Source organism: Mitsuokella apri (assembly GCF_051886055.1).
Taxonomy (GTDB): domain Bacteria; phylum Bacillota; class Negativicutes; order Selenomonadales; family Selenomonadaceae; genus Mitsuokella.
Genome location: NZ_JBJEXT010000036.1, coordinates 1 through 56,900 on the forward strand (window position 1 = coordinate 1; position 56,900 = coordinate 56,900).

Genomic DNA, 56,900 nt, shown 5'->3' on the forward strand with positions numbered 1-56,900 from the left:
GTCTTGGCGTTGTCGAGGACGAAGGTGATCTGTAAGGTACGTTTCATGGCGTGTAGCTCCTTTCATTATATAGAGGCGGCAAAAGCTTTTGGGAGTGAGGCGCGTTGCTGGCGCCTCAGCAGAGGTGGAAGGGATTGGAAGGGTCAGTCAGCGGAAAGCGTCGCCGTTTCGGTGCGCTGGATGTCGCCGACTTCGTGCGTCTGCATGGCTGCAAGGCCCTGGCCAATCGTGTAGAGGTCGTCGTCCGTGATCTCCGGGTTGATGGAGTTGTACGAGCGCGTTGCGTACTTGACGAGACCCGTGTCCGTCGTGCCGTTTTCGACCTTGATTTTGAGGGCCGTGGTGACGTTGATGCGATGTGCTGCCATAAAGCATGCTCCTTTCGTTTGCGGGATGTTGGTCCCGGACAGATGGTATAGGGATGTTTGGCCTCTGGCCCAAGCTTTGAGGCCGGCGGCTTGGGCCGTGGCTTAGGCGTTTGCCCTTGCCTTGATTTCATTATGCAGTAGGTGAGTGTCAATTGCAAGAGGTAATTTTCGAAAAATTTTGACAGTCAACTTTGCTTTTGTATTGTTTTTGGGGATTTTGAGATTTTAGACTTTGGCTGGGACGTACTTCATCGGTTCGCTGAGGTCATAGGCGAGGTCTTCCTCATGGAAGCGGTCGGGATTCATGAAGTCGTTGATGAATTGGTACGTGCCATAGGCGATGCCGTGGCCAAAGATGGCGGGAAAACTCTGCAGCAGGCGGACGTCGTCGTCCTGGTCGAGGAAGGCGGTCTCGACGAGGATGGCGGGCATGGCCGTACAGCGCAGGACGGCGAGCTCGGGGCCCAGTTTGACGCCGCGGTTCGGGAAGGTTTTGTCGACGCGGCTGACATCACGGTGCAGGGCATCCTGCACATAATGGGCGAAGACATTGCCCCACGACGCGCCGCTGTAGCAGTAGGTCTCGCAGCCGCGGCCGCCGCCGGCATTGGCATGGATGGAAATGAAGAGGTCGGCCGGCCAGTTGTTGGCCATGCCCGTGACATTCGGGAATTCCGGCGCTTCGCCGCGCAGGTTGTGGCTCTGCAGCACGGTGACATTGAAGCCGTAATGCTCGAGCGCGATGGCGCAGTTTTCGGCAATCAGGGCGTTGATGTCGGCTTCCGTGATGCCGTAGTCATTGTTGACGGCACCGGGGTCCGGACTGCCGCCGAGGGAGTGGCCTGGATTCAGCAAAATGTTCATAAAAAGTCTCCTTTCATTTGACAGAGGGTAAAATCAGGCATGGTCTTTGTTGTCCATTGCCGCAGTTTCGGCGATGGCTTTGGCTGCAAGCTCGGGGTTCAGCAAAGAATAATGTGGCTTGCGGTGGATTTGCTCGATATCGAGCAGCTTCATCTGGCGGAGCTCTTTTCTGGCTGCAATAAATGAGCCGTGGGAGAGCCTTGCAGCATCGCGCAGGCTGCGCTCTGCGAGCTGACCTGCGCCAAGATGCTCAATGGCCAAATAAAGCTTGAGAGCTTTACTGGTCATCATCATGTTTGTCTTCCTCCTTTCCTTTTTTACGACTTTTTTTCTTAGGGAGCATGGGCATAGGGGCTGGCTGGCCATTCTTGTGGCCGCCAAGAGCCTTGTAGTTCTTGGTGCCAGCCAGCATGCTTTCGGCCGTCATCATACTGTGAGGACGGACGTTGCTGATGAGGTAGTATTTGACCGTGCGATGACCCGGGTCGGTTTCGTAGAGCAGATAGCCCTGACGCGTGAGCTCATCGCGGGCGCGCTGCACGGAAGAACGCGACAGGCGCAGGGCTCCGGCAATCTCGTTGAGCTGGATCTGCAGCGGGAACTGCCAGTAAGCCGCATTCGCACGGTACAAAAGAAACATCCAGAAGGCCTGCGCACGTGCTGACAGCGGGCGGACGGGCATCATCTGGTAGAAATGGCGGAACTCGGCGATAATGCCGGTGACGGGTTCGATGTACATAGTATGTTACTCCTTTTCATCATCTGCGTTGAAGGGGAACGAATGGTGTTCGCAGCATTTCTCGACAAGCCATTTCAGGGCCTCTTCGACAGGAATCAGGGTGCAGTCGTTTACCTGCATCCAGGGGAAATCGGTGAATTGGATGAACTTGCGGATGTTGCGCTCACCGATACCAGAGATGGCAGCAAATTTACGGCAGGAGACAAAAGCCGGATAGTCGTCTCCTGCCGTTGCGCAGTGACAAACACGGTTTTTGGACCACTTTGCAGAGAACTTCGTGACGACCGTCTGGGACGCCGTGATCTTCTTGACATTTCTTGCTTTTTTCATAAAATTACTCCCTTCTCTGATAAACCAAAATACATATAAAACATACAATAGCGCGACAATTCAGCAAAAAAGTAAAACTGAAGCGATCAGAGGAGAGACAAGAAAAGAGCCTGCCTGTCTCCGAGAGATCCAGTCCGAACTTGTTCAGAGCCGTGATCTGTCATGAGAGACAAGCAAGCTCTGAATTGAGTTCTTGTTTGTGAGTCGTGCCAAATTGTGGTGTCCAGCATCTTGCTGACGTGTCTTAGTATACAGTATGCATCTGGATAATGCAAGACCCCTGCAAAATGGCGCTAAATAGTGTAAAATGATGCAAAGTGCTGCATATCGTTGCAAATCGTGACAACAGCGGGGAAAAAATAAGAAAAAACTCGAAAAATTTTTAGAGAGAGAAGAGAGAGGGTCGGGCCCATCATCCGGCAGGGAGAAGAGAGCGGCCCCACTACTATATGATTTTTTTATCTTCGCTTAGTATATATCTTAGCAGCCCCCGCAACCCGCACGCCGCAAGGCCCAGCGACTATCCACAAGGTCAATATGACGCACGGCCTGACAGTCAGAATGACACCAAAACGGGCCTAAAATGGGCGGGTACCCAGATTTATCCACATAAATTCACAGAAAAAAGTGACGATATCCACAGGGGTGTGGATAAGTCGGGGCTGGTGAGAATGACTGTTGTGAGGCAATGCGATATGCGTTATAATGGTGATATCATCTTGCCATCAGGCAAATGTCATACTTTCGGGGAAACTATTGACAAAGCAGAGAGGGGAATATATGCTTGCTCAGACAGACAGACAGACAGACAGACAGACAGACAGAAGGCCTATTTGCCGTTCCGCAGGGGCGCATTGAATGGGTCGATATTGCGAAAGCCGTGGCAATTATCCTGGTCATTATCGGCCATACGGTGAAGTTTGGCAGCGGCACGCGCAATGTCATTTTTTCGTTTCATATGCCGCTCTTTTTCCTGTTGTCGGGATATACATATCGTCTGGCCAATGACCGCGATATGTTTATCCGGCGTTTAAAGAAAGGCTGCAAACATTTGATTCTGCCGTGCCTGATTGTTTCGGTGATTTCTATTATCGCTTCGTGGTGGCAGGGGAATGTGCATGATGCGGCGTCCTACGCTTTTTGTCGGCATCCATACGCTGCTGATCTTCCTCGTGCATCATCTTGACTGGATTGCGGCGCCGCCTGCCGCTGTTCATGCAGCTTCGTGGCAATGCATCATATTTTTGCGGGGCTTAGACCTGCTTGTCCTATGCATGTTGTTACGGTATAATAAAATGGAGCAATAAGGGAGGGATAATATGCTAACAGAATTTGAAATTAATAATTTTAGAAAATTTTCTAATATAAAAATAAATAGCCTTTCCCAAATAAACCTTTTTTTTGGTGTGAATAATGTCGGCAAGACCTCGATGCTGGAAGCACTTTTTGCGTATGCATGTGGGGCGAATATACATCCATTTTTTAATTATATTCTTCCTCATCGCATCCAGGAAAATAACACTTTTACAATGAATGGGCCATATAAAGCAGCAGAATTAATCCTGAATGTTTTTCATGATATTGCGGAAGAAGATATCATGAAGTGTTCCTTCTCGGGAAAAATTGATGATAAAGATGTGAAGGTTCGGCATCAGTTTATGCCGGGACAGATTTTTTCTGGCTTTATTCCTAATGAAATGGGAAATTTCGAAGCGACAGAACCGATTTCAAAACCGTCCAATATAAAGGTGGAAATACAAGGGATGTCCATACCTATCCCCAAAGTTTCATTGGGAAAGTGGAAGGTGTCGACCACGAATGATCCAGAGTTCACGGTGGAGATGGATTATCCAGATTTTCGAAATGTGAATCCTTCGGCCAAACCACTGATTATGGCAAAAATGGATGATATCCTTACTCATCAAAATGAGATTGAGAATAAAAAAATCTACTCGATACTCCTGCGGTCCCGCTTGCTTGAGCAGGTGATTGAAGAAATGAACCGTTCATTTTCCGGACTTGATTTGGAAAATATCGAGAATATCCCGTATCCTGACGGTACAGAGGCATCCCTCAGCTGCCGTTTTAAAAATAAGAGAATGGTACCAATGTATATGCTGGGAGATGGCGTACGGCGTTGGTTTAATATTATTGGCAATATGGCCGCTTACAAAAAATCTATTCATTGTATTGAAGAGATTGACGTAAATTTCCATCATAAGGCACAAGGGTCTTTGGGCATCCAATTGTATCGATATGCGAAAAAATTTCAAAATCAGGTTTTTGCGACATCGCATAGCGGTGAGTTTTTGTATTCATTTTTACAGGGAATACATGACGAAGCCGGTGACGCACTTTTGATGGATGACATACGAGTCATAACCCTGCGCAATGTGAAAGGTGTTGTGAAGGCACGTACCCTGACTGGTAAAGATGCTTTGGCAGCAATGGATGATGGCTTGGAGTTGAGAGTATGAACGGTATTATCTTATGTGAAGGTGAGACAGACCAGATTGTACTCAGTGAATATTTTTGCAATCTGTATGGCTTTCGATTTTCACGCAAGTCAAAGAATAATCTTTTTGGGAATGCAGGATGCCATTATACTCATAGAGAGGACCAGCTGGATATCGTGTATGTTTCCGGCAATAATTTTTCCGAGTATGTACGAAAGGTTTTAATGGTAAATCAGCTGAATACAGACACTTCATATACGCATATGGCTGTCATCAGTGATCATGATAGTGATGAAGAGATTCAGCAGCGATGGCAAGGTATAGAGGAAGTCATTTCGAAAACCTGTAATTGTGCATTTCAGATTGAGGAAAATCAATGGCTGAAGCTTGAACAGCCGCTGGCGTTCGATGAGTCTTCATCTCTGGAATGCTTATTTTTATCTGTCCCGTTAACAGGCGAGGGAGCGTTAGAGACGTTTCTTTTAAATGCGCTGGAACGTGAGCCGGGAAATTCATTCTTATCGCAGGAATCGAAAAGATTCGTTGCGGATCTTATAAAAAAGAAGGAACATTTGTCTAGTGATGAATGGAACCCAGACTTTTTGAGAGGTAGAAGAATGCAGATAAAAGCACCATTAGGAGTATTCTTCGGCGCAGCATGGCCGGATCGTGCATTTAACGATGCTCGAGAAATGTTTAAACGAATTCCGTGGCAAAAGTATCGTCAAATTCAGGTTTCTTTTCGGGCATTTGATATCTTTAATCAGGAAAATGAATCGTGAAAGGAGTCACGATTCGATGGTGTATTTCGCGCTGCTGCGGTATAATGGATGTATGAATTTACTATAACGGGGGAGAAATTTTCATGTTTGACTATCTAATCATTGGCGGCGGTCTTTTCGGTGCGGTTTTTGCGCATGAGGCGAAGCAGGCGGGGAAGTCGGTGCTGGTGCTTGAAAGGCGCGGGCATGTCGGGGGCAATGTGTACTGCGAGCAGAAGGACGGCATCAACATTCACAAGTACGGCGCGCATATTTTTCATACGAGCTATAAAGATGTCTGGGAGTATGTCAACCGCTTTGTCGAGTTCAATAATTTCGTCAATTCGCCGGTGGCAAACTACAAGGGGCATCTCTACAATCTGCCGTTCAATATGAACACGTTCCGCGAGCTCTGGGACATTGTGACGCCGGCGCAGGCGAAGGCGATCATCGCCGAGCAGCGTCAGGCCATCAAGGGGGAGCCCGCGAATCTTGAGGAGCAGGCGATTTCGCTTGTTGGCACGGATATTTATACGAAGCTCATCAAGGGGTACACGGAGAAGCAGTGGGGTCGGAGCTGCACGGAGCTGCCGGCGTTCATCATCAAGAGGCTGCCGGTCCGCTATACGTTTGACAACAATTACTTTAATGACCGGTATCAGGGGATCCCGGTGGGCGGCTACAATAAGCTCATCGAGGCGCTGCTTGCGGGCGTTGAGGTGCGCACGGGCGTGGATTACCTGAAGGAGCGCGCGGCGTATGCGGGCGTGGCGAAGAAAGTCGTCTACACGGGCTCGATTGATGAGTATTTTGATTATCAGCTCGGCGAGCTCGAGTACCGCGGCCTGCATTTTGAGACGGAACGCCTCGAAGAGGAGAATCATCAGGGCGTGGCCGTCGTCAATTACACGGAGCGCGAGGTCCCGTACACGCGCATCATCGAGCACAAGCATTTCGAGTTCGGCACGCAGCCCGTCACTTACATCACGCGCGAGTACCCGGCCGACTGGCACAGGGGCGAGGAAGCCTACTATCCGGTCAACAACGAGCGCAATCAGGGGCTCTACAGGAAGTACGCAGCCCTCGCCGCCCGGGAAGAAAACACCATCTTCGGCGGCCGCCTCGCCGAGTACAAGTACTACGACATGGACGACGTCATCAAAAGCGCACTTGAGCGCACGGCGGCGGAATTCGCGAAGGAAGCATGAGAGCGCTGGGACTGAGATAACAGCATAGACGAGAGACGCCCTGCAGACTGGTTTGCTGCAGGGCGTCTTTGTATATCGCGTCTTGTCGTGTCCATGCCGCTACGGTATAATAATGGAAGAAAACTACATGAAGAAGGGCGGGATTGTATGTCGGCCGTTAAAAAAATTCATATAAAGAATTTTACAGTCTTTCAGGATATATGGATGCAGACGTCTGCGGGAGTCAATGTAGTCATAGGTAAGAATGGTACGGGCAAGACGCAGCTTTTGAAATTGTTGTATGTGGGTTCTGATATTGTACGGGACGGGAAGGCAGGTTTCTTTCCGTGCTTTGGTCTATCGGACCATTATGACAGTCTGCTGCGCGATCCGCAGAAGCCAGACAGCAGGATACAGCTCGATACAGATGAAGAGAGCCACAAGTCTGTCATGATTGGCGGTTCTGGTTTTGATGCGCGCTATCAATTCTTGTATTCCCTCGATTTGCCGCCGGCGGTGTACATCCCGGTCAAGGATATGCTGACGAATGCCAAGGGCCTGCTGGCAATGGCGGAAAAATATCGGGATTTTCCCTTTGACCAGACACTTATGGATATCATTCGCAGGGCGAATCAGTGGAAATTGCGCGAAGTGCCGCCTTTGGCCGTGAATATCCTGCCTCATCTTGAGAAGCTCATGGATGGGCAGGTTGTCATAGAGAATGAAGAATTCTATATTCGCAAGCACGATGGGCGCATGGTCAATTTTGCCGTAGAGGCGGAGGGGTTTAAAAAGATCGGGTTGCTTTGGCAGCTGCTGATGAACGAGAGCATTGCAGAGAATACCCTGCTGCTGTGGGATGAGCCGGAGGCAAACCTGAACCCCGAATTTCTGCCCGTGCTCGTGGAGTGCCTGCTCGAACTCTCACGTCATGGCGTGCAGATCTTCATCAGCACGCACAATTACTTGCTAGCTAAGTACTTTGACGTGCGGAAAAAGAAAGACGATGCCGTGCGGTACCATTCCCTGTATTTAACGGAAAGCGGCAGCGTCCAATGTGAGAGCAGGGAATGCTTTGCAGATTTACAGCATAATGCCATTATGGATGCTTTTGATAAACTGATGGATGAAGTGTACGGCTTGCAGGTAGGTGAGTAGGATGCCGCGAATTTTCTGTGATGAGAATAATTCTTGTGAAATCGACTTTTCTGCAGCCTTATGGGCGACAGACAACCTGCATGACATATTTCATCAGGCAAAGCTCAGTATCCTGTGCGATGTGGATTTTATAGCGGAGACAGAGCAGGAAATACTATTCGTCGAATATAAAAATGCGAATCTGCCGCAAGCTGTCCATCCTGAGGCCTTTAAGCCACTTGATGATAAAAAGCTGAATACGGTTGCACGTAAATATTTTGACAGCCTGCAGTTTTTACAATCCATGCAGCATCACATGCATAAGATAAAACGCTACATTTATATTCTGGAGTGTGTGAATGGTGATATCGTACTGAGAAAACGTGTCCGAACTTTGCTGACAGCAAGATTGCCATTCCTTTTACAGCAGCAGATCGATATGCCGGAGAAAATGATCGACTCTGTGCAGGTGCTTAGTATAGAAGAGTGGAATCAAGCATACCCTGATTTCCGTTTGCAGATGAAATAAAGAGATGTTCGACAAGGACAACGGCCTGGCATTTTGATCATTGCTAATTCCAAACATTTGCGGTAGACTAGAGATGGAAAACGGATGACCAGTAAAAGAGGACGCAGCTTTGCTTGCGAGGCTCCTACTGGCTCCGTTTCTTTTCATATGAAAGGAGCTGCCTTATGAAATACATATATCCGGCTATTTTTTCGAAAGATAAAGAGAGCGATAACATTCTTGTTGATTTTCCTGATCTGGAGGGATGTTTTACGGATGGTGCTGATATGAATGAGGCGTTTGATTATGCCGAGGACGCTCTGAATCTCACGCTTTGGAGTATGGAGAAGAATGGCGAAACGATTCCTGCGCCATCGGCACTTGAGGATATCAAGGTGCCGGAAGGCGGGACGGTCGCATTGATTCGCGCCGATACGACGGCTTATGCACGTCAGAATGACAAGCGTGCTGTGCGCAAAAATGTTTCCATCCCGAGCTGGATGAATACGCTGGCAAAGGAACATAACCTGAACTTGTCGAATCTTTTGCAGAATGCCATTCGCGAGGCGCTCCATATTGCCTGATTGAACGGGAGAATGGCTTGGCATTTTGATTTTGGCTATGAGAAGGCTCCCTGACTGGGGAGCCTTTTTGCAAAAGTCAAGTCTTGCGTATTACTCCCCGGCAGTGTAAAATGGGAGTAACAATGCGATGCTAGTTCGCAAAATTTGTGCAAGGGAGATATTTTTATGAAGAAAATTTTCCAGATGCTGCTGATTGTCTGCATGGTGGTTTTCAGCACGCAGGTTGCTTTTGCTAATGCCGATAAGGTTACGGTGCAGCCGGGCGCGGATTTGACTTCGATTCATCGTCTGGCCATTGGTTCGCCGCTTTACATGCAGGTGGACCCGAAGTCCCCGAACAAGGATATGCTGACGCAGATTGTCTATGATTCGAGCCGCGTGGCACGCTGCTATGTCATTTCGTATGACACGATTGCGCAGAACATCAAGACGGACCAGAACATCGACATCAAGGCACTCGACCGCCGCACGGCTGCGAAGGATTTCAAGCAGTATGTCGGCAATTACGCCGATGCTTATGTCATCCTGACGGTCGCCAATGACAGCCGCACGTCGTTCTTCTTCGATGTTTACAAGGCCGGCACAAATGAGCTGCTGTACACGTACCAGATTCAGGCCAACCGCAGCGAAGGCGACACGGTAGCTACTTACACGAATATGTCGGAGCAGTTCTATAAGCACTTCGAGCGTTCCGCTACGGAGCAGCAGAAGGAAGACAGCAAAAAGAAATAAACTTGCTTTGCATCGCGCGACGAGGCAGGACCTTTCGGTCCTGTCTTTTTTTATTTGTAAAATCCTCGTGAAAGTTGTGTTCAAAAAGAGGATTCCGAACGTATGGGTGCGAATACTACCAATATAAAGCAAGTGGAAAACGGTGCATAAAAAAGAAAACAAGAAAAAGATACTTCGTTCTGTTATATGCTATATATAATAGGAAGGAAATGTATCGGATTTCAACGATTCAGGGATTCAATGATAAGGGAGGCCTTTTTATGAGACTCGAATTCTTGGGTGCTGCCCATACGGTCACGGGCTCGTGCTATCTTTTGGAGACCGGCGAGGACCGTTATCTCGTCGACTGCGGCATGTTTCAGGGCTCGAAACGCATTCGCGAGTACAATTATGAGGAATTCTCGTTCAATCCGGCCGATATCGACGGCGTGCTGCTGACGCACGCGCATGTCGACCATTGCGGCATGATTCCAAAGCTCGTGCGCGAGGGGTTCAAGGGCACGGTTTATGCGACGAAGGCGACGTGCGACCTCGTAAAAATCATGCTGCCGGACTCCGCACACATTCAGGAATCGGACGCCGAGCTTTTGAACCGTAAGGGGCAGCGCCGCGGCGATGCTCCGGTCCAGCCGCTCTACGGCATTGACGATGCGATGGACGCGTTGAAGCATTTTTCACCGGTGCCGTACAATCAGGAGCTCAGGCTGTCGGAGAATCTGCGCGTCGTGTTCCGCGATGCGGGGCATATCCTCGGCTCGGCGATTCTCGAGGTCTATGTCAAGGAAAACGGCAAGGAGACGAAACTCGTGTTCTCGGGCGACCTCGGACAGCCGCATCAGCCGATTATCAAGGACCCGACGATTATCAAGGGCGCGGATTTTGTGCTGCTGGAGTCGACGTACGGCGATCGGCTGCATCAGCTCTACGACAAGGAGACGGCACTTGCGGAGATTGTCAATGAGACGATGGACCGCGGCGGCAATTTGATTATTCCGTCGTTCGCCGTCGGCCGCACGCAGACGCTTCTTTATTATTTCTACCGGCTGCATCAGGAAGGCAGGCTCGACCCCGATATTCCGATCATCATCGACAGTCCGCTGGCCATCGCGGCGACGCGCGTGTTCCTCAAGAATTTCCAGGATTTTGACGACGACGCCATTAAGGCGTTTGGCAAGGACGGCAAGGTGCCGAATTTCTCGCAGGTCCGCATCTGTGAGACGGCGGCGGAGTCAAGGGCTCTGAACAGCTCCGAGGGCTCGGCCATTATCATTTCGGCTTCGGGCATGGCGGATGCCGGCCGTATCCTGCATCACCTCAAACACAACCTCTGGCGCCCGGAGTCGACGATTCTCTTTGTCGGCTATCAGGCAGAGGGGTGCCTTGGCCGCCGTCTCATCGACGGCATCACGCGCGTGCGCGTGCTCGGCGAGGAAATCGCCGTCAAGGCGCAAATCAAGAGCCTCGACGGCTTCTCGGCCCATGCCGACGCCAATCAGCTCATGGACTGGCTCGGGAATATCACGGACCCGAAGCCCGCAAAAGTCTTTATCGTTCACGGCGAAGCGCCGGCGCAGGAAGCCCTGAAAAACCGCATTCAGAAGGAACTCGGCCTTGAGTGCTACATCCCGTTCCGCGGCGACCTCGCGAAAATCTCCGGCCGCGCGTCGGAAATCATCCCGTCGAATATCCCGGCCGTCTCGGTCGAGAAGGAGATGGAGGACGTCCTGCGCGACTTCGACTCCGATTACCGCCAGCTGCGCCGCCGCGTCATGCAGTACGTCGTCCGCCAGCCAAAGATGATGGAACCCGTCATCAAGGTCATGAGCAAGGCCCGCAACTACATCCGCAAGCTCTTTACGCCGTTCAATATCTGAGGCTAAGGAAAATGTGTATATCTTGACACGTAATAAAATACGTATTAAAATATATATGAAAGGAGAACATGCATGAAAGGCTATTCTTCTAGAGAGATACTCAAGATATTGAAACAGGACGGCTGGTATGAAGTTGCTTGTGTCGGAGATCATCATCAATTCAAGCATCCGACTAAGAAGGGACGTGTCACAGTCCGTCATCCAGTCAAGGACCTGAGCCTGAACGACTTGAAGAGTATCGAGAAACAGGCAGGGCTCCATTTTGAATGAGCTCGCTCTGCCTGTTACTTATTATTGCGGAGAAAAGAGGCGTTGCATATGGAAAAAAAGGAAAAGCCAGATTTTTATCGTTATATCGCGCTGCTCGATTATGAAAAGGATGGCGTGCATGTGACGTTTCCAGATTTGCCGGGCTGTGTAACGTATGGTGCGACGGAAGCAGAAGCTGTCGAGGAAGCACGCGATGTTTTGGCCCTGCATTTATGGGGTATAGAGGATGATGAGGAAATTCCGCCTGCTCCTTCGACAATCCGTGAGCTCGCAGCTGCCCATAAACTAAAGGAAAATGAGACTTTTTTCCTCGTCGATGCATTCATGCCGTCTATCCGTGAGAAAATGGCCAAGCGTTTTGTCAAGAAGACGCTGAGCATTCCGGCATGGTTGAATGCTCAGGCCGAGAACTGCGGCATCAACTTCTCACAGACTCTGCAGAAGGCTTTGAAGCAGGAACTGAATATTGCACAGCAATGAAATATGGCCGCCCCTCGGGCGGCTTTTTCTTACAATGGCAGATGTGTTATAACGATAAGGGAGTGGTCCTTTATGACTGAATTTAGCGCAGGCGGAAATGGAAGCGCAGCAGAGATGATAAATATGTTGAACGCTTTTTCCTATAACAATATAATGGCGAGGCTGAATGAGATTACGTTTGAAGCGGAAGGATTGGAGAATCCTGCCAATGCCGCAGAAATGAATAGTCTAAGGACTCAGCAGCAGCAGCTTCTCGCACAGAAAAATAGCATGAAGGCTCAGATCAAAGCGATTGATGAAACGCTGCATGCAATTGAACAGAAAATCAATACGCTGGGTTCGGGCACCCGTAAAATCCTGGCAGCTATTAAATCGCAGCGCTGGTATTATTTCAAGAATAAGCCAAGGATCCTGATGGATAAAAATACCGGCTTACTATGGCAGAACCCAGCGTATTTTCCGTATTTCAAGTCAGAAATAAACAGTCAGCGTGTGCCGTATTCATTAGAAGAAGCAAAAGACATTGTCAAGAACCTTAACCTGGACGGATATGCCGATTGGCATATCGTTACGATGTCGGAATTTGAGTATGTAGCGCGTGAAGGCGGATTACCTTTTTGGACGGGAGACCGCCGTCAAATTGCAGGATGGGATACAACCATCATCAACAACTATGGAAAAATTACCAGCGTATGGACGGATTGTAACTATCCAAAGGAAAATGGAGGCGGTACTCTAATCGTTTGCAATTCTCAGCTTACCAATGACGAGTATGCTGCCAATGTCTCTCAGAATAATCAGATTTATACCGAAGATGAACGTGCCCAGATGACACTTAATTTATTCGTCCAAAATGGACTTGTGCCGATTTTCCGAAATAAAGATGGCCGTATGAATGAAGAAGCCAATCGCATTTATCAGCAAATCTATATTGAGAGACCTCGGCTTTTGCAGCAGCTGCAGCAATTGGAACTTAACCAGCAGCGTGCTCAAGCTATGGGGCTGACAGCGAATTTTGACTATCGCTCTTTACTTTCGGGATATGACATTTCAGCCATCAATAGCTCGGTTATTCAGTATTATCAGGCTGTGTTTTCTATCACAGAAAAAATGCTTGGTATCCTGCAGAAATATGAGAATGAACAGCATGCGACCATGGAAGCATTTGCCCAGATTGGCCTGCAGCTCAGCAGCCGCTATACAGATCATCCACATCTGACGGAACAGGAAAATCAATTGCTGGCTGACCAGCAGCAAGTATTGGCTTCCCGACTGGAGCTGGGAATGGACACGGCCAAATCGCAGATCTTGGCCGTTCGTCAGCAGGCGCAGACTTTGGAGCAGCGTTTGAATGAAATTTCTTTCGGCTCAGATGCTATGCATGAATTGGCAGAACTAGAACAGGAGCAGCGTGCGAGTTTCGTATTCTTAGTAGAGAATATGGCGCGCATCATGAAAGAGGTTCAGCAGAAGATTGCTTTCTTTACGCAGCATCGCAGCTTTGTGACGAATATTATCGACATATATAACGCGAGAATGAATGACTATAAGCTATTTAAGACTAGTATGCATGACGATTTTGCTTCTCTTTGCCAGCAGGATGGGATAGAAGCCGATGTCTATGGGCAGTGGTATGCGAAGTGGCAGGAAAATTATTTTGCCAGCAGCCAGCGTTTCCTGCCGTTGGTAGAGTTTGCCCTGCAAGGTCATTTGCTGGAAAATACCTCAGAGACCCATACTGCAGCAGAGCAGATTTTATTCCTTTTGGGGGATTACGAAAGTGACATCAATGATTTTTATTTAAATGAACGCAAGGGAATCTACCAGCAGTATATTTTCCAAGCTGGCGGCGACTTACAGGATAAAATTGCAGCAGAGCTGGCTTTGTATCAAATCAGTGAAAAATTCCAAAAGCAGATGATGCAGATGATTTTCTCCCGTCAAAATGCAGAAGAGCGCATGTTTTTGCTGAAATGGGCCGAACCGTTTTTTACGATACAGATAGACAATATTCAGGATTTCCTGCAGGAAGGAGAACTGGCAGATGTTTCCCGGGAAACTTTGGAACGGCTGACTGCATTGAAACGGCAGAATCTTACAGCGTATCTGGCTGACAGTCAGGCATATAGTCAGGCCCTGCAGCAGCGCGATAAAGATTTCAATGCTTTACTGTTTCGCATGCGGACAGATTTGCAAAACAAAGTGAAGGACGGAAGTAAGAGAAGGGATTCATAATGAGCATTCCTATTGTGGCTGACCCTCAGCCACTGCCGGAACAGTTTCTGACAATTGAAGCACCGGAAGTATGGGTCAGTCAAAAGCCGCAGCGCGGCGACCACATCCGCGTCTCGCGTCTTAACGGACTTTACTATCATCACGGCATTTATGTAACGGATGATGAAGTCATCCACTTTACCGGCGACGATGATGACAGCGTTTTGGACTGGTCGAAAGCTCATGTTATTCGTACGGATTTGGCCAGATTCCTGGATGGCGGTACAGTGGAAATCAAAGTATACAATGAAGACGAACTTTCTGACCTTTATCCGGTGGAGGGAATCGTCAACTATGCACGTGCCTGTTTGGGGGATGCTGGTTACCATTTGGTATTCAACAACTGCGAACATTTTGCAAATGTCTGCACATTGGGCAGATATCGCAGTCGGCAGGTGGAAGACGTCTTGGGAGGAAATCTTATGAGTGTATTGGGCAGTATTTGGGATAGTATCAAAGGTGTTTTTAGCGGCAATTCTTCTTCGGGCGGTAACCGTTCGACCAGCAATTACAATTATGAACCAGATAAGGTTCGTGTGGCGGAGATTGAGCGGAATCTGAAACTGGAGATGGCCGATAAAGAACGGGAGCGCGTAGAACTGATGCGCGATGCCCAGCTGGAACTCCTGAGAGCACAGGCCATGACGCAGATCGCAATCGACGAGGCGCGTACAAAGAATATGAAAGCCTTTGCGGAGCAGCTTGCCGTATTGCAGGAGAAAATGCTGGAAGTCGCTAAGAACCGCATCGTTATCATCGAAGAGGGCTCTCTGCCGATGATTCACGAAATTGAAGCCTTTTATGAAGAAGTAGGTAATCGGATTCAGGCGAAGGGGGATGAATATACGACGAAAAAACTGCCGCAGCTTCTAAACTTGCTGCAGCAATACGAAAAAGATTCACCAGAATATGAGATTTTCGTCTCACAAATCAAGGATGACCGAGAACGTCAGAACCAGTTCATCATGACGCAGCTGCAGAAGATACAGGAACGTCAGGAGCTGGTGACCAAGAGTTTTCTAGAGACAAAAGATAAAATCATTGAACAGACTGGCAGGATTACGCAGACTATTGCAGAAGAGTATCTAAAAAAGAAGGCGGCATCCCTGCTGCCAGATTATCCAGGCGCAGACATGCCGCCGGAACTTGTCCACAAGAAAACAGGGGCTGAGGCACTGTTGAGAGGGCAGAAGAAAGAGCTGCTGCCAGAGGGGCAAAAAGGGAAAAATCCATAATATAATGATAGCGTGCTGGTGATTTCCTTCCTATATATAAGCTCATCAATAGGACCGGGAGACTCCATGAAAAAAATTTATGACAAAATAAAAAACGCGTGTGTGCCTTGCGTTTATGGCGAAGATACGATATAATGACTACAGTCAACAAAAAGAATCATTGCCTTTTTAAGATGCGTACTGCGATACGCATAAAGGGAGCCAGATAAAGTAACGTCATAAGCTTACGTAAAGCCAGGAGCTTTCTTATGCATACGCATAGGGGAGCTCCTTTTTCTAAATTTAGGGCCAAAAGACAATGACCATGAAGTGTTTTGATCGGTTTTTTTAAGGAGTGATTGACTTGGGGAAAACAAATGTATCCTTACGGGGCAAGAATGTCCTCGGACTCGCTGATTTTTCGGCTGAGGAAATCCGTCTCGTGCTTGAGACGGCCAAGGAAATGAAGAACATCATTCATCGCGACATCAAGAAAGTCCCGACGCTGCGCGGCAAGTCCATTGTCACGCTGTTCTACGAGCCAAGCACGCGTACCCGCACGTCTTTTGAGCTCGCCGGCAAGTACCTCGGTGCCGATGTCGTCAACATCACGGCCGGTTCTTCGAGTATCGTCAAGGGCGAGAGCCTGCGCGATACGCTCTACACGATTGAGGCCATGGGCGTCGATGCCATCGTCATGCGCCATAAGGCAGAGGGCGCTGCCGAGTACGCTTCGCGCGTCGTGAGCCCGGTCATCATCAACGCCGGCGATGGCGCCCATGCACATCCGTCGCAGGGCCTTCTGAACCTCTTCACGATTGAGCAGCACAAAGGCCATCTCGAAGGCCTCAAAGTTGCGATTCTCGGTGATGTGCTCCACAGCCGCGTGGCTCGTTCGGATATCTACGGCATGCGCAAGATGGGCATGGAAGTGCATATCGCAGGGCCAAAGACTTTGCTGCCGCGTTTCCTCTACGAGGAGCCGGGCGTCGTCGTGCATGAGCGCATTGAAGATGCCATCAAAGACGCCGATGTCATCGAAGTCCTGCGCATCCAGCTCGAGCGCATGAAGGGCGGCCTGTTCCCGACAACGCGCGAATACGCCCGCATCTTCGGCCTCAACAACGAACGCCTCGCGCTCGCGAAAGACGACGTGCTCGTCCTGCATCCGGGCCCGATGAATAAAGGCTGGGAAATTTCGCCGTTCGTCGCCTACGGTGACAATTCCGCCATTCAGGAAGAAGTACAGAACGGCGTAGCCGTCCGCATGGCACTCTTTACCTTGGTTCTGACGGGAGGAAAACAAGAATGAAAATGATCCTGAAAAATGGCCGGGTCATCAATCCGGCAGAGCATTTTGATGATATTGCGGATGTCCTCATCGAAGACGGCAAGATTAAAGCCGTCGGCAAAGACCTCGCAGCCGAAGGCGCCGAAGTCTACGATGCCACGGGCAAGATTGTCACGCCGGGCCTCATCGACATGCACGTGCATTTCCGTGAGCCGGGTCAGGAAGCCAAGGAAGACTTCGAGTCGGGCTCCAAGGCAGCAGCTGCCGGCGGCTACACGACGGTCGCCACGATGCCGAACACGAAGCCGGTCGTCGATACGGCAGCCATGGTGCGCAGCCTCGAAAAGCGCGCTGAGGATGTCGCCAAAGTCCATATCCGCATTATCGGTGCGGTGACGAAGGGCCAGAAAGGGCAGGAGCTTGCCGAGCTCGGCGACATGGTCGAAGCCGGTGCCGTGGCCTTCTCCGATGACGGCCACTTTGACCCGACGGCCAAGGTCCTCCTCAATGCTTACGATTATCTCCATACGTTCGATAAAGTCATCATCAACCACGAAGAAGAGCCTTCGCTCGTTGAAGAAGGTGTCATGAACGAAGGTCATAGAAGCGCAATGCTCGGCATGAAGGGCCGTCCGACGGTCGCCGAGGATATCGCCGTGGCCCGTGACATTCTGCTTGCCGAATACGCCGGCGCGCGCGTCCACGTCGCCCACATCAGTTCGGGCCGCTCCGTGCAGCTCGTGCGCGAGGCGAAGGCACACGGCATCCGTGTGACGACGGAGGTCACGCCGCATCATCTGACACTGACGGATGAATGCGTCAACCTCTACGACAGTTCGACAAAGACGAATCCGCCTCTGCGCACGCAGAGCGATGTCGACGCCATGGTCGAAGGCCTCAAAGACGGCACGATTGATGCCATCGTCACGGACCATTCCCCGCACGCACAGGAAGAGAAGGACCGCGAGTACGCCTTTGCGCCGAGCGGCTTCCCAGGTCTTGAGACGGCCATTGGCGTGCTCTTCACGGACCTCTGCCAGACGGGCAAGGTCGACATCCCGACGATTATCGAAAAGATGACTTGGGGTCCTGCGCAGGCCTTCCAGCTCGATGCCGGCACGCTGAACGTCGGCGCCAATGCCGATGTCACGGTCATCGACCCGAATCTCACGTGGACGGTCGATGCCAAGAAATTCTACACGCGCGGCAGCCATTCGCCGTTCGTCGGCCGCGAGCTCACGGGCAAACCGGTCCTGACAATCGTCGATGGCAAGGTCGTCATGAAGGACGGCAAGGTACTCTGATTAGCGAGGTGTTTTGAGTGAAAGGAAAATTGATCCTGGAGGACGGCAGCGTTTTCCCTGGGGAACTTTTGAATAATATCAAGGCTACGGGCGAAGTAGTCTTCAATACCGGCATGGTCGGCTATCAGGAAAGCTTGACAGACCCGTCGTACTGCCGCCAGATCCTGACGCTGACGTATCCGATGGTCGGCAACTACGGCATCGCGGATATCTTCATGCAGTCGCGCAAATCCTTCGTCAATGGCTTTGTCATCGGCGAGCTCTGCGAACACGGCAGCAACTGGCACTACGAGACGAGCCTTGCAGACTTCCTGACGAAGCAGGGCGTACCGTGCCTCTACAACGTCGACACGCGTGCCGTCACGCGCAAAATCCGCAACGCCGGCACGATGAAGGGTATCATTGTCCCCGAGGACGCTGCCCAGACGGAAATCGACGAACTCTTCGCCGTACCGATTAAAAAAGACGTCGTCATGGAAGTCACGACGCCGGAAGCGTACACGCTCGAAAGCACGCTTGAGGATCCTTCGAAGGCTCCTTTTGTTGTCGCCATGGATTTCGGCGTCAAGCAGAACATCATCAAGTCGATGCATGACCTCGGCTTCAAGGTCACGGTCGTGCCGGCTCATACGACGGCCGAAGAAGTCCTCGCGATGAATCCGGACGGCGTGTTCCTGTCGAACGGCCCTGGCGACCCGGCCGATGTACCGGAAATCGTCGCCGAGGTCAAAAAGCTCATCGGCAAGAAGCCGATTTTCGGCATCTGCCTCGGCCATCAGCTCTTAGCTCTCGCGATGGGGGCAAAGACCTACAAGCTGAAGTTCGGCCATCGCGGCACGAACCAGCCGGTAAAGGACCTGCGCACGGGCAATGTCTACATTTCCTCGCAGAACCACGGCTTTGCCGTCGATGAAGAATCCCTCAAGGGCCTGCCCCTTGAAGTCACGCACATCAACGTCAACGATGGTACGGTTGAAGGCATGCGCCACAAGGAGCTGCCGATTTTCTCCGTGCAGTATCATCCGGAAGCTGCTCCGGGCCCGGACGACAATATGTATCTGTTCGACGAGTTCTGGAACATGCTGAAGAAAGGGGAATGACTCGTGCCAAAGAAAGCAAATCTCAAGAAAGTAATGGTCATCGGCTCCGGCCCAATCATCATCGGTCAGGCCGCTGAATTCGACTACGCCGGCTCGCAGGCCTGCCGCGCGCTCAAAGAAGAAGGCCTCGAGGTCGTCCTCGTCAACTCGAACCCTGCGACGATCATGACGGATACGCATATCGCGGACCGCGTCTACATTGAGCCTCTGACGCCGGAATTCCTCGAAGAAATCATCTCGAAGGAACGTCCGGACGGCCTCCTTGCCACCCTTGGCGGTCAGGCCGGTTTGAACCTCGCCGTACAGCTTTCGGAGCGCGGTGTGCTCGAAAAATACAAGGTCGAACTGCTCGGCACGCCTTTAAAGGCCATTGAGCGCGCCGAGGACCGCGAGCTCTTCAAGGAAACGATGCAGAAGCTCGGCGAGCCAATCCCCGAAAGCACGATTGTCGAGGATGTGCCGTCGGCCGTGGAATTTGCCAATGAAATCGGCTATCCGGTCATCGTCCGTCCGGCCTACACGATGGGCGGCACAGGCGGCGGCATTGCCGAGAACGAGGAAGAACTCGTCGAAATCGTCATCAAGGGCCTCACGTACTCGATGATTGGCCAGGTCCTCATCGAGCGCAGCGTCGCAGGCTGGAAGGAAATCGAGTATGAAGTCATGCGCGATGGTCATGACAACTGCATCACCGTCTGCAACATGGAAAACTTTGATCCGGTCGGCGTCCATACGGGCGATTCCATCGTCGTGGCACCTTCGCAGACGCTGACGGACCATGAATACCAGATGCTGCGCTCGGCTTCACTTCGCATTATCCGTGAGCTCGGCATCGAGGGCGGCTGCAATGCGCAGTATGCACTCGACCCGAACAGCAACCGCTATTACGTCATCGAGGTCAACCCGCGTGTCAGCCGTTCCTCGGCCCTCGCTTCGAAGGCCACGGGCTATCCGATTGCGAAAGTTTCCGCAAAAATCGCCATCGGCTACACGCTCGATGAAATTACGAACGCCGTCACGCAGAAGACGAAAGCCTGCTTCGAGCCGGCCCTCGACTACTGCGTCGTCAAATTCCCGCGCTGGCCGTTCGATAAATTCGTCTACGCCGACCACACGCTCGGCACGCAGATGAAGGCCACGGGCGAGGTCATGAGCATCGACCGCCACTTCGAAGGTGCCCTCCTGAAGGCCGTCCGCTCCCTCGAAATCGGTGTACACCGCCTGCACATGGACAAGATGGACGCCTGGGACGATGCCCGCGTCAAGAAGAATCTTGCCCGCATCAACGATGAGCGCATTTTCGTCATCGCCGAAGCCCTGCGCCGCGGCATTGCGACGATTGACGAGATTCACGACATCACGAAAATCGACAAATGGTTCCTCTATAAGATTCAGAACATCACAGCGGTCGAGAACAAACTGAAGGCCGAGGCCCTGACGCCGAGCCTGATGCTCGAGGCCAAGAACATCGGCCTTGCCGACCGCTCGATTGCCGAAATCACGGGCAAGACGATGGATGAAGTCCGCACGGCCCGCAAGACGATGCACATCCTGCCGAAGTACAAGATGGTCGATACGTGCGCAGCGGAATTCGAAGCCGCCACGCCGTACTACTACTCGACCTTCCAGGCTCAGGAAGATGAAGTCAAGGTTTCGGATGCACGCAAGGTCATCGTCCTCGGCTCCGGCCCCATCCGCATCGGTCAGGGCGTTGAGTTCGACTACTGCTCGGTTCACTCCGTCTGGGCCCTGCGCGAGATGGGCATCGAGGCCATCATCATCAACAACAACCCGGAGACGGTTTCGACTGACTTCGATATTTCCGACCGTCTCTACTTCGAGCCTCTGACGGCTGAGGATGTCCTGAACATCATCGACAAAGAGAAACCGGAAGGCGTCATCGTTCAGTTTGGCGGCCAGACGGCCATCAACCTCGCGGCATCGCTGCAGAAGGCCGGCGTCAAAGTCTTTGGCACGTCCGTCGACGACATCGACCGCGCCGAAGACCGCGAACGCTTCGACGAAGTCCTGACGCAGACGCAGATCCCGCGACCGCAGGGCATCAGCGTCACGAATCTTGACGAGGCTGTCACGGGTGCCGCGAAGATCGGCTATCCTGTTATGGTCCGCCCGTCGTACGTCCTCGGCGGCCGCGCGATGGAAATCGTCTACAACGAAGACGAGCTGCGCGACTACATGAGCCGTGCCGTAAAAGTCACGCCGGACCATCCGGTCCTCGTCGACCGCTACATGCAGGGCACGGAAGTCGAAGTCGATGGCATCTCCGATGGCGTTGATGTCGTCATTCCGGGCATCATGGAGCATGTCGAACGCGCCGGTGTACACTCGGGCGACTCGATTGCCGTTTACCCGCCGCAGACGCTGTCGTCGAAGGTCATTTACACGATTATCGACTACACGAAACGCCTGGCGCTTTCACTGCATGTCAAGGGCCTGCTGAACATCCAGTTCGTCGTCGTCGACGGCGAAGTCTACATCATCGAGGTCAACCCGCGTTCGTCGCGTACGGTGCCGTTCCTCTCAAAGGTCACGAACGTCGACATGGTCGGCATTGCGACGCGCATTGCCATGGGCCATACGCTGAAGGAACTCGGCTACAAGTCCGGCCTCGTACCGCCGAAACCATACGTTGCCGTCAAGGCTCCGGTCTTCTCGTTCGCGAAGATGACGGATGTTGATATCGCGCTCGGACCTGAGATGAAGTCCACGGGCGAGGTCATGGGCATCGATTATCACTATGCGCGCGCCCTCTACAAGGCCATCATCGGCTCGGGCATTCACGTCCCGACGAAGGGCTGCATCCTCTTCACGGTTGCCGATAAGGATAAGGAAGAAATGAAGCAGCTTGCGAAGGCCTTTGCAGAGCTCGGCTTCGAGATTGCCGCAACGGAAGGCACGGCCAAGGCCATCCAGTCGATGGGCATCGACGCCGAAGTGGTCGGCAAAGTCCACGAACGCAGCACGGATATCATCCAGATGATCAAGAACGGCAAGATCAACATGGTCATCAACACGCTGACGCAGGGCAAGCATTCCGCAAAAGACGGCTTCAAGATCCGCCGCGCGACGGTCGAGCATGGCATCGCCTGCCTGACGTCCCTCGATACGGCCTGGGAAGTCCTGCGCGTGCTCTCGTTCATGCGCGAACGCCGTCTCGTCTACTCGCTGGCTATTCAGGATTACGTAGGTGGTGGTGATGATCTTGCCTAACTCGCCTGAAGCGACTAAATTTGTGCAGGACGCCAAAGTCCTTGCCCAGCAGGAGCTCGCCACGGACGTTTTCTTCCTCGTCGTCGAAGCGCCGAAAATCGCGCGCGCGGCCAAGGCCGGACAGTTCGTGCAGCTGCGGATTCTCTCGGGAGACTTCACGCTGCGCCGTCCTGTCGGCGTGGCGGCTGTTGACTCCAAAAAGGGCAGTGTGGCCTTCATTTACCGCGTCGTAGGGCGCGGCACGAAGGCCCTCTCGGCTCTGATGCCGGGCGAAATGGTCAATGTCCTCGGACCTCTTGGCCACGGCTTTACCATGAAGTACCAGCGGCCGCTGATTGTCGGCGGCGGCATGGGCCTTTCGCCTCTGCTTTACTACGCGGATGCGATGAAGGGCAAGGCCGACGTCCTCATGGGCGGCAAGACGGCCGAAGAACTCTTCTGGACGAATCTCTTTGACGACCTCACGCAGGAAGTTTTTGTGACGACGGATGACGGCTCGATGGGCACGAAGGGCTTTACGACGACCCTGCTGCCGGAGCTCCTTGAAAAGGGGAATTACGACGTCGTCGTGACCTGCGGCCCGGAAATCATGATGCGCGGCGTCGCCAAGATTGTCAAAGAACACGGCCTGCCGTGCGAAGTATCCCTCGAAAAGCGCATGGCCTGCGGCCTTGGCGCGTGCCTGTCGTGCTCGATTGACACGACCGACGGCCAGCGCAAAAAGGTCTGCAAGGACGGTCCCGTGTTCCCCGCAGAGGAGGTGTTCGCATGAGCTCGCTTTACGAAAAAGATAAGATGCTCCATACGAATCTTCTCGGCATCGAAATGAATACGCCGGTGCTGACGGCCTCGGGCACGTTCGGCTTCGGCGAGGAATTTGCCGATTTTGTCGACCTTGCGCGCCTCGGCGGCGTCATGGTCAAGGGCACGACGCTGAGGCCGCGCCGCGGCAACGACGGCGTGCGCATCACAGAAACGCCAAAGGGCATGCTGAACTGCATCGGCCTTGAAAATCCGGGCGTCGAGCTCTTCCTGAAGGAGACTTTGCCGCGCATTCAGCAGTACGGCATGAACGTCATCGTCAATATCTCGGGAAGTACGGCCGAGGAATACGGCGAGCTTGCCGGACTCCTCGATGTCGACGGCGTGGCCGCAATTGAGCTCAACGTCTCGTGTCCGAATGTCAAGGAAGGCGGCATCGTCTTCGGCACGGACCCGCAGGCTGCGGCCGCCGTCGTGCGCGAGGCCAAGGCTCATACGAAAAAGCCTGTAATTCTCAAGCTTTCGCCGAATGTGACGGATATCGTCGCGATGGCCAAAGCCGTCGAAGAGGCCGGTGCCGATGCGATTTCCCTCATTAATACGTTACTCGGCATGGAAATCGACATTCACCGCTATCGTCCGGTACTCGGCAACATCACGGGCGGGCTTTCGGGCCCTTGCGTGAAGCCGGTCGCCGTCCGCATGGTCTGGCAGGTCGCACAGGCCGTCCATATCCCGATTATCGGCATGGGAGGCATCGCGAGTGCCGAGGACGCCGTCGAGTTCTTCCTCGCCGGTGCGAGTGCCGTCGCCGTCGGCACGGCGAACTTCACGGACCCCGAAATCACGATGAAAATCTGCGATGGGCTGACGGAATATCTTAAGAAACAGGGCTTTACAAGCATCGAAGAAATTGTCGGCAAAGCCAATCCGGGATTCCTCGGATTTAATAAGACAGGTTCAGGGGAAGGAGCGAAGGCAGAATGACGATGAAAGCGGATGACCGCTTAATTGTGGCGCTTGATTTCCACACGATGGAAGATGTCAAAGCCTTAGTGGAAACGCTTGGTGAAAGTGTCTCGTATTATAAGGTCGGCATGGAGCTTTTCTACAGCGTCGGCGGCGAAGTGGTCCGCTATCTGCGCGAAGAGGGCAAGCATGTCTTTTTAGACCTCAAGCTCCACGATATCCCGAATACCGTGGCGGGCGGCCTTTGCTCGCTGATGAATCTCGGTGCGGATATCCTCAATGTGCACGCAAGCGGCGGCTATACGATGATGAAGACGGCAGCCGACCGCCTGCATGCGGAGGCTGAAAAGCAGGGCGTTCCGTGTCCGAAGCTCATCGCCATCACGGTGCTCACGAGCATCAATCAGGAGGATTGGGACGGCGTCGGCCAGACGCTGCCGATTAAAGACGCGGTCGTGCGGCTTGCAAAGCTGGCAAAGTCCGCAGGGCTTGACGGCGTCGTCGCTTCGCCGCAGGAGGCTGCGCTGATTCGCGAGGCCTGCGGCAAGGATTTCCTGATTGTCACGCCGGGCGTGCGTCCGGCAGGCTCGGCCGTGAACGACCAGAGCCGCATTGCAACGCCGAGTGCAGCCCTCAAAAACGGCGCGAGCCACCTCGTCATCGGCCGGCCGATCCGCGCCGCCGAGGACCCGAAGGCCGCGGCCGAAGCAATCTTGAAAGAAATGGAGACGGTGAAATAATGGGTATGACGGAAGAAGAAGTAAAAGAGCTCCTCATTAAGACGAATGCCATCATGAACGGCCATTTTCTGCTGACGTCGGGCCTGCACAGCCCGCATTATGTGGAGAAGTTCAATGTGCTGCAGCATCCTAAGTACACGCAGCAGCTCTGCGAGGCCATGGCAGAAAAGTTTAAGGACGCAAATATCGAGACCGTTGTCGGTCCGATGACGGGCGGCATCCTGCTCGCACATGAGACGGGCAAGGCTCTTGGCACGCGCGCAATCTTCACGGAGCGCGTGAATGGCAAGATGACGTTCCGCCGCGGTTTCCACCTGCATCCGGGCGAGCGCTGCCTGATTGTCGAGGATATCGTGACGACGGGCGGCTCCATTAAGGAAGTCATCGATGTCGTCAAGGCCAATGGCGGCGTGCCGGTGGCCGTGAGCATGCTCGTGGACCGCAGCGGCGGCAAGGTCAATTTCGGCGATGTGCCGTGCACGGCGCTGCTGCATCTGAACGTTGAGACGTACAAGCCGGAGGACTGCCCGCTCTGCAAGCAGGGAATTCCGATGACGAAGCGCGGATCTACTGGAAAAAAATGATATAATTGAGTCTCTTTCGAGGGATGTAAGGAGCAGTCAGTGGAAACTGGCTGCTCCTTTTTTTAGTACGCGGGACTAGTTCGATGAAAAAGGCGCTGACACAGGCTGTCTGACGTTACGCGTGGTTGTTGACTAAATTTATTTTTTTTCTTTTATGGCATCCTTACAAAAGAGCTAAACGCACTTCGTTTGGACGGACGCTCTTTTGCAAGGGTTCTGGCGGACAAAAAATAAATTCTTCACGCCAACAACCAAAGCTTCACTTACAGTCAGCCTATGTCAGCTTACTGCCCTTGCTCTCCAGTCATTGTCATGATACGATAATAATATAAAGTAGATTGAAGAAGGAGAGATTGCGATGAAGTGCGATTGTGCGAACTGCCCTACGCATGTCTGCTATACGAAGGGCGTGAATTGTACGGGGGTGCCTGCCGATGAGGTGCTGGCGGAGTATACGGAGGAAGAGCGCAAAATCATGAAGGCCGCGGCTTATGTCGAGGGGACGTTTTACAGCAATATCACGCGGCTTCAGGAAACGGCGGAGTTTGCGAAGGCGATGAGGTATAAAAAGCTCGGCATGGCGTTTTGTATTGGGCTCAATGAAGAGGCGCGTTATATCGCGCGGTTTTATCAGCAGCAGGGGTTCACGTTTTACAGTGTCTGCTGCAAGAACTGCAGTGTGGCAAAGAAGGAACTCGGACTCAAGCAGGTGAAGCCGGAGCTTTCGCATGAGGCGATGTGCAATCCGAAGATGCAGGCGAAGTTTCTCGCGGAGAAGGGAACGGAGCTTTATATTTCGTGCGGACTCTGCGTCGGACATGATACGATTTTCAACAAGAGCTGCGAAGGGCCGGTGACGACGCTCGTGGTGAAGGACCGGCTGCTCGCGCATAATCCGCTCGGAGCGATTTATTCGCGGTACTGGAAACGCAAGCTCGGCATTATGGAGCCGGGAGAGGTTTGAGGCTGAGGCCTTGCAGGGGGCTCAAGCGTTTACCTCTTGTTAACAAATCGATAATCTCTTTGTGCACAAAATCTTCTATAATGTAAAGTGTAGAAAGTGAATAACGTCGATTTAGAGGGGGCTTCCTCAATGAAAAACGCATTTCCAGCCATGCATTGCCACTGCTTTAAGGACATCAGCCTGAAATCACAGCGCAGGATGATGCAGGATGCGGCGCGCGGCAAGTGGTATAATCTCGTCCGTCTGCGGGATATTCCCGCCTTTGCTGCGTGGCTTACGGATGATTTCCATGAATGGACGCAGCAAAGTCCGGATGTGGGGGAGGTCCTCAGGGCACATAAACATGGCATGACGATTGTGGTCTATTACGACGGGCGCCGGACAATATGCGGCCGCCATGTCATGCTGCTCTGGCATACATTCTGCTGTTTCCGCGAGGACATTCTGAACGGCACGGCGCCGGGTTCTTATGAAGAACATGAGGAAAATACGGAAAGCAGCGCGGGCAGCGAAAATCTTGAGGAGAGTGCATTGCCGGAGCTGAAAGAAGCCTGATTTACGTCAATGGAGCATATATGGGTATGAAGGACAGGTCATGGTTTCATCTCTTAACCTGTGCAGGGGATGAAACGATGGCCTGTTTTCTTTTGTTGTTTGTCCTCCCAGTATGTTATAATATAGTTCATTGGTAGGTTTTGGGATTTTGGAAAGTGTGTATCTTTATGGCAAAACAGATGAAGTCCCTTCGGGAACCTCAAAATAATGGGCTGAAGGGACTGGATGATGAGGAACAGGAGCCAAGGCCTTATGCGGCGGTGAGTTCGATCAGCATGACGCTCGGCCTTTTTGCCCTTGGCATTGCCTGGCGCCGGGCGGGGCTGATTTTGGGGCTGCCTCGGGAAATCGGCGAGGGAATTCTTGCGTTCACGTTTGTGCTCTGGCTCTTCTTGCTTGCGCATTATGCCGGGCAGATTCTGAGAAGTCCGCACGGGGCAGGTCGGGAGTTTTCTCTGCAGCTGGAGAATCCGTTCTTTACGCTTGTGCCGATTACGACGGGGCTTGCAAGCGTCGCTTTGTCACCGTATCTGCCGGATTTTTCAAAAATCATGCTGGTCATTGGCGTTGTGGGGCAGCTTGGCTTCAGCTCGTATCATATCGGCAGCCAATGGCGCGGCAATACGCCGCTTGCGATGGAGACACCGGCGATGTACATGCCGACGGTCGGCGCGAATTTTGCTTCGGCCATTGCGCTCGGTGCTTTTGGCGAAAATGAATGGGGCTATCTCTTCTTTGGCGCGGGTTTTCTCTCTTGGATGAGTCTTGAAGCGGCGTTCCTCTTTCGCCTGCGCACGGCAGAGCCCATGCAGCCAAAGGAACGGCCGCTTATGGGCATCCAGCTTGCACCGGCTTTTGTCGGCAGTTCGGCTTATCTGTCGTGCAATGGCGGGCAAATCGATGCCGTCGTCTTAGGGCTCATCGGCTACGGTCTGCTCAATCTCTTTTTCCTGCTGCGGCTCATCACGTGGATTTTGCGCATTGGTCTCTCGATGTCGCTTTGGGCGTTCTCTTTCGCCATGGCCTCGATGGTCAATGTCGGTTTTCAGCTCTGGCACGCGGAGATAACAGGTTCTTTCCAAATGCTCGGCATGGCCTTCGTTGTCTGCGGGACCTCGGTTATTGGCCTGCTGCTTTTTGGCACGGCGCGGCTGGTGGCTGCACGCAAGTAAAATTAGAACAAGTAAAAAAGACACTCCTTCTCAGCCAAATTATGGCGCAGGAAGGGGTGTCTTTTCTTTTTATGTTTTTATTCGTTTTTTGCGCAGCTGACCAAAAAGCAGCGCGAGCTGGTTATTTGTGCTGGCCGCAGCCATGTCCGTGCTGACCTTGTCCATTATGCTGGCCGCAGCCGTGTCCGTGCTGACCATGTTCATGATGTTCGTGGTGGCTGCAGTGGACGGCGGGGTCGTAGTTGAGGGTGCCTTTGAGGAAGTCTTCTGCGGCTTTGTCGGCATTTCCCGAGGCGCCGCCGTAGAGGGTGATGCCGGCACTGCTGAGGGCCGACTGGGCGCCGGCGCCGATGCCGCCGCAGATCAGGGTGTCGACGCCGTTTTGCTGCAGCAGGGTCGCGAGGGCGCTGTGACCGGCTTCGCCCGCGGGCAGAATCTCCGAAGAGATGATTTTTTTATGGCCGACTTCATCGGCAATCGTGTAGACTTTGAAGGCCTGTGTCTTGCCGAAGTGCTGGAAGATATTCTGCGTGTTTTCGTCGTAGGTGATGGCGAGTTTCATGGGAAAGACTCCTTTCTGATACGGGATACTTTGATAAGCAGCCTGTGCAGGGCCCTTGGCATCATCGGGCAGATGATGAGGGCAGGAGGCTGTGCTTTGGCGGAAGGGGCAGGACAGGTCGGGCATTTCCCGGCAGAAAGCGTAGCTGCCGCCCGCGAAATGCAGGGGCCGCCCTTCGACGAGGGCCGCGGTCAGGCGTTTGCGCGCCGAGGCGTAGAGGGCCTGTACGGTTGTGCGGGCCACGAGCATCTGCGCGGCGCATTCTTCCTGTGTCAGCCCTTCGTAGTCGAGCAGGCGCAGGCATTCGTATTCCTCAAGCGTCAATGTGACGGGCGGCCTGCCCGTCGGCGGCTCGGGGCCAAACGCACGGAACTGCGGCCTTTGGCAGATGCGGCGCTTCTTGCAGGGTCTTGCCATCGTATCCTTCCTTTCCTTTTTCTTGGGGTTTTAGCAGTATTTTTATTGACATATGTCATTTATTACTTTTATTATAGTTCATTTACGACATATGTCAATAACTAAGATGAAACAGAGTGCATACTATGCTTATCCTGCATCATGCACTCTGTGCAATAGGCATTTCACATAAAAGGGATTCCTGCGTATAATGAAAGCATGAGGAAGGGATTTTCAGGCAATATGAAGTTTCTTTCCATATAATAGGATAAGAAAAGAAGGGCGGCAGTGCTGCAGGATGCATGATAAGAATTGCGGTGCTGCCCGTTGAATCGGAATAAGATCGCAAGTTATTGCATGAAAGGGAATTGATTATGAAGCAGGATAAAGATACGCAGGAAAAGAAAGGCAAAAGCGGGCCGAGAATGTCGCGCCGGAAGTTCCTCGCCATCTGCGCAGGGGCCATTGTACTGGCGGGCGGCGGCTGGGCGCTTTCGCGCAACGAACTTGCAAACCGTCTGGCAGGCCGTGCCATGGGTGCGGCACAGGGCAAGCTGCCCATCGACTATGTGCGGCAGGTCATCGCGGCGGACAATGAGCACGCGCGCACGATCATGTGGCAGTCGGACTCGGCCATGCGTGAGCCGGCCGTCGAATACCGCCTGCAGGGCGGGGAAAAGGTCTCGTCTGTCAAGGCAAAACAGGAGACTTTTACCGATGACGGCGTGACGGTCGAGCTTTATACGGCGGGCCTCTGCGGGCTTGAAGCCGGTCAGAAATACGAATACCGCATCAAGGCCGATGGCGAGGCCGACGACTGGCACAGCCTGCAGACGGATGACGGCGGCGATTTTTCCGCGCTGATTTTCCCCGATTCGCAGTCAAATGACTATTCGGACTGGAAAAACCTTGCACAGAACGCCGCAAAGCGCAATGAAGATGCGGATTTCTTCATCAACATGGGCGACCTTGTCGACAACGGCGAGGACCATCGCCAGTGGGATGCGTGGTTTGACGCCGTCGCGGGCATCATTGACCGCATTCCGGTCGCGCCGCTCATGGGCAATCACGAGACGTACAACGAGGACTGGAAAGTCCGCGAGCCTGTGGCTTACCTCAAAGAATTTGCCCTGCCTCAAAATGGCAGCGAGGAATTTGCGCGCCGCTATTATTCGTTTGACTACGGCGAGGCCCATTTCATCGTGCTCGACACGCAGACGGACGAGGCTGCGGACTTCCATCAGGGGCTTCTCGAGACGCAGCAGGCATGGTTCCGCGAAGATGTCAAAAAGACTGATAAGAAGTGGAAAATCGTGCTGATGCACAAGGACCCGCTGCAGTACCGCATTGCGAATCGTCCGGAACGTCAGGAGGGATTTTCCGACGAAGGCCGTGCGTGGATGCCGCTTTTCGATGAAGCGGGCATTGACATCGTGTTTTCCGCGCACCTGCATACGTACCGCAACCGCGGGCATATCAAAAATTTCCAGCGCGACGAGAGTGGCCCTCTCTACATCCTGACGGGCGTTGCCGGCAATGTGCGCTATCCGGGGCTCTGGGTCGACCATGCTCTCGATAAAGTCGTCGCGCCGCAGCCGGAGACGGACAATTACCTGACGCTGGCCGTCAAAAATAGCATAGCTGAGATTGCCTGCTATCTGCCCGATGGTACGGAAATCGACCACGAGACGTTGAAAAAATAAAATCAAACTGCAAAACAGGTAGGCTGTCTGCTGACAGGGAGGATGAATCTTCCATCAGCGGACAGCCTTTTGTGATGGAAGTCTTATAGGATATGTGTGTTCTATGGTATAATGAAGGCACTCATAACGTAAAATACGTAAAATGGATTTGTATTGGCTTACGAAGGCCTGAAGTGAATTTTGAGAAAATCCGAGATTTCTGGAGTGATAATTATGCATATTTGTACCTCAGTCTGCCCATACGACTGCCCGGATGCCTGCGGTCTTTTGGTGACGGTGGAGGATGGGCGCGTCATCCGCGTGGCAGGAGACCCTGACCATCCGTTTACGCGCGGCACGCTCTGCCCGAAGATGGCCCATTACGAACGGACGGTCCATTCGCCGCGCCGCCTGACGACGCCCCTGCGCCGCGTGGGGAAAAAGGGCAGCGGCGAGTTTGCGCCGCTTTCCTGGGATGAGGCCTTGAAAATCATCGCGGACAAGTGGCGGCATATCATCAAAGAATACGGCGCGGAGGCCATCCTGCCGTATTCGTATGCCGGCACGATGGGCATTGTCCAGCACGATGCCTATCACGGTCTTTTCTATAAACTCGGCGCCTCGGAGCTTGATCGGACCATCTGCGCGCCGGCCAAGGGCAGGGGCTTTCAGGATGTCATGGGACGCACGCTGCCGACGGCGCCGCAGGAAGCACAGAAAAGCGACTTCATCATTCTTTGGAGCATCCACATGCTGGCGACGGATATTCATTTTCAGCATGATTTAAAGACTGCGCGGCAAAATGGCGCGAAGATTTACTGCATCGACACGTACAAAAATAAAACAGCCGCATGGGCCGACTGCTTTATCGCCGTGCGTCCCGGCACGGATGGCGCGCTGGCCCTCGGCCTGATGCACGTCTTGGCACGCGAAAATCTTACGGACGAGTCTTTTCTTGCTCAAAATGTCATTGGCTGGGAAGAGCTGCGCCGCGAAATTCTGCCGAAGTACACGCCGGAGAAGACGGAAGAGCTGACGGGCGTGCCGGCTGAGACAGTCATAGAGCTTGCGAGGATGTACGGCCAGGCAAAAGCCCCGTTTATAAGGCTCGGCAGCGGTCAGTCGCGCTACCGCAACGGCGCTATGACCTCGCGCCTCATCACCTGCCTGCCCGCCGTTGTCGGGGCCTGGGGCAAACAGGGCGGCGGCCTTTTGACCTCGGCCAGTGCTTCGAAGGCCTATGACAAGAGCATTGTCCGTCATCCCGAGTGGCGGCAGGCGGGCAGGCGCGTCGTCAATATGTGCCGGATTGGCGAGGCCCTGACGCGCGATGACAGCATCCGCAGCCTCTATGTCTATTCGTCGAATCCCGCGTGCACGGCTCCCGACCAGAATCAAGTAATCAAAGGGCTTAGCCGCGAAAATCTCTTTACGGTCGTACACGAGCGTTTTTTGACGGATACGGCGCGCTATGCCGACATCGTCCTGCCGGCCACGACTTCGCTTGAACACGACGATGCGTATTATTCTTACGGCAATTACACGATTCAGTGCGGCTTTCAGGCCATTCCGCCCGTCGGCGAGAGCCGTTCAAACTGGGAAGTCGCCTGTGCTCTGGCCCGCGCGATGGGCATCGAAGACCCGTTTTACCGGCAGTCGGCGAAAGACCTCGTCGAAAAACTCATCGCGACGACCTCGGTCTGGCCGGAGCCCGTCGACAGGGAACTCTTAAAATCGGGCAGACCGACTCCGCTCACCCTGCCTGCCGACTACAATACGTCGTTTGCGACGAAGTCGGGCAAAATCGAAATTCGCAATGACGAACTGACGCCGGCTCTGCCCGATTACCTGCCTCTTGCGGAGGACAAGGGCGAGCTGGCTTTCGTCAATGCCCCCGATATGCGGATCCTCGATTCGTCATTTAACGAGCGCGATGAACTCACAAAAGGGCAGACGATGCTCTTATTCATTCATCCCGAGGACGCCGCCCGCTTTGATGTCCATGACGGCGAGACCGTAACCCTTGCCAATGAGCGCGGCAGTGCCGACTTCACGGCCAAAATCTCGACCTGCACGGGCAAAGGGCAGGTTGTCAGCGAGGGCGTCTGGTGGCAGGAACGCGTCAAGGGGAAGCATTCCGTCAACGTCCTGACGTCACAGAGGCTGACGGATGAAGCCGACGGCAGCACGTTTTACGATGTGCGCGTCGACCTGCATAAGAAATAGAAAGCAAAGGAGTATCTGAGAAACTTTTTATGGAAGCAAAGGAAAATCATACAGTTGAAACAAGCGCAATCGGCGTGCCGCAGCAGTGGGCGACTAGAGGCTTGTTTTTTGTCGGCGGCTTTGGGTCGGCTTCGTGGGCACCGCTCGTGCCTCTTTTAAAGCAGCGCCTGGCCATTGCCGAGGACACACTCGGCCTGCTGCTTCTCTGCATCGGCATCGGTTCGCTGCTGACGATGCCGCTTTCAGGCGCTTTGGCCGCAAAATTCGGCTGCCGCAGGGTACTGACGACAGCAGGGGTTCTCATGGCCCTGATGCTGCCGATTCTCTGCCTTGTGCCTTCTTTTTGGAGCGCGGTGCCGGCCTTGCTGTTTTTTGGCGCCGTGATGGGCAGCATCGATTCCGTGGTCAACATTCAGGCCGTCATCGTCGAGAAGGCTTCGGGACGCCGCCTTATGAGCGGCATGCACGCGCTCTGGAGCATCGGCGGCTTTGTCGGGGCCGGACTTTTCGGCGTCTGGGTCAGCATGCTCGGCCTCACGCCGATGGCTTCGACGCTCATCGCTTCGGGCATTATGATTCTCGTGACGGCCATCGCCGCGCGCCATCATCTCAACTTTGGCGGCGACCCGGGCGGCAAGCTGCTGGCCATGCCCCACGGCATCGTCGTCTTTGTCGGCATCATCGCCTGCATCGCTTTCCTCGTCGAAGGCGCTATGATGGACTGGGGCGGCGTCTTTTTGACGACGGTGCGCGGCTTTGACCTGTCGCTTGCGGGCACGGCCTTTACGGTCTTTTCCGCGGCGATGCTCATCATGCGCCTGTTCGGCGACCGTCTCGTGCAGCGTTTTGGCCAAAAAGTCATCATCATCGGCGGCTGCGCGCTGGCGTTTCTGGGCTTTCTGCTCGTCATTCTCACGCCGAATGCATTTTTGCTCTTTGCGGGCTTTTTCTGCATCGGCATCGGCAGTGCCAATGTCGTGCCTGTCTTCTACACGATGCTCGGCCGTCAGCATGATATGCCGATTAACCTCGCCGTGCCGGCTGTCAGCACGCTCGGCTACCTCGGCATCCTCGCAGGCCCTGCCGTCATCGGCTTTTTCGCGCATCAGACCAGCCTTTTGGCCGCGTTCTGCCTTTTGGCCGGCCTTGTCCTGCTCGAAGCCCTGATGGCCGCACTGACATTCCGGCGCATTTAAAATCAATATAGAAACGGCACAAAGCAGGCCATTGCTGAAGGTGGCCTGCTTTTTTTGCATAAAAGGCAGGATTTCTGCAGGAAAGAACGAATTGTAATATATATGAATTTTATAATGAAAGAATGAAATCTTTGCCATGAGGTACGGTTTCTTTTATTTGGGGATGTTTAAGAGACTGCATGGCCTGTTTGGGGATGCGTTAACATGGATGAGATGGATAAAACAGAGGCAAAAGATAACATAGATAACATAGCAGAGAATCAGCAGGAAGAACAGAGAGCGGGGGAGACGCCCATGAACAGGCAGATTCATGAACGCGATGTCGAGGCAGAGCTCGAAGCCTTGCGCAAAAAATACGATTTAGTCCGGCTGGTGAATCCGGAGGAGTGCCATACCTTTCAGGTCGGCAAAGACCGTTCGTATCATTACGGGCCGAACTGTTACTCCGTCTGGCGCAGCACGAACCGCTGCCGCAACTGCACGAGCCTTCGGGCCCTGAAGACGGGCATGGAACTTCGCAAGACCGAAATTAAGGACGGGGACCTTTACTACATCATCTCGCGGCCCATTGAGATTCTGCGCGAGGACGGCGCGGTTTTTCCGTGTGTCATCGAGATGCTGCGCATCGAGAAGGGAAAGGGCATGACCAAGGACAATCATCATGCTGTGCTGCATGAGGGCATTGACGCCCAATCGTTTGCCGAGGCCCTGCGCACCTCGATGCAGAATCTGCCGACCGGCATGATCTGGTTTAATCTCGAGCACGAGTGCATTTACGCGAACAGCGAGGCCTTCCGCCTGTTTGGCGTGCAGGATGATTTGGAGAAGCTCGGCAAAATTCTGCGCGAATGGTTCCAGCAGGGGACGTTTTCTTCTTCGGATGCGGCGACCTGGATTCAAAAGTACGGCGGCAAGCCGGATGCCGCTGTCTTTCAAATCTGCCGGTATCCGCTCAACGATGCCCAGGGAAAGGATATTGGCACGTACTTTCTCATCAGCGACTGCACGCAGGACCAGAAGAATATGGACCTCGAGCATTTTGGCACGATGCACGACGGACTCATGGGCATTTACAACAAATACGGTTTCTACCGTCAGGCCCGCAAGAATCTCGAGCAGTATCCGGACGAAAAATACCTGATGGTCTGCTCGAATTTCGGTGATTTCAAGCTCTTGAACGGCCTTTACGGCATGACAAAGGGCAATGAGCTTTTGATGCGCGTGGGCGCGATGCTGCGCAAGCACTATGGAGGCGACACGCGCACGGCGTACGGCCGCATCCGCGCGGACCGCTTTGCCATGATGGTGCCGGATAAACTCTTTGACCCCGATGCTTTCCTGAAGGAAATTGAAAATATCGTGCACGGCCAGCGGGAAATCCGCTTTGACCTGCAGATTACCATCGGCATCTGCCGGATTGAAGATGCGCTGACGCCGATTTCCGTGCTCTGCGACCGGGCATTTCTCGCCGCGAGTATGCTGAAGGGGCAGGAGAGCAACGGCTATGTCTGGTATTCGGAGAATATGATGTCGAACAGGATTCGCGACCGCGCCATCCTGAGCCGCTTTGAAGATGCATTGAAGAACGACGAGGTGCAGATTTTCCTGCAGGCACAGGTCGACGCGAAGACGCACCGCGTGCTTGGGGCTGAGGCCCTGTCGCGCTGGCTCCGCGGGGACGGCCGCATCATTCCGCCGAATCTCTTCGTGCCGATTCTCGAAGAACACGGCAAAATCTGGCAGCTCGACTACTATGTCTGGCGCGAGGCCTGCCGCCTTTTGAAGTCCTGGCAGCATACGGAACTGGCGGACCGCTATATTTCCGTCAATATCTCGGTCAAGGATATGTATTATCTGGACCTTTATGGGATTTTCACGGACCTCGTCGAGGAATACGAGATTCCGCCTGAGAAACTCGAGCTTGAAATCACGGAGACGGTCTTCATGGACAAGCCGAAAGAGGCGATTTCCCTGATACGCCGTCTCAAGGAATACGGCTTTGTCATCGCCATCGATGATTTTGGCAGCGGCTATTCGAGCCTGAGCTTTTTAAAGGACATTCAGGCCGATATTTTAAAGATTGATATGGGCTTTCTGCACAAGACGGAGCATCAGGAGCGCAGCCGCATCATTTTAAAATCCGTCATTGCGCTGGCCAGCGAGCTCGGCATGCCGACAGTCGTCGAAGGCGTGGAGACGGAGCAGCAGGTCCGTGACCTCACGGCGATTGGCTGCGATATTTTTCAGGGCTTTTATTTCTCACAGCCCATTCCCGTTGCGGAATACATCGAACGCTTCCAAGACGGCACGGCCGATGTTTCTCAGGCAGGAAAATCCCTTTCTGCCGGCATATAATATGTAAATTTTGAAGTCCTGAAGGCCCTATGGCTTTCAGGGCTTCAGTCTTTTTTCACAGAAGGCGTGTATATATAATAGAAGAATGATTATCTTGGGGAGTGATTGTGATGCGGGTTTTGCTGGCAGAGGACGACAAGCGTCTCGGAAAGCTTATCCAGTATATGTTGGAACAGAATGGCATTCAGGTCGAATGGGTGACGAACGGCAGCGATATTTACGAATACGCGATGTACACGGATTACGACATCCTGATTCTCGATTGGATGATGCCGGGCGAGACGGGCGTCGAGGCCTGCAGCCGCCTGCGCAAGAACGGCTACGAAAAGGCCATTCTGATGCTGACGGCGCGCGATTCCGTCGAGGACCGCGTGACGGGACTCGACGCCGGTGCCGACGATTATCTCGTCAAGCCGTTTGAATTTGCGGAGCTCATGGCCCGCCTGCGCGCCCTCGGCCGCCGCAGCACGCAGAAAATCCAGCAGGATGTCGTGGAAGTCGGCGAATTCACGCTGAACCGCACGGCCAAGGTCCTGAAAAAGAAGGACAAGGTCATCCAGCTCTCGCCGCGCGAATTCCAGATTTTTGACCTGCTCGCGCAGAATATCGGCATCGTCGTGCCGCGCGACATCATCCTCGACCGTATCTGGGGCCTCGAGTCGGATGTCAGCTCGAACAACATCGATTCGTACATGAAGATCCTGCGCAAAAAGCTCGACCTCGGCGACGGCGGCACGGTCATCAAGACGGTGCGCGGCGTCGGCTATAAACTGGAGGCCAAGAGCTGATGGCGCAGAATATCTTCGGCAGCAGCCGGCGCAAACTGACTATCCTGTACTCGATCGTCATGATCATTTTCCTCGTGGTCCTGCTTTTTGCGATGCATAAGACGATGGAATGGTCCATCACGTCGGAGCAGGCCCGCGAACTTCAGGATACGGCCAGCAATGTCGCAGAGGCACAGGAGTATTTCAACCAGCATCCGGAAATCGTGCTCGACGATACGATTGCCTACAAGAGCACGAATGACCGCCTGTTTTTCTATGTCTTTGACGAGGACGGGCGGCTCCTGAACTTTGCCCGCGCATCGTTTCGCATCGAGCCCTTTATCCTCGACACGATTGCGCAGAACAAGGTGACGCCGGGCGAGGTCACGGTCTACAGCAAGCAGGGCACGGAAAACACGCGCAAGGCGCGCATCATGATGACGGCACAGCAGGTCCGCGACGATGAGGGCAATGCCACGCAGACTGTCTATGTCGGCAAGGATGTCACGGCCATGTACAACGGCATGGAAAAGGCGACGTATGCCCTGGCATTCCTCGGGGCCGTCGCCCTGCTCATCGCGATGGTCGTCGGCCACATTTTGTCAGGCAAGGCCATGATTCCCTTAAAACAGGCTTACGAAAAGCAGCGGCAGTTTGCGGCCGATGCCTCGCATGAGCTCAGGACGCCTTTAGCTGTTGTCATGGCTTCGGCCGACCTTTTGCAGAACGACCCCTCTATCCAGTCGCCGTTTTTAAAGCAGGTCATTGAGGACGTGCGCGATGAGGTCAAGAAGATGACAAAGCTCGTCAGTGACCTCTTAGTCGTGGCGCGCAGCGACAACAAGGCACTGAAGCTCAAGCCGCAGAAATTCAACCTCTCATCGCTCATCGAGCAGACGGCAAGGCTCATGCAGCCTCTGGCCGACCAGAAGAAGATTGACCTGCAGGCCGCGCGTCTGCCTAAGGTCGAGATTCAGGCCGATGAGCAGAAAATCCGTCAGCTCGTGCTGATTCTCGTCGACAACGCCGTCAAGTACACGCCGGAGGGCGGCAAGGTACGCGTGCGCTATGAAAACACGGAAAAGGGCAAGGTCCGTTTTGCCGTCAGCGATACGGGCATCGGCATCGCCAAAGAAGACCAGGCCCGCGTCTTTGACCGCTTCTACCGCGTCGACAAGGCCCGTTCGCGCGAAATGGGCGGCAACGGCCTCGGCCTCGCCATCGCGCAGGAAATCGTCCACCTGCACAAGGGACGCATCTGGATTCAGAGCGAACTCGGCAAGGGCACGACCTTCTTCGTCGAGCTGCGCACAAAAATGAAATAGGCATGAAATCCGCATAAATATAAGAAAAATCCTGTCAGAAAAAGATTTCCGGCAGGATTTTTTTCATCGCAGCACGAAATAGAGAAATTGGAAAACGTTGCAAAAAAGATGATTCTGATTCATCAAGGGGAGTGTTTATGATGAAACATGCAAACTTCGATGGACGGTTGGACGGAATCATGGTACGTGCAGCAGTCCGCCTTCATGAACGCATGGCTTTTGCCTTTGCGCGCGGCGTGCTCGGAGATTATCTGCGCAGGATCGGCCTCGCGTCTGAGCTCGGCCTCGGCCGCCAGCACAATGCGAATCTCTCAGAAATCGAAGACAGGGCCCTTATGCTGCTCGCGGAGAAGCTTCGCCGTGCCCGCAAAACCGGCACCTTGAAGAGCCAGCTGCAGAAGTTCAATATGAGCGAACTCCTGCAGGCCGGCGCGGGCCGTTCTCCCCGCAGGGAGTGGGCCGACATGCGCAAAACCGCAAAATCGGCAGAAACGACAGAAACAAGAGAAACAGCAGAAGCGGAAACGCGCGGCAAGGTCATTCGAGGACCTTTTATGGTCAGCAAATGAACAGGGCCTAAAAAGTACAACAATGGAAGCAGTCTTGTAATTTATGGCGGGATTCGCTATAATAATGTGGTTATAAAAATTAGATTAATTCGAGGTGTAACACCATTGCATATCGTACTGATTGAACCGGAAATCCCTGGCAACACGGGCAATATCGCGCGTCTCTGTGCCGGCACGGGCATCGAGCTCCATCTCGTAAGGCCGCTCGGCTTTTCGACGGATGACAAGCACTTAAAGCGCGCCGGCCTTGACTACTGGCCGCTCGTGAAGGTCCATTACCATGATAATTTTGAAGAGGTCCAGAAACTTTACGCCGGCCATAATTTTTATTATCTCTCGACGAAGGCCCCGCGTTCGTATACGGAAGTCTCGTATACGATGAATGACATGCTGGTCTTTGGCAAGGAATCCGCGGGCATCCCCGAGACCATTCTCAAGGCCAACTGGGACCGCTGCGTGCGCATTCCGATGATTGCACAGGCACGTTCGCTGAACCTCTCGAACTCCGTGGCCGTCGTGGCCTACGAGGCCATGCGCCAGCTCGACTTCGCGAACCTCGCAGAAGAGGGGCCGGGACTTCATATCTAGTCTTTTCCTCGGGGATACGCTATTATAATAGAAGGAAAAGGCTTTTGTTACAGAAAAAGATAGGATGACGATAGATGATCGATAAGAATTTTGTAGAAAAATGCAGGGCCTTTGTCGAGCCGAACCGCTTTCGTCTCGATGAGCCGATGAAGCTGCATACGACGTTCAAGATTGGCGGCCCGGCGGACTGCCTGATTTTCCCCGCTTCACTTGAGGAAACAGAGAAGGTGCTTGCGCTCGTGCACGAGTACAAGCTGCCGCTGACGATTCTCGGCAATGGCTCGAATGTGCTCGTACAGGACAAGGGCATCCGCGGTGTCGTCGTGAAATTTGCGCGCCCGATGGCCAAAATCCGCCACGAAGGAAACCGCATCATCGCGGGTGCCGGCGCACTTTTAAAGGACGTCTCGGAAGCTGCCGCCCAGAATGGCCTTACGGGCCTCGAATTCGCCTGCGGCATTCCGGGCAGCATCGGCGGTGCGATTTTCATGAACGCCGGCGCCTATGACGGTGAGATGAAGAATGTCGCCGACGTCGTGCGCACGGTCGACCGCGAGGGCAAGATCCACACGTACAGCCGCGATGAACTCGAACTCGGCTACCGCCACAGCCGCTTCCAGGACAACGGCGAGGCCATCGTCGAAGTCGAGCTGCTCTTAAAAGAGGGCGACATGAAGGCCATCCGCGCGAAGATGGACGACTTCACCGAGCGCCGCGAGAGCAAGCAGCCGCTCGAGATGCCGAGTGCGGGCAGCACGTTCAAGCGCCCGAAAGGCTATTTTGCCGGCACCCTGATTCAGGAAACGGGTCTCAAGGGCCTGCAGGTCGGCGGCGCGCAGGTCTCGACGAAACACGCGGGTTTTGTCGTCAACGCGACGGGCGAGGCCACGGCAGCCGACGTCCGCGGCCTCATTCACGAGGTCCAGCAGCGCGTCTACGCCAAGCACGGCGTCATGCTGCACCCGGAAGTCCGTATCATCGGTGAAGCCTGATATGGTTCTTATTCAGAAAATCTGATAGCCCAAGCACCTAGGCAACTGAGTGGCTGAGAAGTAAGGCCATTGGGGTATAGCCATAAGCGGAGCTTTGGTCTTCTGCGTGAAGAATTTATTTTTTGCCAGCCAGAACCCTTGCGAAAGAGCGTCGTCCAAACGAAGTGCGTTTAGCTCTTTCGTAAGGATGCCATAAAAGGCAAAAAATAAGTTTAGCAGAAGACCACGCGGAGCGTTGGCTATGCCCCAATGGCCGCCTTCGTTTGCAAGATATCCGTCTTGAAGCATCTTGGGACATAGCCATAAGCGAAGCTTCAGCCTGCTGCGCGTAGCGTTGGCTATGTCCCAAGGGCACCTCGATACATAGAAAATTTCGGAGACTGCTGCGAATCTGACTTTCGCGGCAGTCTTTTTTTGACTTTTTTTATTGTGACAAGGAAAAATGCTTGACAGAGCCTGCAGGCTCCGCTATAATAACGTATGTCAAGCAAAAAGCCTTGGCACGATATTATGATTAAGGTGGGGCAGGATGGAGCAGCTTTTATATTTGTCGGCGCTGTTTGACTTTTACGGGGCGCTCTTGACAGAGAAGCAGCAGGAATGCCTCAAGATGCATCTCTTTGAGGATTTTTCCCTGTCGGAGATTGGCGAAGAACTCGGGATATCCCGTCAGGCCGTCTACGACAACATCCATCGCTCTGAAAAGGCCATGGAATCTTACGAAGAGAAGCTCGGGCTGGTCGCGCGGTATCAGCGGGAACGCGCCGTGCTGGCCGCTGCCTGCAAGAGCATTCAAGGACTCAGGACGGAAAAAAACAGCCAGACGGTTGACGATGTCCTCGCGCGCCTTGTGCCGCTTCTCGGCAGCAGCACCGCTCTGTCGCAGGGGAATTGAGAGATTCTCCTGCCGCAAAAGTCCAGCAGTAAGTTTCAGAAGTGGCCAGGAGGTATGATTTGTGATTTTTGAAAGCTTATCGGACAGGCTTCAGGCGACTTTCAAGAAACTTCGCGGCCATGGCAAGCTGACGGAGGACGATGTCAATGAAGCGATGCGCGATGTGCGCATGGCTCTGCTCGAAGCCGATGTCAACTTTAAAGTAGTCAAACAGTTCATCAAGACCGTCAAGGAACGCGCGATTGGTCAGGATGTCCTCGAGACGCTGACGCCGGCACAGGTCGTCATCAAGATTGTCGATGAAGAGCTCACGAAGCTCATGGGCGGCACACAGAGCCGCATCAACATGAGCCCGAAGCCTCCGACAATCATCATGATGGTGGGTCTGCAGGGCGCCGGCAAGACGACGTCTGCCGGCAAGCTCGGCCTGGCCCTCAAGAAACAGGGCAAGCGTCCGCTGCTCGTCGCCGCCGATATTTATCGTCCGGCCGCCATCACGCAGCTGCAGGTCCTCGGCAAACAATTAGACATCCCCGTCTTCTCGATGGAGCAGGGCACGGATGCCGTGACGATTGCGAAAAGCTCGATTGACTACTCGCAGTCGCATGCCTGCGATGTCGTCATCATCGATACGGCCGGCCGCCTGCAGATTGACGAAAAACTCATGCAGGAGCTTAAGGACATCAAGTCCGAGGTTCATCCGCATGAAATCCTGCTCGTCGTCGACGCGATGACCGGTCAGGAATCCGTCAATGTCGCACAGACGTTCAACGAGACGCTCGGCCTCGACGGCGTCGTCATGACGAAGCTCGACGGCGATGCCCGCGGCGGTGCCGCACTTTCCGTCAAAGCCGTCACCGGCGTACCGATTAAGTTCATCGGTCTTGGCGAGAAGCTCGAGCCGCTCGAGCCATTCCATCCAGACCGCATGGCCTCGCGCATCCTCGGCATGGGCGATGTCCTGTCGCTCGTCGAAAAGGCTCAGGCGACTTTCGACATGGAAGAAGCCAAGAAGATGGAGAAGAAGCTTCGCAAGGACGAGTTCACGCTCGATGACTTCCTCTCGCAGATGCAGCAGGTCAAGAAACTCGGCTCGCTCGACAACATCCTCGGCCTGATTCCGGGCATGGGCGGGCTCAAAAAGCAGCTTGCCGGTCAGGACATCGACCTCGACGGCAAGGAAATGCGCCAGATTGAGGCCATCATCAAGTCGATGACACCGAAAGAGCGCGCCAACATCAACATCATCAACGGCAGCCGCCGCAAACGCATCGCGATGGGCTCCGGCACGCGCGTGCAGGACGTTAACAAGCTTTTAAAGCAGTTCGGCGAAATGAAAAAGATGATGAAGAAAATGAAAAAGATGCAGAAGGGCAAGAAAGGCATGCCGAATCTCGGCGGCCTCGGTCTTCCGAAACTGCCGTTCATGCATTGATTTATAATTTTTATCCCATTTGAAAGGTGGTGAATTCACATGGCAGTAAAGATTCGTCTGAACCGTATGGGTGCAAAGAAGAATCCGTTCTATCGCATTGTTGTCGCTGACTCCCGCTCTCCGCGTGATGGTCGTTTCATCGAGGTTCTCGGTAACTACGATCCGTCCCAGAATCCGGCAGTCGTCAACGTTGACGAGGATAAGGTTCTCGATTGGATGAACAAAGGTGCTCAGCCGACCGATACCGTTAAGAATCTCCTCAGCAAACAGGGCCTTATGGCTAAGTTCGCTGAAGCAAAGAACGCTAAGAACTAAGAGAGGCTTGCAGCATGAAAGAACTTGTTGAAGTTATCGCAAAGTCCTTGGTAGATCATCCCGAAGATGTTCGCGTGGAAGAAAAACAGCAGGGCCGTGAGGTCGAACTTGACCTCCACGTGGCTGAGGATGATATGGGTAAGGTCATCGGCCGTCAGGGACGCATCGCGAAAGCCATGCGTACAGTTGTCAAGGCCGCAGCCACCCGGGAGAACAAAAAAGTCTCGGTTGAGATTATTTAAAGAGAAGCGGCATCGCCCCGCTGTACATAAGTACAGGAAAGAGGGCTTTGCCGCTTTTTATATGCTTACCTATTTATATAGCAGAAAAGAGGCAGATTATGAACACGATTTCGCTCAAGATGCCGGTGACGATCAAGGCAAAAGTCACGGAAAAGCTCAAAGAGAAAATGATCAAGGACCTCGATGAGGGCATCCAGCGCGCCGAGCTCGAGATTCAGCAGCTCCGCATTCAGGAAAAACGCGTCCTCGACGAGAACGGCCCGGCTAATCCGGACGAGCCGACGCCGCAGGAAATCCAGCGTTTAGGTGCCATTCAGCAGCATTTCGGTCAGGAGCAGCAGAAGCGCGCCGAGTACCGCGAGCAGGCTCTTGCCCAAAAGGAAAAGACGGAAAAACTCAAAATCGGTTCGGAAATCGTACAGGGCACGCTCGAGCGTCAGGTCGAGGTCAAAGTCGGCGACGACATGCGCGAGCTCATGAACGTGGAAGTGCTGGTGGAAGATGACAAGATTATCGCCATCCGCGGCTAATAACAGGGGCCTCAAAGCTTCGAAAAAGGGCCAGCAGCCGAAAATCGACATGAAAAACCGCGTGACCATCGGCAAGGTCGGTGCCGCCCACGGCATTCACGGCGAGATGCGCATCATCCCGCTGACGGATTTTACGGACCGCTTTGCCGGCATGAAGGAAGTCATGGTCGGCGATGAGCTGCTGCACATCGAGAGCTGCAAATACCACAAGCAGTTCGTCCTGCTGAAATTCCGCGAATATCCTGTGCGCGAAGACGCGATGCGCCTGACGGGCCGGCTGCTGACGGTGGACCGCAGCGAGGCAGCCCCTCTTGAAGAGGGCGAGTTCTACACGTTTGACATCATCGGCCTGAAGGTCCTCGATGAAAGCGGCAAAGAACTCGGCACGGTCGAAAATGTCCTGCGCACGGGCAGCAACGACGTCTATCAGGCACGCTGCACGGACGGCAGCGAGCTTTTGATTCCGGCACTCAAAGCTGTGGTCAAAAAAATCGATGTCAAGGGCGGCATTATGGTCGTCACCCTGCCGGAGGAGACGGACGATGCGCATTGACATGGTCACGCTTTTCCCCGAGATGTTTGCAGGCCCCTTTGGCGACAGCATCACGAAGCGCGCGGTCGAAAACGGCATCCTCGATATTCATTTCACGAATTTCCGCGATTTTTCCTTTGACAAGCACAAACACGTCGATGACTCGCCGTTTGGCGGCGGGGCCGGCATGGTGCTGAAGCCCGAGCCGATGTACCGCGCCGTGCGCGATGTGCTGGCAAGGACCGAAGAATTTGCGGGGAACCGCCGCGTGCTGATCATGGACCCGTCGGGGCCGGTCTTCACGCAGGAAAAGGCGAAGGAACTTGCAAAGTATGACCAGCTCGTCTTCATCTGCGGCCATTACGAGGGCTTTGATGCGCGGATTTATCCGCTTGCGGACGAGGCCATCTCGATTGGCGACTTCGTGCTGACGGGCGGCGAGCTGCCGGCCATGGTCATCACGGACGCCGTCTCGCGCATGCTGCCGGGCGTTCTCGGCGATGAGGATTCCGCACCGACTGACTCGTTCTACGACGGCCTTTTGGAGTTCCCCCAGTACACGCGGCCGCGCGAATTTGAGGGCATGGCCGTGCCTGAGGTGCTGCTCTCCGGCGACCACGCGAAAATCCGCGAATGGCGCCGTAAAGAGTCCCTGCGCATGACGAAAGAAAAGCGTCCGGACCTGCTTGAGAAAAAGGAACTCAGCGAAAAAGACAAAGAATTCCTGCGCGGTTTATAAGGGATTCTGTAACATAGAATTTACTTGTTCAGGCAGGTAAAATTTGCTAAAATAAAGCTAAAGTTAGCAGATAGGCCATGGCTTCTGAGAGCCGTGGCCTATTTTCATAAAAGACGTAAAAACAGAAACGAATGACAAAGGGAAAGGCAGGTTTTGGCGGATTGGAGGAAAAGCTGAAGCTGTACGGCTTCAATAACCTGACGAAGGCATTGAGCTTCAATATTTATGATATCTGTTACGCAAAATCGGAGCGGGAACAGCAGGATTATATCAAGTACATCGATGAGCAGTACAACTCGGAGCGTCTGACAAAAATTCTTTCGACGGTCACGGAGATGATTGGCGCGCGCATCCTAAATATCGCGAAACAGGATTACGACCCGCAGGGGGCGAGTGTGACGATGCTGATTGCCGAAGAGGAGGCCGTGGCTTCGGGGCGCAAAAAGCCCGTCGAGTCGGCCATCCTCGGCGATACGATTCTCGCGCACCTCGACAAGAGTCATGTCACGGTGCATACGTACCCCGAGTTCCATCCGGGCACGAGCATCGCGACGTTCCGCGTCGATATCGATGTGGCGACGTGCGGTGAGATTTCGCCCTTAAAGACGCTTGATTATCTGATTGCACAGTTCGACTCGGATATCATCACGATGGATTACCGCGTGCGCGGTTTTACGCGCGATGTCGACGGCCGCAAGCTCTTCATGGATTCGAAAATGCGGTCGATTCAGGAGTTCATCAAACAGGAGACGCTCGACCGTTACGATGCGGTCGATATCAATCTCTATCAGGCGAATCTTTTCCACACGCGCATGCTCATTAAGGAGCCGAAGCTGCAGAATTATCTCTTTAACACCGATATCTATGAGATTCCGCCGAAGGACAGGCTCGCGATCAGCAACAGTCTGCGGCGCGAAATGATTGAGATATACAGCGGGAAAAATCTGTACTGACATCGAGGAACGAAGGCGGCCGTAGCGGGTATCCAACGCTACGCGCGGCAGGCCGAAGCTTCGCTTATGGATACCCACTACGGCCTTAAGGATGTACCCTGCCGCAACAAGGATGGCAAGGCGGCAGGAGATGGTGAGCTGTCAACGTTCCGCGCAGCAGGCTGAAGCTTCACTTATGACGGCTCACCATCTCTTGCCTTAGGCCTGCTATACTGCTGTAAAGTGAGGCGGAAAAGGGACATCCCCAACGCTCCGCGCAGCAGGCTGAAGCTTCGCTTATGGGGATGTCCCTTTTCCTCAGGTATGTACATATGAGATGATAAAGGAAGTGAAAGTTGGATTGAAAAGGTATCTTTCGCAGGAGAGTGCGCCGATATTGGAGGCGCTGGAGCGGATGAAGCGGGCACGGCTGGTGCCGTTTGATGTGCCGGGGCATAAGCGCGGGCGCGGGAATCCGGAGCTGCGGGATTTTCTCGGGGAGAAGTGTCTTGATGTCGATGTGAATTCGATGAAGATGCTCGACAATCTCTGCCATCCGGTGTCGGTGATCCGTGATGCCGAACAACTCGCGGCCGAGGCGTTTGGCGCGGCGCATGCGTTTTTTATGGTCGGGGGGACGACTTCGGCCGTGCAGGCGATGGTGCTGACGGCGGTGAAGCGCGGCGATAAGATTATCATGCCGCGCAATGTGCATCGGAGTGCGATTAATGCTTTGATTCTTTGCGGTGCGATTCCCGTTTATGTCAATCCGCAGATGGATCATACGCTCGGGATTTCTCTCGGCATGCGCGTCGAGGAGGTCAAGGAGGCGATTCGCCGTCATCCGGACGCGAAGGCCGTGCTCGTCAATAATCCGACGTATTACGGCATCTGCTCGAATCTCAGGGAAATTGTCAAAGTCGCACATGAGCACGGCATGATGGTGCTTGCCGACGAGGCGCACGGCACGCATTTTTACTTTCACGATAAGCTGCCGGTCTCGGCGATGGCGGCGGGGGCCGATATGGCGTCTATCAGCATGCATAAGTCGGGCGGGTCGCTGACGCAGAGCTCGATGCTGCTCTGCGGGCCGCATGTCAACGCGGGCTATGTGCATCAGGTCATCAACATCACGCAGACGACGTCGGGCTCGTATCTTCTGCTTTCGAGTCTCGATATCAGCCGGCGCAATCTCGCGCTGCACGGACAGGAGATTTTTGACAAGGTCATTTCGCTTGTCGAATACGCGCGCGAGGAAATCAACGCGATTGGCGATTATTATGCCTACGGCCGCGAGTTCATCAACGGCGATTCGATTTTCGACTTCGATACGACGAAGCTCTCGATTTTCATGCGGCCGACGGGGCTCGCGGGCATCGAGGTCTACGACATTCTGCGCGATGAGTACGACATCCAGACGGAGTTTGGCGATATCGCAAATCTTTTGGCCTATGTGTCAGTCGGCGACAGGCCGAAGGATATTGAACGCCTCGTCGCGGCTCTCGCGGAGATCCGGCGCAATTACCGCAAGGATTCGTCGAAGATGCTGAAGGCCGAGTACATCGAGCCCGAGGTCGTCTACGGGCCGCAGGAAGCGTTTTACGCGGAGAAGGAGTCTTTGCCGCTTGAGGCAACCGTCGGACGCGTCTGCAGCGAGTTCGTCATGTGCTACCCGCCGGGGATCCCGATTCTCGCACCGGGGGAGCGCATTACGGAGGAGATCCTTACCTATATAAAATATGCGCGTAAAAAGGGGTGCCAGATGACGGGGCCCGAAGACATGACGATTGCACGGCTCAATGTGGTGAAATAGGGAGAGTTCGATGAAACGAGGCGGCCACTGGGGCACAGCCAACGCTCCGCGTGGTCTTCTGCTAAACTTATTTTTGCCTTTTATGGCATCCTTACGAAAGAGCTAAACGCACTTCGTTTGGACGGACGCTCTTTCGCAAGGGTTCTGGTTGGCAAAAATAAGTTCTTCACGCAGAAGACCAAAGCTCCACTTAGGGCTGTGCCCCATGGCCTCAGGCTCGCATATGCTTTTGCAAATTGAGGCGGCATCATATGGTATCCAACGCTTCGCGCAGCAGGCTGAAGCTGCGCTTATGGATACCACCTGATGCCTCAGGGCTGTGCTTCTATGAAACAATATTATTTTCAAGTTACGACGCTGTTCGTGCGATAAAGGAGGGCTTAGATGGAACTTTGGTTTACGGAGAACCATACGCCGAATGTCAGGCTTTCGATTAAGGTGGACCGGCAGCTTTATTCGGGGCGCAGTGAGTTTCAGCGCATCGATATTTTTGATTCGAAGGAGTTCGGGCGTTTTTTGACGCTTGACGGGTATATGATGCTGACGGAGATGGATGAGTTCATTTACCACGAGATGATCACGCATGTGCCGATGTGCGTCAATCCCGACGCGCGCGAGGTGCTGGTCATCGGCGGCGGGGATGGCGGGACGGTGAGGGAGCTTTTGCGTTATCCGACAATCCGTCATATCGACCTCGTGGAAATCGATGAGCTCGTCGTCGAGGTCTGCAAAAAGTATCTGCCGCAGACGGCGGGGTGTCTCGGTGACCCGCGTGTCAGCATCCATTATGAGGACGGGCTCAAGTACGTGCGCCATGCGGAAAATGCGTATGACCTCATCATTGTCGATTCGACGGACCCGTTTGGGCCGGGCGAGGGGCTGTTTACGAAGGAGTTTTACGGCAACTGCTATAAGGCCCTGCGTGAGGACGGCATCATGGTCAATCAGCATGAGAGCCCGTTTTATCAGCAGGATGCGTACGCGATGCAGCGCGCGCATAAACGCATTGTCGATTCGTTCCCGATAAGCCGCGTTTATCAGGCGCATATCCCGACGTATCCTTCGGGGCACTGGCTGTTTGGCTTTGCCTCGAAAAAACGCCATCCCGTGAAGGATGTTAACTGGGTCCGCTGGAATGCCCTGGGTCTCAAGACGCGCTATTACAATACGCAGCTGCACGCCGGTGCGTTTGCGCTGCCGAATTATGTGGAGGAGATGCTGAGAGATGTTGAACCGGAAGCGTAATGTCGAGACATTTCTCGGCTGCGAAAATCCTTATGAAGAGAGCCGCATCGTGCTTTATGGCGCGCCGTTTGATTCGACAACGTCGTATCGTCCGGGCACGCGTTTTGCAAGCCGCACGATGCGCGCGGAGTCGTACGGCCTTGAGACGTACAGTCCGTATCAGGACCTCGACCTCGAGGATGCGAAGGTCTTTGACGGCGGCGACCTTGAGCTCTGCTTTGGCGATACGGAAATGGCTCTGCGCGATATCGAAGCCTGTGCGCGCGATATCGTCGGGGATGGCAAGCTGCCATTTTTAATCGGCGGCGAGCACCTCGTGTCTCTGCCGGCCGTCCGCGCCGTCTACGAAAAATATCCCGACCTTGCGCTGATTCATTTTGACGCGCATACCGATTTGCGCGAGGAATATCTCGGCAACCGACTCTCGCACGCGACGGTCATCCGCCGCATCTGGGAGTTTCTTGGCGATGGCCGCATCCATCAGTTTGGCATCAGGAGCGGCGAACGTGCGGAATGGTATTGGTCGGCAGAAGGCCATACGCATATCCAGAAGTTCAGCTTTGCGGGACTTGACGAGACGATTGCAAGTCTCAAGGGCAGGCCCGTCTACCTCACGATTGACCTCGACGTGCTCGACCCTTCGTGTTTCCCGGGCACGGGGACGCCGGAGGCGGGCGGCGTGCGCTTTACGGACCTTCTTTCCGCGGCGCTGCGCGTCATCCGCGGCTGCCATATCGTCGGCTGCGACATGGTCGAGCTCTCACCGCCACTCGACCCGAGCGGCGCGTCGACGGCCACGGCCCTGAAGCTGCTGCGCGAAATGCTGCTCTGTTTGGAAAAACCGTATCTCTGACTGCAAAAACATCAGGGGTCCGTTTAAGATTTACATACATAACTACATTATTATCAGGAGGCCTTAATATGGGAAAAGCTTTAATCATCGGCTGCGGCGGCGTTGCGAGTGTCGCCATTCACAAATGCTGCCAGAATTCGGACGAGTTCAGCGAGATCATGATTGCCTCGCGTACAAAGTCGAAATGCGACGCGCTGAAGGAAAAACTCGAGGGCACGACGAAAACGAAAATCCAGACGGCTCAGATTGATGCCGACAATGTCGACGCACTCATCGCACTGATTAACGAATTTAAGCCTGACGTCGTCTTAAACCTCGCTTTGCCGTATCAGGACCTGCACATCATGGATGCCTGCCTCGCGACGAAGACGAATTACGTCGACACGGCAAACTACGAGCCGGAGGACACGGCGAAGTTCGAGTACAAATGGCAGTGGGCTTATCGTGAGCGCTACGAGAAGGCCGGCATCACGGCACTTTTGGGCTCAGGCTTTGACCCGGGCGTCACGGGCGTCTTTGCGGCCTATGCGCTCAAGCATCATTTTGACGAAATCAACTACATCGATATCCTCGACTGCAACGCCGGCGACCACGGCTATCCGTTTGCGACGAACTTCAATCCGGAAATCAACATCCGCGAAGTCTCGGCCAACGGCAGCTACTGGGAGGACGGCCACTGGGTCGAGACGAAGCCGATGGAAATCAAGCGCGTCTACAATTTCCCCGAAGTCGGACCGAAGGACATGTACCTGCTGCACCACGAAGAGCTCGAGAGCCTCGGTCTCAACATCCCGGGCATCAAGCGCATCCGCTTCTTTATGACGTTTGGTGAAAGCTATCTCAACCACCTCAAATGCCTCGAAGATGTCGGCATGACGTCGATTGAGCCGATTGAATTTGAGGGCAAGCAGATTGTCCCGCTGCAGTTTTTAAAGGCTGTGCTGCCTGACCCGGCGAGCCTCGGCCCGCGCACAAAGGGCAAGACGAATATCGGCTGCATCTTCCGCGGCAAGAAAGACGGCAAGGACAAGACGTACTATCTCTACAACGTCTGCGACCATCAGGAATGCTATAAGGAAGTCGGCTCGCAGGCCGTTTCGTACACGACGGGCGTGCCCGCGATGATTGGCGCGATGCTCATCATGAACGGTACGTGGAAGGGCCCCGGCGTCAAGAACATCGAAGAGTTCGACCCGGACCCGTTCATGGATGCCCTCAATAAATGGGGCCTGCCATGGAAGGAAAGCTTTCATCCGGAGCTCGTCGACTGATGGGCGCGCAGAAAACGTTACAGGAGCTTTACCGTCCGGAATGCCTCGAAGTGCCGACGCCGTCGTATGTCGTCGCGGAAGACCTCTTAGAGCACAACCTCGCTATCCTGCACGAGATTGAGGAGAGCACGGGCGCGCATGTGCTGCTTGCGCAGAAATGCTTCTCGATGTACCATTACTATCCGCTCATCGCGAAGTATCTCTCGGGCACGACAGCCAGCGGCCTCTATGAGGCAAAACTTGGTCATGAGGAAATGGGCAAAGAGAATCATGTGTTCTCGCCGGCGTATAAAGAGGAAGATTTTCCTGAGCTCGTGAAAATCTGCGACCATATCCTCTTCAATTCGTTTGCCCAGTGGGAAAAATTCGGCCCCGAGGCCGTGGCCAAAGGTGTTTCGTGCGGTCTGCGCATCAATCCCGAACGCTCGACACAGGAACACGCGATTTACGACCCGTGTGCCGAGGGCTCAAGGCTCGGCGTGCGGCTGCGCGATTTTGAGGAAGACAAGCTCGCAGGACTCGAGGGCCTGCACTTCCATACACTCTGCGAACAGGGCGCCGATGCCCTCGCGGTGACGCTTGAGGCCGTCGAAGAGAAATTCGGCAAATACCTTCCGCAGATGAAGTGGCTCAATTTTGGCGGCGGCCATCACATCACGCGGGAAGGCTACGATATTGCGCTCCTCAAGAAATGCATCCGCCATATGCAGGAGAACTACAATCTTACCATTTACATTGAGCCCGGCGAGGCCGTGGCGCTCAATGCCGGTTTCCTCGTCGCGACAGTGCTCGACATCCAGAAGAGCAGGGAAAGCGACGGCATTGCTATTCTCGATACTTCGGCGGCCTGCCATATGCCCGATGTCATCGAGATGCCGTACCGTCCGCCCGTTATCGGCAGCGGCGGGCCGCACGAAAAGGCCCATACGTACACCTTCGCGGGGCCGACGTGTCTGGCCGGCGATACGATTGGCACGTATTCGTTTGACGAAAAACTCGCTGTCGGCGGCCGCATTGTCTTTGGCGATATGGCCATCTACACGATGGTCAAGAACAACACGTTCAACGGCATGCCGCTGCCCGACATCATCGCGAGCAAAAAAGACGGCAGCTGGCAGACTGTCCGCCATTTTGGCTACGAAGATTTCAAGATGCGTCTGTAATTTCCCATAAAAAAACTCCCCATGACGGGGAGTTTTTTATTTGCGGATATGTTTCCATCCTAAATAAAGATGGCTGCCGAAGAAAAAGACCATGCCGATGAGGAAAATCCCGGCGGCCAAAGGCGTGGTCACGCGCTGCCACGCGGCTTCGCCGTACGTCAGCGTGCCCGCCGCGTTCATGAGCAGCAGAAAGAAAAAGGCCTTGAGCCTGTAGAGGCGCCGGATTTTGCCGAGACGCTGCAGGGCCAGCGTGAAAATCGAAAAGCCAAACGTCTGGATGATGGCGTAGGCGAAGACATGAGCGATTGTTAAGAGCATAAAATTTCCTTTTTATCTTGAAAATGAGAGATAGACCTGAGGCCATTGGAGCATAGCCATAAGCAAAGCTTCAGCCTGCTGCGCGGAGCGTTGGCTATGCCCCAATGGCCGCCTCGTTCGCACATATACACATGCCTGAAGGAAACAGATGATTCGCGGCGATTTGTCTCCATTATACGCTTTTTTCCTGCAGTTTGGCCAGCACTTTTTCGGCAAAGGATGCAAAAACAGTTTCTTCGATGAGATTCGGAATTTCTTTGAGATACAGGCGTCCCGAGAATGCGGTGTGCGGCAAAGGCACGAAGGCAGCAGCGGGCGGGCAGATGGGCCGATAGAGAGGGTCGGCGATGACGAGGTCCGCTGTCTTCAGCACGGGCACGAGCTCGGCTTCGTCGGTCAGCTGCAGGGTGTCATACGTGCAGATTTCGGCCTCGGTTTCCATCGGCACAATGACCGTGGGCAAAAAGCCGATTTTTTCTGCTAAGGCCGCGGCCAGCGACTCGGCAAAGACCGTCTCGCCAATCAGGAAAATTTTCTGAGGCTGCTTCGGCCTGGCGGCATTTGCTGAAAAAGATTTGCTGCGTTCTTTCGCGAAAGTTGGCTGTGCTGCCCGAGAGCAGGGCGATGCAGAAACAGGCAAAGAGGCCGTGCCGCAGACAGGGAAGAATTTTCCGCCGATGGGCAGGCCCACTTTATACGGGATGCCGAGTTCCTGCTGCATTTTTCTTGCCGCGCCGAGGCCGCCGTAACCCAAGACGAGATTACAGTTGGCATCATAGGACGATAAAATCTCGTCAAAAGAACTGCCCATGGCCCAGCAGCTTTTTACCGTATGGCCCTGACGTTCGAGCCATTTTTTGATGGAATCAACGCTGCCATTCATGGCAAAGTCGAGCGGCGTCGCGCCGAGCAGGTTGATTTTTAGAGAGACGCACTCTGGAAATGGAGGAGCCGCGGCAGGATTTTTTTTGCTGGCTCCATCCGTTCCGTTATCTTCATCGGGAAGGATCTTTTCTTTATGATTGCCCTGCTGCCGGCCGGCAAAGCCTGTCTGTTTTGCTTTTTGGCAGACAAAGTCCGCAATCTTTTCAAGTGCAAAAAATATGCCGCGCCCGTAGTAATGCATGCTGTTCGTCGGCAGCGTGAACGAGGGGATACCGGTCTTTTTTTCGATGATGCGGCAGAGGGCACGGCAGTCCGTCGCGATCATATGGGCAATCTGCGAGGGAATCAGGCAGATGAAACGCGGCTTTAGCTCGCGGGCGGCCGTGACGATATCGTCGACGAGTTTCCGGTCGTTGCCGAGAATCGCGTCCTGCTCCGTGAGGGCCGAGACGAAAATCAGGCTGTCCTCATGGAACCAGCGCGGCTCGTCGTGCGTCGTATACGTCGAATTGCAGCCCGAGGGGTCGTGGATGACGACCATGCCGCCGAGCTCATAAAGTGCCGAGCAGACGCCGAAGGTATCGGCCGAATACGTGGAGATGATGCTGGCAGTTTGTTTCATATGTTTCATAAGATACACGGCCCCCCAAGTCCCTTGCGGCTGACATTTGCTTCGATATCTTTAGGCTGCTGGTATGCAGCCATCATATCGAGGGCGAGTTTCTGCACGGCGGCAAAGCCCCAGCGCCCGCCGCTTTCGACGAGATTGACAAAATACGGCGTATTGTTGAAATAAGCGGCCTTCTGCCCGAGGGCCAGCAGAGCCGGTTTTCCGTCCTGCGGCGCGGCCGGCCTTTTGAGCACGCGCAAAAGAGGGGCCTTTGTCGGCCAGAGTTCGATATTGCCGTGGTGTTCCTTAAGCCAGTAAAAATCTTCTTCTTCCTCAGGGCTTACGGCATCGCTGTAGATTTTTGTGACGGCAAAGCCGTGCTCACACAAGAGCTTTGCAAGGCCAAACGGGCGGAACGTAAACGACAAATCGAGGGCCAGAGGCGTGCTGCCGATAAGAGCCCGTGCTTCCTGCAAAGTTTTTTCGGCTTTTGCCTGTTCGTGCGAAAAATCAGGGCAGGGCAGGCCGAGCTTTGCGGCCAGTTCTTTTAGGAGCGCTGCGATTTCTGTAAAGTCCCATGTCTGCGGCAGATAGAAAAAATCCTGCTGCAGGCGTTTTTTCATATCCTGTACGGCCGGTACGGAAAAGGGATTCGTATAAAGGTTGAGCCTTGAGGCGCCGAGTTTTTGAAATTCGTCGTAACTCTGACAGTCCGACATATCGCGTATAGCAAAACCGCCCGCCTGCAGGAGTTTCACGAAGTCACTGTCCCCATCGGTTTTTAAATTATTGCCGAAAATCGAGACCTGCTTTTCCTTTGGCAGCTCCGGCAGCAGGCGGCTGATGGCGCGGCGCAGGCGTTCTTCTGGCTTTAAGTGGCGCGTCTGGCGGATGGGGTCCATGAAGCATTCGGCAAACGCAATGTCAGGGAAACGCTTGCGAAGTGTCTGATAGACAAAGCGCAGATTGCAGCCGAGAAAATGATGGACGCAGGCCGGAAACAGCAGGATGGCGTGCGGCCTGTAGGGCAGGCGCGCGAGAATGTCCGTGACGCCCTCGATGATCAGCATTTCGTTGTCGCGGCCTGTCAAATCGTTTTCGTGCAGTTCAATGGAGGAAAACCTTCCCATGAAGCCCATTTCGGCGGCCGTCAGCACGACCCCGCGCAGACAGCCCGAGGCGCAGATGAAAATCTGATGCGTCCCGGGAATCAGCATGCCCGTGTGTACGATGTTCCATGTGCCGCGGCACGGCGCGGAGTACTCGAGGGCGTGCGGGAAGGGGACAGGATACTCTGCCTTGCGCAGAAGAACGGAAACAGGCCCGGACGGCGCTGCTTTCTCCAAAGTCTGCGGCGATGGCGGAAAAAGCCGTTTTAGCATGATGACACCTCCTCAGTCCGATTCAGCTTCCCCTGCGGGGGCGCCCTGCTTTTGTGCTGCTCCGGGCGCGTTCGTCACGTCTTTCTTTTCTGCGGCAGTATCTTTTAGCGAAAAAACCTGCTTCGTGCCGTAGCGGTAGTAGGCGGAGCAGGCCCCCTCGCGCGAGACCATGCAGGCCCCGATGGGATGCTCCGGTTTGCAGATTTTGCCGTAGAGCGGGCAGTCCATGGGCTTGATATTCCCCTGCAGCACCTCGCCGCAGCGGCAGGCCGGATTGGCATGGCCCTCAATCTCAGGGATTTCAAAATGCCTGCGGGCATCGAAGGCCGCGTATTTTTCGCGCAGCTGCAGACCGCTCTTTTTAAGCACGCCGAGGCCGCGCCACTCGGAGTCGCAGGGCTCTAAGTATTCTTCGATAAGCGCGCAGGCCGCAGGATTGCCCTCAGGCCTTACGACGCGCGGATAGCAGTTGACGAAAAATGGCTTTCCCTGCCGGCTTTTTTCGATAATGACCGCGATGGCCGTCAAAAGCTCGCTGGCCGTAAAGCCCGTGACGACACCCGAAATTCCCTGCTCCGTGAGGCTTTCCGGCAAAGAGGTGCCCGTAATCGCGCAGACATGGCCGGGGTAGA

General features: G+C 53.9%; 56 protein-coding genes (1 of these 56 running past the window's edge). 46 read left to right on the forward strand and 10 right to left on the reverse strand.

Annotation, left to right across the window (positions count from 1 at the left end; genetic code table 11):
- Positions 1 to 143: 143 nt before the first annotated feature.
- The 5 genes from ACI4OH_RS04605 to ACI4OH_RS04625 form a co-directional block, all read right to left on the reverse strand.
- A complete protein-coding gene (locus ACI4OH_RS04605) occupies positions 144 to 368 on the reverse strand; it encodes a DUF1659 domain-containing protein (protein ID WP_432647794.1) in 225 nt (74 codons plus the stop codon).
- 225 nt (positions 369 to 593) lie between these two features.
- The gene (locus ACI4OH_RS04610) at positions 594 to 1,232 is read right to left on the reverse strand and encodes an N-acetylmuramoyl-L-alanine amidase (protein ID WP_439784252.1); all 639 of its coding nucleotides are present in this window, start codon (positions 1,230 to 1,232) and stop codon (positions 594 to 596) included.
- A 33-nt stretch (positions 1,233 to 1,265) separates the two neighbouring features.
- Positions 1,266 to 1,526, reverse strand: a complete 261-nt coding sequence (locus ACI4OH_RS04615) for a hypothetical protein (RefSeq protein WP_435721117.1) — start codon at positions 1,524 to 1,526, stop codon at positions 1,266 to 1,268.
- The gene (locus ACI4OH_RS04620; protein WP_435721116.1) at positions 1,510 to 1,971 is read right to left on the reverse strand and encodes a helix-turn-helix domain-containing protein; all 462 of its coding nucleotides are present in this window, start codon (positions 1,969 to 1,971) and stop codon (positions 1,510 to 1,512) included. Before ACI4OH_RS04620 ends, ACI4OH_RS04615 begins: the two co-directional genes overlap by 17 nt.
- A 6-nt stretch (positions 1,972 to 1,977) precedes the next feature.
- Positions 1,978 to 2,301, reverse strand: coding sequence for a hypothetical protein (locus ACI4OH_RS04625; RefSeq protein ID WP_435721115.1), 324 nt, complete (start codon positions 2,299 to 2,301; stop codon positions 1,978 to 1,980).
- A gap of 784 nt (positions 2,302 to 3,085) precedes the next feature.
- Here ACI4OH_RS04625 and ACI4OH_RS04630 point away from each other — a divergent pair.
- From ACI4OH_RS04630 to ACI4OH_RS04745, 24 genes are all read left to right on the forward strand, one after another.
- A complete protein-coding gene (locus ACI4OH_RS04630; RefSeq protein ID WP_439784253.1) occupies positions 3,086 to 3,487 on the forward strand; it encodes an acyltransferase family protein in 402 nt (133 codons plus the stop codon).
- 133 nt (positions 3,488 to 3,620) lie between these two features.
- Entirely contained in the window at positions 3,621 to 4,778 is a 1,158-nt protein-coding gene (locus tag ACI4OH_RS04635) for an AAA family ATPase (protein ID WP_435721113.1), read from the forward strand.
- Positions 4,775 to 5,539: a DUF3226 domain-containing protein gene (locus tag ACI4OH_RS04640; protein ID WP_435721112.1), complete on the forward strand. Its 765-nt coding sequence runs from the start codon at positions 4,775 to 4,777 to the stop codon at positions 5,537 to 5,539. Before ACI4OH_RS04635 ends, ACI4OH_RS04640 begins: the two co-directional genes overlap by 4 nt.
- 83 nt (positions 5,540 to 5,622) lie before the next feature.
- Positions 5,623 to 6,726 (forward strand): UDP-galactopyranose mutase, encoded by a 1,104-nt coding sequence (glf, locus tag ACI4OH_RS04645; RefSeq protein WP_435721111.1) that lies wholly within the window; start codon positions 5,623 to 5,625, stop codon positions 6,724 to 6,726.
- Between the two features lie 147 nt (positions 6,727 to 6,873).
- Positions 6,874 to 7,863, forward strand: a complete 990-nt coding sequence (locus ACI4OH_RS04650; RefSeq protein ID WP_439784254.1) for an AAA family ATPase — start codon at positions 6,874 to 6,876, stop codon at positions 7,861 to 7,863.
- A 1-nt stretch (position 7,864) separates the two neighbouring features.
- Positions 7,865 to 8,371, forward strand: a complete 507-nt coding sequence (locus ACI4OH_RS04655; protein ID WP_432647535.1) for a hypothetical protein — start codon at positions 7,865 to 7,867, stop codon at positions 8,369 to 8,371.
- A gap of 164 nt (positions 8,372 to 8,535) precedes the next feature.
- The gene (locus ACI4OH_RS04660; protein WP_432647534.1) at positions 8,536 to 8,934 is read left to right on the forward strand and encodes a type II toxin-antitoxin system HicB family antitoxin; all 399 of its coding nucleotides are present in this window, start codon (positions 8,536 to 8,538) and stop codon (positions 8,932 to 8,934) included.
- 165 nt (positions 8,935 to 9,099) lie between these two features.
- On the forward strand, positions 9,100 to 9,666 hold the full coding sequence (locus ACI4OH_RS04665; protein ID WP_432647533.1) for a coenzyme F(420) biosynthesis enzyme: 567 nt from the start codon (positions 9,100 to 9,102) through the stop codon (positions 9,664 to 9,666).
- 260 nt (positions 9,667 to 9,926) lie between these two features.
- Complete coding sequence (locus ACI4OH_RS04670) at positions 9,927 to 11,540, forward strand: MBL fold metallo-hydrolase RNA specificity domain-containing protein (RefSeq protein WP_439784255.1); 1,614 nt, start codon at positions 9,927 to 9,929, stop codon at positions 11,538 to 11,540.
- A 72-nt stretch (positions 11,541 to 11,612) separates the two neighbouring features.
- Positions 11,613 to 11,810, forward strand: coding sequence for a type II toxin-antitoxin system HicA family toxin (locus tag ACI4OH_RS04675; RefSeq protein WP_302610202.1), 198 nt, complete (start codon positions 11,613 to 11,615; stop codon positions 11,808 to 11,810).
- A gap of 48 nt (positions 11,811 to 11,858) precedes the next feature.
- Positions 11,859 to 12,290: a type II toxin-antitoxin system HicB family antitoxin gene (locus ACI4OH_RS04680; RefSeq protein ID WP_435721109.1), complete on the forward strand. Its 432-nt coding sequence runs from the start codon at positions 11,859 to 11,861 to the stop codon at positions 12,288 to 12,290.
- Positions 12,291 to 12,362: 72 nt separating this feature from the next.
- Positions 12,363 to 14,525: an Lcl C-terminal domain-containing protein gene (locus ACI4OH_RS04685; protein ID WP_439784256.1), complete on the forward strand. Its 2,163-nt coding sequence runs from the start codon at positions 12,363 to 12,365 to the stop codon at positions 14,523 to 14,525.
- Positions 14,525 to 15,799 (forward strand): lecithin retinol acyltransferase family protein, encoded by a 1,275-nt coding sequence (locus ACI4OH_RS04690; protein WP_439784257.1) that lies wholly within the window; start codon positions 14,525 to 14,527, stop codon positions 15,797 to 15,799. The genes ACI4OH_RS04685 and ACI4OH_RS04690 overlap by 1 nt, the downstream gene beginning before the upstream one ends.
- Positions 15,800 to 16,142: 343 nt before the next feature.
- Entirely contained in the window at positions 16,143 to 17,090 is a 948-nt protein-coding gene (locus ACI4OH_RS04695; protein ID WP_432647528.1) for an aspartate carbamoyltransferase catalytic subunit, read from the forward strand.
- A complete protein-coding gene (locus tag ACI4OH_RS04700; RefSeq protein WP_439784258.1) occupies positions 17,087 to 18,373 on the forward strand; it encodes a dihydroorotase in 1,287 nt (428 codons plus the stop codon). The genes ACI4OH_RS04695 and ACI4OH_RS04700 overlap by 4 nt, the downstream gene beginning before the upstream one ends.
- A gap of 17 nt (positions 18,374 to 18,390) precedes the next feature.
- Complete coding sequence (carA, locus tag ACI4OH_RS04705; RefSeq protein ID WP_439784259.1) at positions 18,391 to 19,473, forward strand: glutamine-hydrolyzing carbamoyl-phosphate synthase small subunit; 1,083 nt, start codon at positions 18,391 to 18,393, stop codon at positions 19,471 to 19,473.
- A gap of 3 nt (positions 19,474 to 19,476) precedes the next feature.
- Complete coding sequence (gene carB, locus ACI4OH_RS04710; RefSeq protein ID WP_439784260.1) at positions 19,477 to 22,704, forward strand: carbamoyl-phosphate synthase large subunit; 3,228 nt, start codon at positions 19,477 to 19,479, stop codon at positions 22,702 to 22,704.
- Positions 22,691 to 23,476, forward strand: coding sequence for a dihydroorotate dehydrogenase electron transfer subunit (locus tag ACI4OH_RS04715; protein ID WP_439784261.1), 786 nt, complete (start codon positions 22,691 to 22,693; stop codon positions 23,474 to 23,476). The genes carB and ACI4OH_RS04715 overlap by 14 nt, the downstream gene beginning before the upstream one ends.
- A complete protein-coding gene (locus ACI4OH_RS04720) occupies positions 23,473 to 24,453 on the forward strand; it encodes a dihydroorotate dehydrogenase (RefSeq protein WP_439784262.1) in 981 nt (326 codons plus the stop codon). The genes ACI4OH_RS04715 and ACI4OH_RS04720 overlap by 4 nt, the downstream gene beginning before the upstream one ends.
- Positions 24,450 to 25,175, forward strand: coding sequence for an orotidine-5'-phosphate decarboxylase (pyrF, locus tag ACI4OH_RS04725; RefSeq protein WP_439784263.1), 726 nt, complete (start codon positions 24,450 to 24,452; stop codon positions 25,173 to 25,175). Before ACI4OH_RS04720 ends, pyrF begins: the two co-directional genes overlap by 4 nt.
- A 5-nt stretch (positions 25,176 to 25,180) precedes the next feature.
- On the forward strand, positions 25,181 to 25,759 hold the full coding sequence (pyrE, locus tag ACI4OH_RS04730) for an orotate phosphoribosyltransferase (RefSeq protein WP_435721248.1): 579 nt from the start codon (positions 25,181 to 25,183) through the stop codon (positions 25,757 to 25,759).
- A 358-nt stretch (positions 25,760 to 26,117) separates the two neighbouring features.
- Entirely contained in the window at positions 26,118 to 26,723 is a 606-nt protein-coding gene (locus tag ACI4OH_RS04735) for a DUF1847 domain-containing protein (protein WP_439784264.1), read from the forward strand.
- A gap of 129 nt (positions 26,724 to 26,852) precedes the next feature.
- A complete protein-coding gene (locus tag ACI4OH_RS04740) occupies positions 26,853 to 27,278 on the forward strand; it encodes a hypothetical protein (RefSeq protein WP_435721098.1) in 426 nt (141 codons plus the stop codon).
- 167 nt (positions 27,279 to 27,445) lie between these two features.
- On the forward strand, positions 27,446 to 28,450 hold the full coding sequence (locus tag ACI4OH_RS04745) for an SLAC1 family transporter (RefSeq protein WP_435721097.1): 1,005 nt from the start codon (positions 27,446 to 27,448) through the stop codon (positions 28,448 to 28,450).
- Between the two features lie 121 nt (positions 28,451 to 28,571).
- Here the strand turns inward: ACI4OH_RS04745 and ACI4OH_RS04750 are convergent, their stop codons facing one another.
- The gene (locus tag ACI4OH_RS04750; RefSeq protein WP_435721096.1) at positions 28,572 to 29,429 is read right to left on the reverse strand and encodes a DUF134 domain-containing protein; all 858 of its coding nucleotides are present in this window, start codon (positions 29,427 to 29,429) and stop codon (positions 28,572 to 28,574) included.
- A 353-nt stretch (positions 29,430 to 29,782) separates the two neighbouring features.
- On the opposite strand from ACI4OH_RS04750, the gene ACI4OH_RS04755 reads away from it, so the two are divergent.
- The 22 genes from ACI4OH_RS04755 to nspC all read left to right on the forward strand — a co-directional run bounded on the left by ACI4OH_RS04755 (position 29,783) and on the right by nspC (position 53,073).
- On the forward strand, positions 29,783 to 31,111 hold the full coding sequence (locus tag ACI4OH_RS04755) for a purple acid phosphatase family protein (protein WP_435721095.1): 1,329 nt from the start codon (positions 29,783 to 29,785) through the stop codon (positions 31,109 to 31,111).
- A gap of 213 nt (positions 31,112 to 31,324) precedes the next feature.
- The gene (locus ACI4OH_RS04760) at positions 31,325 to 33,316 is read left to right on the forward strand and encodes a molybdopterin-dependent oxidoreductase (protein ID WP_439784265.1); all 1,992 of its coding nucleotides are present in this window, start codon (positions 31,325 to 31,327) and stop codon (positions 33,314 to 33,316) included.
- Positions 33,317 to 33,345: 29 nt separating this feature from the next.
- Positions 33,346 to 34,512 (forward strand): MFS transporter, encoded by a 1,167-nt coding sequence (locus ACI4OH_RS04765; protein ID WP_439784266.1) that lies wholly within the window; start codon positions 33,346 to 33,348, stop codon positions 34,510 to 34,512.
- A 294-nt stretch (positions 34,513 to 34,806) separates the two neighbouring features.
- A complete protein-coding gene (locus tag ACI4OH_RS04770; RefSeq protein WP_439784267.1) occupies positions 34,807 to 36,867 on the forward strand; it encodes an EAL domain-containing protein in 2,061 nt (686 codons plus the stop codon).
- A gap of 110 nt (positions 36,868 to 36,977) precedes the next feature.
- Positions 36,978 to 37,655: a response regulator transcription factor gene (locus tag ACI4OH_RS04775; protein WP_435721091.1), complete on the forward strand. Its 678-nt coding sequence runs from the start codon at positions 36,978 to 36,980 to the stop codon at positions 37,653 to 37,655.
- Complete coding sequence (locus ACI4OH_RS04780) at positions 37,655 to 38,959, forward strand: sensor histidine kinase (RefSeq protein ID WP_432647594.1); 1,305 nt, start codon at positions 37,655 to 37,657, stop codon at positions 38,957 to 38,959. Before ACI4OH_RS04775 ends, ACI4OH_RS04780 begins: the two co-directional genes overlap by 1 nt.
- Before the next feature lie 137 nt (positions 38,960 to 39,096).
- Positions 39,097 to 39,528 (forward strand): hypothetical protein, encoded by a 432-nt coding sequence (locus tag ACI4OH_RS04785; RefSeq protein ID WP_432647595.1) that lies wholly within the window; start codon positions 39,097 to 39,099, stop codon positions 39,526 to 39,528.
- 105 nt (positions 39,529 to 39,633) lie between these two features.
- Positions 39,634 to 40,116: a tRNA (uridine(34)/cytosine(34)/5-carboxymethylaminomethyluridine(34)-2'-O)-methyltransferase TrmL gene (trmL, locus tag ACI4OH_RS04790; RefSeq protein ID WP_432647596.1), complete on the forward strand. Its 483-nt coding sequence runs from the start codon at positions 39,634 to 39,636 to the stop codon at positions 40,114 to 40,116.
- Positions 40,117 to 40,190: 74 nt separating this feature from the next.
- Positions 40,191 to 41,108 carry a UDP-N-acetylmuramate dehydrogenase gene (murB, locus tag ACI4OH_RS04795; RefSeq protein ID WP_435721090.1) on the forward strand — a complete coding sequence of 306 codons (918 nt, stop codon included), beginning with the start codon at positions 40,191 to 40,193 and terminating at the stop codon, positions 41,106 to 41,108.
- Positions 41,109 to 41,637: 529 nt separating this feature from the next.
- On the forward strand, positions 41,638 to 42,003 hold the full coding sequence (gene ylxM / locus ACI4OH_RS04800) for a YlxM family DNA-binding protein (RefSeq protein WP_432648452.1): 366 nt from the start codon (positions 41,638 to 41,640) through the stop codon (positions 42,001 to 42,003).
- A 61-nt stretch (positions 42,004 to 42,064) separates the two neighbouring features.
- Entirely contained in the window at positions 42,065 to 43,438 is a 1,374-nt protein-coding gene (ffh, locus tag ACI4OH_RS04805) for a signal recognition particle protein (protein WP_432648453.1), read from the forward strand.
- Positions 43,439 to 43,477: 39 nt separating this feature from the next.
- Positions 43,478 to 43,753: a 30S ribosomal protein S16 gene (gene rpsP / locus ACI4OH_RS04810; RefSeq protein WP_432648396.1), complete on the forward strand. Its 276-nt coding sequence runs from the start codon at positions 43,478 to 43,480 to the stop codon at positions 43,751 to 43,753.
- A 14-nt stretch (positions 43,754 to 43,767) separates the two neighbouring features.
- Entirely contained in the window at positions 43,768 to 43,995 is a 228-nt protein-coding gene (locus tag ACI4OH_RS04815; RefSeq protein ID WP_432648397.1) for a KH domain-containing protein, read from the forward strand.
- A gap of 98 nt (positions 43,996 to 44,093) precedes the next feature.
- A complete protein-coding gene (locus tag ACI4OH_RS04820; RefSeq protein ID WP_432648398.1) occupies positions 44,094 to 44,525 on the forward strand; it encodes a YlqD family protein in 432 nt (143 codons plus the stop codon).
- Positions 44,497 to 45,078 carry a ribosome maturation factor RimM gene (rimM, locus tag ACI4OH_RS04825; protein ID WP_439784268.1) on the forward strand — a complete coding sequence of 194 codons (582 nt, stop codon included), beginning with the start codon at positions 44,497 to 44,499 and terminating at the stop codon, positions 45,076 to 45,078. The genes ACI4OH_RS04820 and rimM overlap by 29 nt, the downstream gene beginning before the upstream one ends.
- Positions 45,068 to 45,796 (forward strand): tRNA (guanosine(37)-N1)-methyltransferase TrmD, encoded by a 729-nt coding sequence (gene trmD, locus ACI4OH_RS04830; protein ID WP_439784269.1) that lies wholly within the window; start codon positions 45,068 to 45,070, stop codon positions 45,794 to 45,796. The genes rimM and trmD overlap by 11 nt, the downstream gene beginning before the upstream one ends.
- Before the next feature lie 161 nt (positions 45,797 to 45,957).
- On the forward strand, positions 45,958 to 46,749 hold the full coding sequence (gene speD, locus ACI4OH_RS04835) for an adenosylmethionine decarboxylase (protein ID WP_432648497.1): 792 nt from the start codon (positions 45,958 to 45,960) through the stop codon (positions 46,747 to 46,749).
- 316 nt (positions 46,750 to 47,065) lie between these two features.
- Positions 47,066 to 48,541, forward strand: a complete 1,476-nt coding sequence (locus tag ACI4OH_RS04840) for an aminotransferase class I/II-fold pyridoxal phosphate-dependent enzyme (protein ID WP_439784270.1) — start codon at positions 47,066 to 47,068, stop codon at positions 48,539 to 48,541.
- 384 nt (positions 48,542 to 48,925) lie between these two features.
- Entirely contained in the window at positions 48,926 to 49,786 is an 861-nt protein-coding gene (gene speE / locus ACI4OH_RS04845; RefSeq protein ID WP_432647905.1) for a polyamine aminopropyltransferase, read from the forward strand.
- A complete protein-coding gene (speB, locus tag ACI4OH_RS04850; RefSeq protein ID WP_439784271.1) occupies positions 49,767 to 50,639 on the forward strand; it encodes an agmatinase in 873 nt (290 codons plus the stop codon). The genes speE and speB overlap by 20 nt, the downstream gene beginning before the upstream one ends.
- A 68-nt stretch (positions 50,640 to 50,707) precedes the next feature.
- Positions 50,708 to 51,910 carry a saccharopine dehydrogenase family protein gene (locus tag ACI4OH_RS04855; protein WP_432647903.1) on the forward strand — a complete coding sequence of 401 codons (1,203 nt, stop codon included), beginning with the start codon at positions 50,708 to 50,710 and terminating at the stop codon, positions 51,908 to 51,910.
- Positions 51,910 to 53,073: a carboxynorspermidine decarboxylase gene (gene nspC, locus ACI4OH_RS04860; protein ID WP_439784272.1), complete on the forward strand. Its 1,164-nt coding sequence runs from the start codon at positions 51,910 to 51,912 to the stop codon at positions 53,071 to 53,073. Before ACI4OH_RS04855 ends, nspC begins: the two co-directional genes overlap by 1 nt.
- Before the next feature lie 36 nt (positions 53,074 to 53,109).
- Here the strand turns inward: nspC and ACI4OH_RS04865 are convergent, their stop codons facing one another.
- The 4 genes from ACI4OH_RS04865 to hypD all read right to left on the reverse strand — a co-directional run.
- Positions 53,110 to 53,391 carry a hypothetical protein gene (locus ACI4OH_RS04865; protein WP_439784273.1) on the reverse strand — a complete coding sequence of 94 codons (282 nt, stop codon included), beginning with the start codon at positions 53,389 to 53,391 and terminating at the stop codon, positions 53,110 to 53,112.
- Between the two features lie 172 nt (positions 53,392 to 53,563).
- Entirely contained in the window at positions 53,564 to 54,907 is a 1,344-nt protein-coding gene (locus tag ACI4OH_RS04870; protein ID WP_439784274.1) for a nitrogenase component 1, read from the reverse strand.
- Positions 54,904 to 56,268, reverse strand: a complete 1,365-nt coding sequence (locus ACI4OH_RS04875; protein WP_439784275.1) for a nitrogenase component 1 — start codon at positions 56,266 to 56,268, stop codon at positions 54,904 to 54,906. Before ACI4OH_RS04875 ends, ACI4OH_RS04870 begins: the two co-directional genes overlap by 4 nt.
- Positions 56,269 to 56,280: 12 nt before the next feature.
- Positions 56,281 to 56,900, reverse strand: partial view of a hydrogenase formation protein HypD gene (gene hypD / locus ACI4OH_RS04880; RefSeq protein ID WP_439784276.1) — the 3' portion only. It continues 535 nt past the right edge of the window; the window shows 620 of its 1,155 coding nt (coding positions 536-1,155); its start codon lies beyond the right edge, outside the window — the gene reads right to left on this strand; its stop codon occupies positions 56,281 to 56,283.

What these genes read in the sequence shown, in the direction of transcription:
- ACI4OH_RS04605 (WP_432647794.1), bottom strand. Translation starts at nt 368, where the DNA reads ATGGCAGCACATCGCATCAACGTCACCACGGCCCTCAAAATCAAGGTC.
- ACI4OH_RS04610 (WP_439784252.1), bottom strand. Translation starts at nt 1,232, where the DNA reads ATGAACATTTTGCTGAATCCAGGCCACTCCCTCGGCGGCAGTCCGGAC.
- ACI4OH_RS04615 (WP_435721117.1), bottom strand. Translation starts at nt 1,526, where the DNA reads ATGATGATGACCAGTAAAGCTCTCAAGCTTTATTTGGCCATTGAGCAT.
- ACI4OH_RS04620 (WP_435721116.1), bottom strand. Translation starts at nt 1,971, where the DNA reads ATGTACATCGAACCCGTCACCGGCATTATCGCCGAGTTCCGCCATTTC.
- ACI4OH_RS04625 (WP_435721115.1), bottom strand. Translation starts at nt 2,301, where the DNA reads ATGAAAAAAGCAAGAAATGTCAAGAAGATCACGGCGTCCCAGACGGTC.
- ACI4OH_RS04635 (WP_435721113.1), top strand. Translation starts at nt 3,621, where the DNA reads ATGCTAACAGAATTTGAAATTAATAATTTTAGAAAATTTTCTAATATA.
- ACI4OH_RS04640 (WP_435721112.1), top strand. Translation starts at nt 4,775, where the DNA reads ATGAACGGTATTATCTTATGTGAAGGTGAGACAGACCAGATTGTACTC.
- glf (WP_435721111.1), top strand. Translation starts at nt 5,623, where the DNA reads ATGTTTGACTATCTAATCATTGGCGGCGGTCTTTTCGGTGCGGTTTTT.
- ACI4OH_RS04650 (WP_439784254.1), top strand. Translation starts at nt 6,874, where the DNA reads ATGTCGGCCGTTAAAAAAATTCATATAAAGAATTTTACAGTCTTTCAG.
- ACI4OH_RS04655 (WP_432647535.1), top strand. Translation starts at nt 7,865, where the DNA reads ATGCCGCGAATTTTCTGTGATGAGAATAATTCTTGTGAAATCGACTTT.
- ACI4OH_RS04660 (WP_432647534.1), top strand. Translation starts at nt 8,536, where the DNA reads ATGAAATACATATATCCGGCTATTTTTTCGAAAGATAAAGAGAGCGAT.
- ACI4OH_RS04665 (WP_432647533.1), top strand. Translation starts at nt 9,100, where the DNA reads ATGAAGAAAATTTTCCAGATGCTGCTGATTGTCTGCATGGTGGTTTTC.
- ACI4OH_RS04670 (WP_439784255.1), top strand. Translation starts at nt 9,927, where the DNA reads ATGAGACTCGAATTCTTGGGTGCTGCCCATACGGTCACGGGCTCGTGC.
- ACI4OH_RS04675 (WP_302610202.1), top strand. Translation starts at nt 11,613, where the DNA reads ATGAAAGGCTATTCTTCTAGAGAGATACTCAAGATATTGAAACAGGAC.
- ACI4OH_RS04680 (WP_435721109.1), top strand. Translation starts at nt 11,859, where the DNA reads ATGGAAAAAAAGGAAAAGCCAGATTTTTATCGTTATATCGCGCTGCTC.
- ACI4OH_RS04685 (WP_439784256.1), top strand. Translation starts at nt 12,363, where the DNA reads ATGACTGAATTTAGCGCAGGCGGAAATGGAAGCGCAGCAGAGATGATA.
- ACI4OH_RS04690 (WP_439784257.1), top strand. Translation starts at nt 14,525, where the DNA reads ATGAGCATTCCTATTGTGGCTGACCCTCAGCCACTGCCGGAACAGTTT.
- ACI4OH_RS04700 (WP_439784258.1), top strand. Translation starts at nt 17,087, where the DNA reads ATGAAAATGATCCTGAAAAATGGCCGGGTCATCAATCCGGCAGAGCAT.
- ACI4OH_RS04715 (WP_439784261.1), top strand. Translation starts at nt 22,691, where the DNA reads ATGATCTTGCCTAACTCGCCTGAAGCGACTAAATTTGTGCAGGACGCC.
- ACI4OH_RS04720 (WP_439784262.1), top strand. Translation starts at nt 23,473, where the DNA reads ATGAGCTCGCTTTACGAAAAAGATAAGATGCTCCATACGAATCTTCTC.
- pyrF (WP_439784263.1), top strand. Translation starts at nt 24,450, where the DNA reads ATGACGATGAAAGCGGATGACCGCTTAATTGTGGCGCTTGATTTCCAC.
- pyrE (WP_435721248.1), top strand. Translation starts at nt 25,181, where the DNA reads ATGACGGAAGAAGAAGTAAAAGAGCTCCTCATTAAGACGAATGCCATC.
- ACI4OH_RS04735 (WP_439784264.1), top strand. Translation starts at nt 26,118, where the DNA reads ATGAAGTGCGATTGTGCGAACTGCCCTACGCATGTCTGCTATACGAAG.
- ACI4OH_RS04740 (WP_435721098.1), top strand. Translation starts at nt 26,853, where the DNA reads ATGAAAAACGCATTTCCAGCCATGCATTGCCACTGCTTTAAGGACATC.
- ACI4OH_RS04745 (WP_435721097.1), top strand. Translation starts at nt 27,446, where the DNA reads ATGGCAAAACAGATGAAGTCCCTTCGGGAACCTCAAAATAATGGGCTG.
- ACI4OH_RS04750 (WP_435721096.1), bottom strand. Translation starts at nt 29,429, where the DNA reads ATGGCAAGACCCTGCAAGAAGCGCCGCATCTGCCAAAGGCCGCAGTTC.
- ACI4OH_RS04755 (WP_435721095.1), top strand. Translation starts at nt 29,783, where the DNA reads ATGAAGCAGGATAAAGATACGCAGGAAAAGAAAGGCAAAAGCGGGCCG.
- ACI4OH_RS04760 (WP_439784265.1), top strand. Translation starts at nt 31,325, where the DNA reads ATGCATATTTGTACCTCAGTCTGCCCATACGACTGCCCGGATGCCTGC.
- ACI4OH_RS04765 (WP_439784266.1), top strand. Translation starts at nt 33,346, where the DNA reads ATGGAAGCAAAGGAAAATCATACAGTTGAAACAAGCGCAATCGGCGTG.
- ACI4OH_RS04770 (WP_439784267.1), top strand. Translation starts at nt 34,807, where the DNA reads ATGAACAGGCAGATTCATGAACGCGATGTCGAGGCAGAGCTCGAAGCC.
- ACI4OH_RS04775 (WP_435721091.1), top strand. Translation starts at nt 36,978, where the DNA reads ATGCGGGTTTTGCTGGCAGAGGACGACAAGCGTCTCGGAAAGCTTATC.
- ACI4OH_RS04780 (WP_432647594.1), top strand. Translation starts at nt 37,655, where the DNA reads ATGGCGCAGAATATCTTCGGCAGCAGCCGGCGCAAACTGACTATCCTG.
- ACI4OH_RS04785 (WP_432647595.1), top strand. Translation starts at nt 39,097, where the DNA reads ATGATGAAACATGCAAACTTCGATGGACGGTTGGACGGAATCATGGTA.
- murB (WP_435721090.1), top strand. Translation starts at nt 40,191, where the DNA reads ATGATCGATAAGAATTTTGTAGAAAAATGCAGGGCCTTTGTCGAGCCG.
- ylxM (WP_432648452.1), top strand. Translation starts at nt 41,638, where the DNA reads ATGGAGCAGCTTTTATATTTGTCGGCGCTGTTTGACTTTTACGGGGCG.
- rpsP (WP_432648396.1), top strand. Translation starts at nt 43,478, where the DNA reads ATGGCAGTAAAGATTCGTCTGAACCGTATGGGTGCAAAGAAGAATCCG.
- ACI4OH_RS04815 (WP_432648397.1), top strand. Translation starts at nt 43,768, where the DNA reads ATGAAAGAACTTGTTGAAGTTATCGCAAAGTCCTTGGTAGATCATCCC.
- ACI4OH_RS04820 (WP_432648398.1), top strand. Translation starts at nt 44,094, where the DNA reads ATGAACACGATTTCGCTCAAGATGCCGGTGACGATCAAGGCAAAAGTC.
- rimM (WP_439784268.1), top strand. Translation starts at nt 44,497, where the DNA reads ATGACAAGATTATCGCCATCCGCGGCTAATAACAGGGGCCTCAAAGCT.
- trmD (WP_439784269.1), top strand. Translation starts at nt 45,068, where the DNA reads ATGCGCATTGACATGGTCACGCTTTTCCCCGAGATGTTTGCAGGCCCC.
- ACI4OH_RS04840 (WP_439784270.1), top strand. Translation starts at nt 47,066, where the DNA reads ATGATAAAGGAAGTGAAAGTTGGATTGAAAAGGTATCTTTCGCAGGAG.
- speE (WP_432647905.1), top strand. Translation starts at nt 48,926, where the DNA reads ATGGAACTTTGGTTTACGGAGAACCATACGCCGAATGTCAGGCTTTCG.
- speB (WP_439784271.1), top strand. Translation starts at nt 49,767, where the DNA reads ATGTTGAACCGGAAGCGTAATGTCGAGACATTTCTCGGCTGCGAAAAT.
- ACI4OH_RS04855 (WP_432647903.1), top strand. Translation starts at nt 50,708, where the DNA reads ATGGGAAAAGCTTTAATCATCGGCTGCGGCGGCGTTGCGAGTGTCGCC.
- nspC (WP_439784272.1), top strand. Translation starts at nt 51,910, where the DNA reads ATGGGCGCGCAGAAAACGTTACAGGAGCTTTACCGTCCGGAATGCCTC.
- ACI4OH_RS04865 (WP_439784273.1), bottom strand. Translation starts at nt 53,391, where the DNA reads ATGCTCTTAACAATCGCTCATGTCTTCGCCTACGCCATCATCCAGACG.
- ACI4OH_RS04870 (WP_439784274.1), bottom strand. Translation starts at nt 54,907, where the DNA reads ATGAAACATATGAAACAAACTGCCAGCATCATCTCCACGTATTCGGCC.
- ACI4OH_RS04875 (WP_439784275.1), bottom strand. Translation starts at nt 56,268, where the DNA reads ATGCTAAAACGGCTTTTTCCGCCATCGCCGCAGACTTTGGAGAAAGCA.